Origin of the sequence: Dyella mobilis, assembly GCF_016904945.1 — a bacterium.
GTDB classification, from domain to species: domain Bacteria; phylum Pseudomonadota; class Gammaproteobacteria; order Xanthomonadales; family Rhodanobacteraceae; genus Dyella_B; species Dyella_B mobilis.
Genome location: NZ_JADIKF010000029.1, coordinates 1 through 57,498, shown reverse-complemented (window position 1 = coordinate 57,498; position 57,498 = coordinate 1). Strand labels below are relative to the sequence as shown.

At 63.3% G+C, this 57,498-nt stretch carries 49 protein-coding genes and 2 riboswitches (1 of these 51 only partly in view); of the genes, 15 read left to right on the top strand and 34 right to left on the bottom strand.

The features are described from left to right. Both ISS99_RS00880 and ISS99_RS00875 read right to left on the bottom strand, forming a co-directional pair. A protein-coding gene (locus tag ISS99_RS00880; RefSeq protein ID WP_204629679.1) for an acyl-CoA dehydrogenase family protein crosses the window boundary here: on the bottom strand, positions 1–747 show its 5' portion. Its footprint begins 432 nt before the window's first position; 747 of the gene's 1,179 nt are visible here — the first part of the coding sequence; the start codon lies at positions 745–747; the stop codon falls past the left edge of the window. A gap of 12 nt (positions 748–759) precedes the next feature. Beyond that, positions 760–2,283, bottom strand: coding sequence for a CoA-acylating methylmalonate-semialdehyde dehydrogenase (locus ISS99_RS00875; protein WP_204629678.1), 1,524 nt, complete (start codon positions 2,281–2,283; stop codon positions 760–762). Positions 2,284–2,413: 130 nt separating this feature from the next. After that, positions 2,414–2,631, bottom strand: a riboswitch (cobalamin riboswitch). A 243-nt stretch (positions 2,632–2,874) separates the two neighbouring features. On the opposite strand from ISS99_RS00875, the gene ISS99_RS00870 reads away from it, so the two are divergent. Further along, positions 2,875–3,087: a hypothetical protein gene (locus ISS99_RS00870; protein WP_204629677.1), complete on the top strand. Its 213-nt coding sequence runs from the start codon at positions 2,875–2,877 to the stop codon at positions 3,085–3,087. A gap of 208 nt (positions 3,088–3,295) precedes the next feature. On the opposite strand, the gene ISS99_RS00865 is transcribed toward ISS99_RS00870, so the two are convergent. From ISS99_RS00865 to ISS99_RS00855, 3 genes are all read right to left on the bottom strand, one after another. Continuing rightward, a complete protein-coding gene (locus ISS99_RS00865; protein WP_204629676.1) occupies positions 3,296–3,766 on the bottom strand; it encodes a hypothetical protein in 471 nt (156 codons plus the stop codon). Positions 3,767–3,823: 57 nt separating this feature from the next. After that, positions 3,824–7,357, bottom strand: coding sequence for a hybrid sensor histidine kinase/response regulator (locus tag ISS99_RS00860; protein WP_204629675.1), 3,534 nt, complete (start codon positions 7,355–7,357; stop codon positions 3,824–3,826). Between the two features lie 185 nt (positions 7,358–7,542). Next, positions 7,543–8,457: a M14 family metallopeptidase gene (locus ISS99_RS00855; protein WP_204629674.1), complete on the bottom strand. Its 915-nt coding sequence runs from the start codon at positions 8,455–8,457 to the stop codon at positions 7,543–7,545. Between the two features lie 190 nt (positions 8,458–8,647). Here ISS99_RS00855 and ISS99_RS00850 point away from each other — a divergent pair, with 190 nt between their 5' ends. Next, complete coding sequence (locus tag ISS99_RS00850; protein ID WP_204629673.1) at positions 8,648–9,364, top strand: hypothetical protein; 717 nt, start codon at positions 8,648–8,650, stop codon at positions 9,362–9,364. 127 nt (positions 9,365–9,491) lie between these two features. Here the strand turns inward: ISS99_RS00850 and ISS99_RS00845 are convergent, their stop codons facing one another. Continuing rightward, the gene (locus tag ISS99_RS00845; protein ID WP_204629672.1) at positions 9,492–10,640 is read right to left on the bottom strand and encodes an OmpA family protein; all 1,149 of its coding nucleotides are present in this window, start codon (positions 10,638–10,640) and stop codon (positions 9,492–9,494) included. 636 nt (positions 10,641–11,276) lie between these two features. On the opposite strand from ISS99_RS00845, the gene ISS99_RS00840 reads away from it, so the two are divergent. Further along, entirely contained in the window at positions 11,277–12,164 is an 888-nt protein-coding gene (locus ISS99_RS00840) for an alpha/beta hydrolase (RefSeq protein ID WP_204629671.1), read from the top strand. Positions 12,165–12,176: 12 nt separating this feature from the next. On the opposite strand, the gene ISS99_RS00835 is transcribed toward ISS99_RS00840, so the two are convergent. Then, positions 12,177–12,638 carry a GNAT family N-acetyltransferase gene (locus tag ISS99_RS00835; RefSeq protein WP_204629670.1) on the bottom strand — a complete coding sequence of 154 codons (462 nt, stop codon included), beginning with the start codon at positions 12,636–12,638 and terminating at the stop codon, positions 12,177–12,179. Between the two features lie 76 nt (positions 12,639–12,714). On the opposite strand from ISS99_RS00835, the gene ISS99_RS00830 reads away from it, so the two are divergent. Then, complete coding sequence (locus ISS99_RS00830) at positions 12,715–13,566, top strand: class I SAM-dependent RNA methyltransferase (protein WP_204629669.1); 852 nt, start codon at positions 12,715–12,717, stop codon at positions 13,564–13,566. A gap of 40 nt (positions 13,567–13,606) precedes the next feature. Here ISS99_RS00830 and ISS99_RS00825 read toward each other — a convergent pair whose 3' ends face one another. The 4 genes from ISS99_RS00825 to ISS99_RS00810 all read right to left on the bottom strand — a co-directional run bounded on the left by ISS99_RS00825 (position 13,607) and on the right by ISS99_RS00810 (position 14,962). Continuing rightward, positions 13,607–13,780: a DUF1328 domain-containing protein gene (locus ISS99_RS00825; protein WP_204629668.1), complete on the bottom strand. Its 174-nt coding sequence runs from the start codon at positions 13,778–13,780 to the stop codon at positions 13,607–13,609. A 39-nt stretch (positions 13,781–13,819) separates the two neighbouring features. Then, positions 13,820–14,053 carry a CsbD family protein gene (locus ISS99_RS00820; RefSeq protein ID WP_204629667.1) on the bottom strand — a complete coding sequence of 78 codons (234 nt, stop codon included), beginning with the start codon at positions 14,051–14,053 and terminating at the stop codon, positions 13,820–13,822. Positions 14,054–14,207: 154 nt separating this feature from the next. Next, entirely contained in the window at positions 14,208–14,444 is a 237-nt protein-coding gene (locus ISS99_RS00815; protein WP_204629666.1) for a helix-turn-helix domain-containing protein, read from the bottom strand. A gap of 5 nt (positions 14,445–14,449) precedes the next feature. Continuing rightward, positions 14,450–14,962, bottom strand: a complete 513-nt coding sequence (locus tag ISS99_RS00810) for a DUF2975 domain-containing protein (protein WP_204629665.1) — start codon at positions 14,960–14,962, stop codon at positions 14,450–14,452. A gap of 101 nt (positions 14,963–15,063) precedes the next feature. Between ISS99_RS00810 and ISS99_RS00805 the strand changes: the two genes are divergently transcribed. Beyond that, a complete protein-coding gene (locus ISS99_RS00805) occupies positions 15,064–16,935 on the top strand; it encodes an aspartyl protease family protein (protein WP_204629664.1) in 1,872 nt (623 codons plus the stop codon). Between the two features lie 74 nt (positions 16,936–17,009). Here the strand turns inward: ISS99_RS00805 and ISS99_RS00800 are convergent, their stop codons facing one another. The 6 genes from ISS99_RS00800 to ISS99_RS00775 form a co-directional block, all read right to left on the bottom strand. Further along, the gene (locus ISS99_RS00800) at positions 17,010–17,225 is read right to left on the bottom strand and encodes a CsbD family protein (RefSeq protein WP_204629663.1); all 216 of its coding nucleotides are present in this window, start codon (positions 17,223–17,225) and stop codon (positions 17,010–17,012) included. Between the two features lie 220 nt (positions 17,226–17,445). After that, a complete protein-coding gene (locus ISS99_RS00795) occupies positions 17,446–18,255 on the bottom strand; it encodes an AcvB/VirJ family lysyl-phosphatidylglycerol hydrolase (RefSeq protein WP_204629662.1) in 810 nt (269 codons plus the stop codon). Continuing rightward, positions 18,252–20,855, bottom strand: coding sequence for a bifunctional lysylphosphatidylglycerol flippase/synthetase MprF (mprF, locus tag ISS99_RS00790; protein ID WP_284343865.1), 2,604 nt, complete (start codon positions 20,853–20,855; stop codon positions 18,252–18,254). Before mprF ends, ISS99_RS00795 begins: the two co-directional genes overlap by 4 nt. 464 nt (positions 20,856–21,319) lie before the next feature. Further along, positions 21,320–21,934, bottom strand: a complete 615-nt coding sequence (locus ISS99_RS00785) for a hypothetical protein (RefSeq protein ID WP_204629660.1) — start codon at positions 21,932–21,934, stop codon at positions 21,320–21,322. Positions 21,935–22,139: 205 nt separating this feature from the next. Further along, complete coding sequence (queF, locus tag ISS99_RS00780) at positions 22,140–22,964, bottom strand: NADPH-dependent 7-cyano-7-deazaguanine reductase QueF (RefSeq protein ID WP_204629659.1); 825 nt, start codon at positions 22,962–22,964, stop codon at positions 22,140–22,142. A 77-nt stretch (positions 22,965–23,041) separates the two neighbouring features. Next, positions 23,042–24,034, bottom strand: a complete 993-nt coding sequence (locus ISS99_RS00775) for an aldo/keto reductase (RefSeq protein ID WP_204629658.1) — start codon at positions 24,032–24,034, stop codon at positions 23,042–23,044. 105 nt (positions 24,035–24,139) lie between these two features. Between ISS99_RS00775 and ISS99_RS00770 the strand changes: the two genes are divergently transcribed. Then, positions 24,140–25,039 (top strand): LysR family transcriptional regulator, encoded by a 900-nt coding sequence (locus ISS99_RS00770; RefSeq protein ID WP_204629657.1) that lies wholly within the window; start codon positions 24,140–24,142, stop codon positions 25,037–25,039. Between the two features lie 46 nt (positions 25,040–25,085). Here the strand turns inward: ISS99_RS00770 and ISS99_RS00765 are convergent, their stop codons facing one another. Both ISS99_RS00765 and ISS99_RS00760 read right to left on the bottom strand, forming a co-directional pair. Next, a complete protein-coding gene (locus ISS99_RS00765) occupies positions 25,086–25,835 on the bottom strand; it encodes a glutathione S-transferase family protein (protein ID WP_204629656.1) in 750 nt (249 codons plus the stop codon). A gap of 8 nt (positions 25,836–25,843) precedes the next feature. After that, a complete protein-coding gene (locus ISS99_RS00760; protein WP_204629692.1) occupies positions 25,844–26,236 on the bottom strand; it encodes an acyl-CoA thioesterase in 393 nt (130 codons plus the stop codon). A gap of 195 nt (positions 26,237–26,431) precedes the next feature. Here ISS99_RS00760 and ISS99_RS00755 point away from each other — a divergent pair, with 195 nt between their 5' ends. Both ISS99_RS00755 and ISS99_RS00750 read left to right on the top strand, forming a co-directional pair. Next, complete coding sequence (locus ISS99_RS00755) at positions 26,432–28,753, top strand: S9 family peptidase (protein WP_204629655.1); 2,322 nt, start codon at positions 26,432–26,434, stop codon at positions 28,751–28,753. Positions 28,754–28,755: 2 nt separating this feature from the next. Continuing rightward, complete coding sequence (locus ISS99_RS00750; RefSeq protein WP_204629654.1) at positions 28,756–29,724, top strand: hypothetical protein; 969 nt, start codon at positions 28,756–28,758, stop codon at positions 29,722–29,724. 4 nt (positions 29,725–29,728) lie between these two features. Here the strand turns inward: ISS99_RS00750 and ISS99_RS00745 are convergent, their stop codons facing one another. From ISS99_RS00745 to ISS99_RS00730, 4 genes are all read right to left on the bottom strand, one after another. Continuing rightward, on the bottom strand, positions 29,729–30,943 hold the full coding sequence (locus tag ISS99_RS00745; RefSeq protein WP_204629653.1) for an FtsX-like permease family protein: 1,215 nt from the start codon (positions 30,941–30,943) through the stop codon (positions 29,729–29,731). Between the two features lie 7 nt (positions 30,944–30,950). Then, on the bottom strand, positions 30,951–32,252 hold the full coding sequence (locus tag ISS99_RS00740; protein WP_204629652.1) for an ABC transporter permease: 1,302 nt from the start codon (positions 32,250–32,252) through the stop codon (positions 30,951–30,953). 129 nt (positions 32,253–32,381) lie between these two features. Further along, on the bottom strand, positions 32,382–34,226 hold the full coding sequence (locus ISS99_RS00735) for a M56 family metallopeptidase (RefSeq protein WP_204629651.1): 1,845 nt from the start codon (positions 34,224–34,226) through the stop codon (positions 32,382–32,384). 1 nt (position 34,227) lies between these two features. Continuing rightward, a complete protein-coding gene (locus ISS99_RS00730) occupies positions 34,228–34,614 on the bottom strand; it encodes a BlaI/MecI/CopY family transcriptional regulator (protein ID WP_204629650.1) in 387 nt (128 codons plus the stop codon). 216 nt (positions 34,615–34,830) lie between these two features. Here ISS99_RS00730 and ISS99_RS00725 point away from each other — a divergent pair, with 216 nt between their 5' ends. Together ISS99_RS00725 and ISS99_RS00720 are read left to right on the top strand one after the other, a co-directional pair. Continuing rightward, entirely contained in the window at positions 34,831–35,496 is a 666-nt protein-coding gene (locus ISS99_RS00725) for a DUF2076 family protein (RefSeq protein ID WP_204629649.1), read from the top strand. Between the two features lie 85 nt (positions 35,497–35,581). Continuing rightward, complete coding sequence (locus ISS99_RS00720) at positions 35,582–35,815, top strand: GDCCVxC domain-containing (seleno)protein (RefSeq protein ID WP_204629648.1); 234 nt, start codon at positions 35,582–35,584, stop codon at positions 35,813–35,815. Between the two features lie 24 nt (positions 35,816–35,839). Here the strand turns inward: ISS99_RS00720 and ISS99_RS00715 are convergent, their stop codons facing one another. Genes ISS99_RS00715 through ISS99_RS00705 form a run of 3 tightly spaced genes read right to left on the bottom strand, consistent with a single transcriptional unit; the run spans position 35,840 to position 37,745 of the window. Then, a complete protein-coding gene (locus ISS99_RS00715; RefSeq protein ID WP_204629647.1) occupies positions 35,840–36,277 on the bottom strand; it encodes a GNAT family N-acetyltransferase in 438 nt (145 codons plus the stop codon). A 2-nt stretch (positions 36,278–36,279) separates the two neighbouring features. Beyond that, positions 36,280–36,723: a GNAT family N-acetyltransferase gene (locus tag ISS99_RS00710; RefSeq protein WP_204629646.1), complete on the bottom strand. Its 444-nt coding sequence runs from the start codon at positions 36,721–36,723 to the stop codon at positions 36,280–36,282. Between the two features lie 14 nt (positions 36,724–36,737). After that, entirely contained in the window at positions 36,738–37,745 is a 1,008-nt protein-coding gene (locus ISS99_RS00705; protein WP_204629645.1) for a ribonucleotide-diphosphate reductase subunit beta, read from the bottom strand. Between the two features lie 209 nt (positions 37,746–37,954). Between ISS99_RS00705 and ISS99_RS00700 the strand changes: the two genes are divergently transcribed. After that, a complete protein-coding gene (locus tag ISS99_RS00700) occupies positions 37,955–38,251 on the top strand; it encodes a GIY-YIG nuclease family protein (protein WP_204629644.1) in 297 nt (98 codons plus the stop codon). Between the two features lie 55 nt (positions 38,252–38,306). Here the strand turns inward: ISS99_RS00700 and ISS99_RS00695 are convergent, their stop codons facing one another. Further along, positions 38,307–40,709 (bottom strand): ribonucleoside-diphosphate reductase subunit alpha, encoded by a 2,403-nt coding sequence (locus ISS99_RS00695; RefSeq protein WP_425490413.1) that lies wholly within the window; start codon positions 40,707–40,709, stop codon positions 38,307–38,309. Positions 40,710–41,013: 304 nt separating this feature from the next. Further along, positions 41,014–41,224: riboswitch (cobalamin riboswitch) on the bottom strand. 115 nt (positions 41,225–41,339) lie between these two features. After that, a complete protein-coding gene (locus tag ISS99_RS00690; protein ID WP_239537526.1) occupies positions 41,340–41,636 on the bottom strand; it encodes a hypothetical protein in 297 nt (98 codons plus the stop codon). Positions 41,637–41,739: 103 nt separating this feature from the next. Between ISS99_RS00690 and ISS99_RS00685 the strand changes: the two genes are divergently transcribed. Continuing rightward, on the top strand, positions 41,740–42,945 hold the full coding sequence (locus ISS99_RS00685; protein WP_239537525.1) for a glycoside hydrolase family 27 protein: 1,206 nt from the start codon (positions 41,740–41,742) through the stop codon (positions 42,943–42,945). Positions 42,946–42,947: 2 nt separating this feature from the next. Here ISS99_RS00685 and tcuC read toward each other — a convergent pair whose 3' ends face one another. The 5 genes from tcuC to ISS99_RS00660 all read right to left on the bottom strand — a co-directional run bounded on the left by tcuC (position 42,948) and on the right by ISS99_RS00660 (position 47,247). Next, complete coding sequence (gene tcuC, locus ISS99_RS00680; RefSeq protein ID WP_204629642.1) at positions 42,948–44,237, bottom strand: MFS transporter; 1,290 nt, start codon at positions 44,235–44,237, stop codon at positions 42,948–42,950. A gap of 10 nt (positions 44,238–44,247) precedes the next feature. Next, complete coding sequence (locus ISS99_RS00675) at positions 44,248–44,631, bottom strand: peptidase C13 (RefSeq protein ID WP_204629641.1); 384 nt, start codon at positions 44,629–44,631, stop codon at positions 44,248–44,250. Positions 44,632–44,700: 69 nt separating this feature from the next. Beyond that, positions 44,701–45,813 carry a cell division protein ZapE gene (gene zapE / locus ISS99_RS00670; protein ID WP_204629640.1) on the bottom strand — a complete coding sequence of 371 codons (1,113 nt, stop codon included), beginning with the start codon at positions 45,811–45,813 and terminating at the stop codon, positions 44,701–44,703. Positions 45,814–45,939: 126 nt separating this feature from the next. Then, positions 45,940–46,626 carry an alpha/beta hydrolase gene (locus ISS99_RS00665; protein WP_204629689.1) on the bottom strand — a complete coding sequence of 229 codons (687 nt, stop codon included), beginning with the start codon at positions 46,624–46,626 and terminating at the stop codon, positions 45,940–45,942. A gap of 99 nt (positions 46,627–46,725) precedes the next feature. Beyond that, positions 46,726–47,247: a c-type cytochrome gene (locus ISS99_RS00660; protein ID WP_204629688.1), complete on the bottom strand. Its 522-nt coding sequence runs from the start codon at positions 47,245–47,247 to the stop codon at positions 46,726–46,728. 441 nt (positions 47,248–47,688) lie between these two features. Between ISS99_RS00660 and ISS99_RS00655 the strand changes: the two genes are divergently transcribed. From ISS99_RS00655 to ISS99_RS00645, 3 genes are all read left to right on the top strand, one after another. Then, positions 47,689–48,957: an efflux RND transporter periplasmic adaptor subunit gene (locus tag ISS99_RS00655; protein ID WP_204629639.1), complete on the top strand. Its 1,269-nt coding sequence runs from the start codon at positions 47,689–47,691 to the stop codon at positions 48,955–48,957. 180 nt (positions 48,958–49,137) lie between these two features. Beyond that, on the top strand, positions 49,138–52,377 hold the full coding sequence (locus ISS99_RS00650; RefSeq protein ID WP_204629638.1) for an efflux RND transporter permease subunit: 3,240 nt from the start codon (positions 49,138–49,140) through the stop codon (positions 52,375–52,377). A 181-nt stretch (positions 52,378–52,558) separates the two neighbouring features. Next, positions 52,559–55,702: an efflux RND transporter permease subunit gene (locus ISS99_RS00645; RefSeq protein ID WP_204629637.1), complete on the top strand. Its 3,144-nt coding sequence runs from the start codon at positions 52,559–52,561 to the stop codon at positions 55,700–55,702. A 61-nt stretch (positions 55,703–55,763) separates the two neighbouring features. Here ISS99_RS00645 and ISS99_RS23440 read toward each other — a convergent pair. After that, the coding region (locus ISS99_RS23440; protein ID WP_204629636.1) for a thioesterase domain-containing protein at positions 55,764–57,498 on the bottom strand (1,735 nt) is incomplete at its 5' end.

The window sequence follows — 57,498 nt, the reverse complement described above, 5'->3', positions numbered from 1 at the left end:
CCGGCCGCCGTCCAGGCCCTTCATGGCGATCTTGAAGCCATCGCCCTCGCTACCTAGCCGGTGATGCGCCGGAATACGCACGCCGTCAAACGTGACGCCACGCGTGGGTTGACTGTGCCAACCCATTTTCTCTTCGTTGCGCCCGTAGCCGATGCCCTGTGAATGGGCGGGCACGGCAAAGGCCGAAATGCCGCGCGCGCCTTCCTCGCCGGTGCGTGCCATCACCACCAGCACGTCGGTGGCGCCCGCGCCGGAAATAAAGGCCTTGCTTCCATACAGCACGTATTCGTCGCCGTCCTTTTCGGCGCGAGTACGCAAGGACGCCGCATCGGACCCGGCGCCCGGCTCGGTCAGGCAATAGGACGCAAGGCGCGTGGCGCTGGCAAGCGCCGGCCCCCAGGCGTCGCGCACCGCCGTCGTGGCGAAGCTGGTCAGCATCCACGTCGCCATGTTGTGGATGCTGATGAAGGCCGCGGTGGAAGGGTCCACGACAGCGAGTTCTTCTAACACGATTGCCGCATCGAGCCGGGTCAGGCCGGAACCGCCAGCCTGTTCATCGGTATAGAGGCCGCAGAAGCCCAATTCGCCGGCCTTGCGAATGGCTTCGCGCGGAAATTCGCTTTGCGCATCCCACTGCGCGGCGAATGGCGCGAGCTCCGCCTGGGCGAAGTCGCGCGCCGCTTCACGGAACGCTTGCTGTTCGTCCGTCAGATCCGGAGGGGCCACCGGCATGGTTTTGGTATCCATGGCGGTGCCCCGTCACTTCAGGTGAATCGTGGTGTTGACGCCCACGTGCAGAGTCTGGTCGTCAAACCAGCGTTGGGTCACCGTCTTGGTTTGCGTATAGAAGCTGATGACCTGCTTGCCATAAGGGCCCAGGTCGCCAAGCTTGGACGCGCGCGAGCCTGTAAATGAAAACAGCGGTACCGGCACGGGAATCGGCACGTTGATACCGACCTGCCCCACGTCGATATCTTCCTGGAAGCGCCGCGCTGCCGCGCCGCTCTGCGTGAAGATGGCAGTGCCGTTGCCGTTCGGGTTGGCGTTGATCAGCTCGATCGCCTCATCCAACGAATGGGCGGAGAGGATCACCAATACCGGGCCGAAGATTTCCTCATCATAGATGCACATGCCTGGCTTGACGTTCGAGAAGATCGTCGGGCCGACGAAGTTGCCTTTTTCATAACCCGGCACGTTTGGTGCGCGGCCGTCCAGTTCCAGCTTTGCGCCTTGCGCAACGCCGGTTTCGATCAATTGTTCAACGCGTTCGCGCGCTGCACAGGAAATCAACGGGCCAACATCGGTGCCCGGCTCCTTGCCTGCGTTGATCTTGAGCGTACGCGCCTTGGCGACCAGCTCCGGTATCCACGACTGCGCTTCGCCCACCAGTACCGCGGTCGAAGCGGCCATGCAGCGTTGGCCGGCGGCGCCGAACGCGGCGCCTGCCAGTGCGTTGAGCGTCTGTTCCTTATTGGCATCCGGCAGCACGACGACGTGGTTCTTCGCGCCCATCATGCACTGCACGCGTTTGCAGGATTGCGATGCGCGGTGATATACGTGCGTGCCAACGCGGGTGGAGCCCACGAAAGACACCGCTTTGATATCGGCGTGATCGCAGATGGCGTTGACCACCTCTTCGCCACCGTGCACCACATTGAGCACACCCTTGGGAATGCCTGCTTCCAGTGCGAGTTCCACCAGGCGCATGGTGACCATCGGGTCCTGTTCCGAAGGCTTGAGCACGAAAGTGTTGCCGGTGGCGATCGCCATTGGGAACATCCACAGCGGAATCATCGCCGGGAAATTGAAAGGCGTAATGCCTGCGCAAACACCAAGCGGCTGCAGCAACGTGTACGTATCCACGCCGGTGGCCACGTTGTTGCCGAGTTCACCCAGTTGCAAGTTGCCGATGGCGGCGGCGTGTTCGACCACTTCCAACCCGCGGAATACGTCGCCTTCCGCGTCGGGCAGGGTCTTGCCTTGCTCCGCGGTGAGCAACGCGGCCAGCTCGCCCAGATTTTCGCGAATCAACTGTTGGTACTTCAGGAAGATGCGTGCGCGCGTACCGATCGGTGTCTTGCGCCAACTCTTGAAGGCGTGTTTGGCGGCGGATACCGCCGCATCGACTTCGTCCTTCGTCGCGAAGGGAACGCGCGCAAGTACCGCTTGCGTAGCCGGATTGACGACATCGTGCCATTGGCTGGTCTTGGACTCGACGAAAGCGCCGTCGATCAGCAGTTTGACTGTCGCGACGTCGGTCGCGATGTTGCTCAGCTTATTCATTTGTGTTGTCTCCGTATCGCTCACCCGCGAGATGGGTGGTACGGAGCACAGACAAGGAGACGCAAGACGGCAGGCAGCCAGATCCTGAATCAGCTCGCCTGGTTGCCCTCCGCAACACTCGGGAACGACGCTCCACGCGTCGACACAGGCCGGTCTCCGGGCTCACGAGCGAAGCCTTCGCTTCACCCCGGCACCTTCCCGCGCCATGCGCAGTGGTTTCATGCCGGGTTTTCTCGCCTACCGTTGCGGGGGCAGCGTCGGCATGAGGTGATGACACCCGTACCGACTTCCCGTTTCACCCTGCACACCTTGAAGGGGCGACAGGACACCTGTGATCCGTCGAGTGTAACCAGGAGATCGTTTCCGGCAAGTTGCAGCGCGGAATAAATGCTCTCGACGGCAAATTTAAGTTAGAAGAAACAAAGGTTTGTGGTGTCTCGTGGAGCGGTGCAAGATGGACAGCTTGGAAAGTTGGCGGCGCACGATCGATTCCCGCTCAGATGGTTGCTCGTGGTGAGGTGCCAGGGGCGGCGAAGAGCGGCCGCCACATCTGTCCAATGCTCAGTGACGCGACACATTAGGAGTTGGCAAATGTCGGCTAATGGCATACGTCTCATTGCCAGTGAGTACCACATCTTGTGGGAAGCCTTGAAACATTATGAAGAGCGACTAGAAAAGCTTTCATCCACGTCGGCAGATGAAGATCAGCAATTGAAGTATGACGAAAAACTTCAAGACATCGACGGGCTGCTCGAGGTCATAAAAATTGCAGCGGAAAATGATTACGAGTTGATGCTCGTTTAAGCCTTCGGCACGTGGACCAAAGTGTCCGGTATCCGGAAATCGAGAAAGATGCCGGAGACTTGCAGCTAAGCACCTGTGAAAACCTGCCTAAGCCCGTGTCGGACTGCAAATTCATTGATGAATTGAGGCAATGCCAGGGGCGCTAATATCCGATGTCTTCGGGTTGCTCCATTTTGGATGCGGGCGCGAACCAACCGAAGCCGGTCAACTAGCGTCGATCATTCCGGCACGTGGCGATCTTTTCGGGATACCTTTTGCTGCACCAGTCGACCCATTGGTTGCGGTCGTCTTTGCGCTGCGCCTCCGTTGCGCCGTTGTAGACAAACTCGAAACTTACCCCAGTGATCTGATTCAGCAGTGCGGACAGCGCGTCGTGCACGACCTTTGGCCCGTAGTGCCGCAAGCCTTCGAACAAGTCTTGGGCGTGATTGGCCAATGCCATCTCCGCGATGGGTAGTGGCCGTTCGTCGCCAAGATGGCCAATCAAATAGGGAGCCGCGTCAGGCCCCAGCGATTCCAGCGCAACAAAGGCGTTTGCCTCCGTTTTTGCGTGAGTCGTTTCGTCAACCAGTGCGTTGACCTTGTGAGCCATGGGGTCCATGGGTGTCGGTGCCGTTGCGCATCCAGTCAATGCGATCGCAAGAAAAAGCAGAGTCGGTGTGCCGATCGTTCCAGTCATTTCCTGTTCCCTTTCCCTTTTCGTGGAGGAAGCCGTTTTTGAAGCGCGCCGCGCGACTCACGCCATCGTCATGGGTTTGCGCACCAACACCGCCGCCAACGCCTCGGCCAGTTGCCGACCGTGCAACGGTTTGCGCAGAAAGCCATCCATACCGGCAGCGCGGGCGCGGGTTTCTTCGTCGCTGCCGGCGCGTGCGGTAATCGCTATCAGCGGCAATGTTTCATTGCCTTCGCGCAAACGCACCAGCCTGGCCCATTGCAGGCCGTCCAGGCCGGGCAGGTCAAGATCGACCAGCGCGGCATCGAAGTTTGAGCGGTCCAGCGATTCCAGCGCGCGCAGTGCGTTGGGTACGTGCTCGACGGTGTGTCCTTGCACTTCCAGCAAGCCGGCGATGACTGCGGCTACCGTGGGGTCGTCTTCCAGCAGCAACAGGTGCCAGCGCGGGCCTTGCTCGCTGGCGGCGGTCGGCGGTGGTTCGACAGCTGCCGTGACGGCATGCAACGGCAGCACGACGTGGAAGGTGCTGCCTGCGCCGGGTGTCGATTCGAGTGTGATGGAGCCTCCCATCAAGGTCGCCAGTTCGCGGCAGATGGCCAGGCCCAGGCCGCTGCCCGAACCGCGTTGCGGGCTGTCCAGTTGCTGATAGCGTTGGAACAGTTTGGCCTGGTCATCCGGCGCAATGCCCGGGCCGGTATCGCTGACGGTAAAGCGCAGTTCGCCGTCGGTGCCGGCCAGCGCCAGCCACACTTCGCCGTGTTCGGTGAACTTCACCGCGTTGCCGCTGAGATTGAGCAGGATCTGCCGGACGCGCACGGCATCGCCAAGCACTTGCGCCGGCACGCTGTCGGCAATGTCCACGCGCAACGCGAGTTTTTTGGCCACGGCCTTGGCGCGCTGCAATTCGCCGACGTCCTGTACCAATGCGCGCGGATCGAACGGAGTGGGCGCCAGTTGCAGGCGACCGGCTTCGATGCGGGCCAGGTCGAGTGCGTCGTTCACCAGGGTGAGCAGCACTTCGCCGGAATTGCGAATGGCCTGCGTGTAGCGTCGCTCGGTGTCGCCGAGCGGACGGCTGAGCAGCAGTTCGGCCATGCCCAGCACGCCGGTCATCGGTGTGCGGATCTCGTGGCCGAGCTGGGCGAGAAACTCGGTCTTGGCCTGGCTGGCGGCGCTGGCCAGGTGGTGTTCCTGGGTGATCAGTTCCAGTCGATGACGTTGCAGCTGACGTCGGCGCATGGCGTGCAGCAGCGCGACGAACAACGCGGTCAGCAATAGCGCATAGGCAAGCCAGGCCCACCAGCGTAGCCATGGCGGGTAATCCACGTGGACGTGCAACGGCCTGGCCAGATCGCCCCATACACCGTCTGGACCGGCGGCTTGCACGTGCAAAGTGAAATCGCCGCCGGGCAATTGCGTGAACGTGCGATCGCCGCGATGGCCGCTGTCGACCCAGCCGCTATCGAGGCCGTCCAGGCGGAAACGATAGATGTTTTGCTCCGGCGCCATGAAGGACAAGGCGCGCGCGACGATGGTGAGGTCGCGGTCGTTCCAGGCCAGTGCCACGCGATCGTCGGCAGGCGACAGTTCGTGCACGCCGCGGTCGTTGCGCACGCTCAAGGCACTCAGCAGCACTTCCGGTCGGCGCTGGTGCGATTGGATGGCCTCCGGCCTAAAGCCGACGATGCCGTTCTTGGAGGGCGCGAAAAGCCAGCCGTTCGGCAAACGTGCGATGGCGTTGCTGCCGAAGTAGGTGTCCACCAAACCGTTTTCCAGGCCGAAGCCGCGCACGCTGCCGTTGGCCGGGTCGTAAAGCCACAAGCCGTTGCGGGTGAACAGCCACGCGCGACCCGCGCCATCCACGCGCAGGCTCATCACGCTATTGATCGTGCGCGGATCGGTCAGTTGATAGTGCGCCACGCGCGTCGCGTGATCGTTCTGCCAGCGGTACACGGACAAGCTGTCGGCTTCGGCCACCCACAGGTCGTCGCCGCGAAAATCGATCGCGCGCACGAAGTGCGGTTCCACCCCGGGCACTAGGCGTATCGGTTGTCCCGGCGCCCAGCGCGCCATGCCCTGGTCGGTGCCCAGCCACAAGGCATGGTCGTGCCAGCGCATGTCGTTGATGGAAGCGTCGGCCAGCTGCGCGTTGGCGAAGGGCAGCAAGGTGCATTGCGTGCTGTCGGCGGGCACGGCGCATACGCCGCTGGAAATCAGCTCCATGTACGCCGTGCCGTTCTCGTCGAACTCCACGTTGTACGTGCCGGCCGGCACGGTGATGGGTTCGAGCTTGCCTTGGTCGTAGCGGTAACTGCCTTCGGCCAGATCGATCCACAAGCGTCCGCGCGCGTCCATCGCCATGCCGTAGATTTCGTGGTGCGTACCGGGCAGGCGGATGACGGCGGGAGTGACGGTTTGCGTCGCGGGATCCAGTTCGTCGATCAGGCCGTCTTCCTGGCCGCCCACCCAGAGTTTGCCGTCCGGTGCGGCGGTTACCGCGAAAAAGGCGCCGGGGCTGAGGCTGGACGGATCGTCCGGACGATGGCTGCTGCGGGTGAAGTCGTTCCAGTCGGGCGACAGATACGCCAGGCCGTTGTCGGTGCCCAGCCACAATCCGCCTTCGCGATCGCGCACCATGCGCAGCACCACTTCGCCGGGTAGCGCGTGAGGCAGCAGCGGGGCGCTGGCAAAGCGGTAGACGCGTCCGTCGCGATCACGCAGCACCAGACCGTTGGGGGTGCCGAGCCAAACGCGTCCGGTATCGTCCAGAGCGATGGACATGACCGGTCCCGGCGACATACCCAAGGGAATGCGGCGGGCGACACCGTCGCGACCCAGGCGGAACAGGCCGCGCACACCGCCGACCAGCAGGCTGTCGCCGTCGCGGACGAGGCTGAATACCTCCAGCGGGTTCACGGATTTGCCGTCTTCGGTTTCGAACGGGACGTGGCGCAGTTGGCCGTCGCGCTCGCGCAGGTCCACCCCGGCTGCGGTGGCGATCCACAGGCGGCCATCCGGTTCGGCCAGCAAGGCGTGCACTTTGTCGCTGGCCAGGCTGCCGGGGTTGGCCGGATCGTGGCGCAGGTGCACGAAATGCTTGCCGTCCAGCACGTGGTCCAGGCCGTGGTCGAAGAAGGCCACCCACAGGCTGCCATCGCGATCCTGGGCCAATGCTTCCACGTGATCGTCGCCCAGGCTGTCCGGCGATTTGTCGTCGTGATGCCAGTGCACGAAGCCGTTATTCGCGGCGTCGTAGCGTGCCAGTCCGTCTTCGCCGCCGGCCCACAGGCGTCCTTGCGTATCCACCAGCAGGGCACGCACCCGGTCGGTGGGGGCGGAATAGGCGTTGCCGACGGTCTTGAACTCCATCCCGTCGTAGCGTGTAAGGGTGGAGCCGCTGGCCACCCACACATAGCCTTCGTGGTCCTGCACCAGTGCGCTGATGGTCGGATCGGGCAGCCCGTCCGCCGTGCCGAAACGGCGAAATTGCGGGGTGGGCGCGGGAAGCGCCGCCGGTGCCGGTGTCGCCACGCTGCCGGCGGAGGCAGGGCTGCCGCCGAGCAGCAACGCCGCAAGCACGATGGCGGTCAGCATGGGCGTTGCGATGGCCGCGTGACCTGGCGCGGCATGGGGGCGGTGGCAGTCACGGTCACTTCACTCGGTCCTGTCCGTTGGGCCTGACGATGATGCCGTGCGCGGCGGCGGTTTGGCACGGTGCCGATCACGGTACCCGAATGGACGTCCAAAAGGGTTAGATCGGGCGCGGCCGCCGACGTGGTTTATCGCAGCGCGAATTCGATCGCCGCCCGCACCGCCGCCGCCTGGGCGTCGTTGCACTGGTCCGGCGTTGCGCGCGGGCTGTCGGGATAGACCTCGGTGGTGGTCTTGTAGCGTGCCTGGGTGATGCCTGCGCACAGGCCCAGTTCCCTGAGCGGATAGTTGATCACACCGCGGGCGACGACTGGCGAGCCGATGATTTCGCCCTTGTCGTCGGCCGGCGCGATGTGCGTGACCTTTTCCACTTCGGCAATCACCGCCTGCTGGAACGCCGGCTGCGGATGCTCGCTGTCGTCCACCAGATAGAAGCCGTCGGGGATTTCGCCCGGTGCATGGTCCACGCCGTCGCGGGCGGCCAGTGCCGGCCGAAACTCGGTTTCGTCGGTATCGGTGGTTTCGTGCAGGTCGATGTGCACCAGCACGCGGTCGCGCAGCGGCGCCACCAGATTCATGAGCGCAGCCGCTTCGGGCGCGGGGCTGTTTTCGCGGAAGGAGCGGTTCGGATCGATGGCGAGCGCGTTCCAGCGATGGATTCGTTCGTAGGCCCAGGGGCTGACGCAGGGCACGACCAGCAGGTTGATCCGGCCGGCATAGGCTTCCGCATCCTCGTCGACAAACTGCAGGGCGCCGTGCACGCCGCTGGTCTCATACCCGTGCACGCCGCCGGTCACCAGCACCCAGGGTAGATCGTCCCGCCAGTGGCGGTTCTTGATCGCAAACAGCGGGTAGGTATCGGGCGCATAGTCCAGGCGGCCGTATTGATCCACGTCAAAGCGCGAGCGCAGGGTGTCGATCACGCTCAGCACATCCTTTTCGTAGCTGCGCTGGCGGGTCTGCTGCTCCAGCCAGGCTGCTTTTTCGGCATCGCCCCAGGGGCGGCCGGGGGTGCCGATCGGATAGTGCGCGGGAGTCGCCATGAGCTTGCTCGCATGCGGGGGAAGGCGAACTTTAGCACCGGGCAGGGCGGGCCTAGGCCTGATGTCGATTTGCCCGTTTATCGTTCGTCGCCTGCAGGTAGGGCGCGTCGAGGGACCGGGTGCACCATCCGGCCCGAGGGGGTAGGCGCGCACCAGCACTCACCTAAAAACGGGACCAGGGAGCCAAGTGATGAAGAAGCCATCTCGTCGTTTCAGCCGGTCGGCCTCGTCGTGCGCATTCACCTTGCTGCTGGTTGGTGCCGCCGCCCCGGCACGGCCGGCGACACCCAGCTATCCGCAAATGGCACCGCTTTCCCAATACCTGATGACGGACCGCGCAGCCGAAATCGCCTTGGCGAAAAGCGCCGCGCCGGCCGCGATTTCCGACCACGCCACCGTGCTGGTGCTCGAGCGCACGGGTTATGTCACGGCGGTAAAAGGCCAGAACGGATTTGTCTGCGCGGTGGAGCGGTCGTGGATGTCGCCCTTCGACGGAACGCTGTTCTGGGATCCGAAACTGCGCGGGCCGATCTGTTTCAATCCGCAGGCGGCCAAGTCGATCCTGCCCATGACCTACAAGAGAACGGAGCTGGTGCTGCATGGGCAAACCAGGGAGCAGATAAAAAAGGACATCGAGGCGGCCATCGCCAGCAAGCAGTTTCCGCCGCTGGAACCGGGAGCGATGTCTTACATGATGTCCAAGCAGGGCTTTCTCGATGACCAGGCCGGCCACTGGATGTCGCACCTGATGTTCTATACGGCCGTCAATGTCGATTGGGGTGCTGACCAATCGGGATCGCCGGTGATGTTGAATCCCCAGTTCAACGGCAAGCCCGAACCGGTGAACGTGTTGATGATACACGTGAGCAAATGGTCCGACGGAAGCGATTCGCAGGAAATGCAATGAAGTTGCAACGTGTCGTCCATTCCGCAGATTCGTAGGCTGGGTCGGCGCACACGGCACGGCAATTGAGCTGCGCAAGCAAAAAAAGCCCGGCCGAAGCCGGGCTTTTTCGTTGTGCCACGCAGTGCGGCTACTGCTGTACTTGCAGTTCGGTGCGACGGTTGCGGGCGCGGCCGGCCGAGGTCTTGTTGGTGTCGATCGGGTCGTCTTCGCCGTGACCGATCGGACCTTCCAAGCGGCTCGGGTCGATGCCGTGCGAAGTCAGGTAGTCGTACACGATCTGCGCACGACGCTCCGACAGGCCCTGGTTGTATTTGGCCGTACCGACGCTGTCGGTGTAGCCGGCCACCGTGACCTTCACCTGCGGATAGCGCTTGAGCGTATCCACCGCCTGATCCAGGATGCCCATCGAATCGGACGCCGGCACGGCCAGGGTCGGTTCGATGTTGTGCTCGCCCTTCTTCGGGCGGTCGAACTTGAAGTTCACGCCCTTCAGGTCGATCACCACCTTCTGCGGGCAGCCATCCGGACCCACGATCGTGCCTTCCGGCAGATCCGGGCACTTGTTGTCGCACAGGTTCACGCCGTTGCGGAACTGCTTGGAGCAGTCAGGTTGCGGCGGCGGTGGTGGCGGCGGCGGAGCTGCCGGAGCCGGAGGCGGACCCAGGCGGAACAGCACCATGAAGTCGACCATCGCATCGCCATAGCCGTTGCGTTGCGGGAAGGTCTTGTCGTCCCAGTCGTAGCGGTATTTCACTTCGCCGCGCAGGTCGACGTTCTGCGTGATCGTCTTGGCGATGCCGACGCCGCCTTCGGCCGCCGGATCGATCTTGCGGTTGAACGAATTGACGTGCTGGCTGGCCATGATGCCGCCGACCAGGTACGGGCGCCAGTCGTTCCAGTCGAGGAAGTAGTAGCGCGCGTCGACGCCCAGGTTGTTGCTGGACCAGCGGCCGCCCTGATCGACATAGCCGCGGAAGCTGCGGCGCGTGCGATCCGCGAAGATGTCGATCGACACGTTCGGCGAGATGAACTTGCCGAATACCAGGCCGTAGTAGATCTGGTTCTTGTTGGTGAGCCGCTTGGAATCGTTGTGGTAGTAGCCCACCGTGGGGCCGATGTACCACCGGTCGTCGAAGGAGGTATTGGTGATATCGCTGCTCGAGCTGTCGGCGGGAGCCGGGGGAGCCGGGGGTGCCGACGTATTGTCTTGCGCATGCACGACACCCGCGCCGCCCAAGGCAAGAGCAATTAGAAAGTACAAACTCCTGTGTTTCATGAGGTGTCTCCTCTTTATGAGATATCGGCGTCTATCCGGGGGAAAGATCAACGCCGCAAGCTTCATGCAGCCGATGCGGCTTTTTTTAAACACCACTAATTTGGCAAGAACCGCCAAGGTCCAGCACATCCCTCCGCACGTCCCGTGTGGGTGAAGTTTTCGAACGTGATTAATGCAACGCCGTATTTGTTTCCCCGCCCCAATTTGTGAGTTGTGGGTTGCGATTTAACGCGGCGTTTATTGTGAACGCCCTCCGTCGGGGGCATGTCTTTGAAGCGTGAAATTGACCTTCACGGTTTGTTGCACAACCGTAGCATTGCGTGTCTAGGCAACTATTGCTTCGCGTTTGCGACGTCCAATGCCGTCAAGTTATTCAACGGCTTGCACGGCTTCGCGGGCGAGTGCTGAAAACCGGCTGCGCAAATTAATATTTAATGAAGCGCGTGCCGGATCGTTGCGTTGAATGTGGTCGCAGCACGCGTGCCGCATCTGCAAGAAAGCGAACGTGGCGAAAGCCGATCCGTATCGGCCGCAGCTTCGTGATGCAGGTCGCCGATTGGCGGCGCATGACCGCCGGCAGCTTCCAAGCGGTCGCGTCCCGAAGATAATGTAGGCGGATCAGGGGCAGGGTGCTTTATGGAACGACGGGAGCAAGCGCGCTCAACGGCTGGCGGCGGGCATGCCGGCGGGCAGGCAACGACGGCTTGGTTGACCATGCCGGACGGGCGGTCTTTGTATCTGCGCGGCTGGCCGAACGCATCGGCGCACGACGCAGTGCTGATCGTGCACGGACTGGGCGAGCACAGCGGGCGCTATGAGCAGCTTGCGCACTGGTTTCTGGCGCGAGGCTACGCGGTGCGCAGCTATGACCAGCGCGGCCACGGGCACTCGCCCGGCCAGCGTGCGGCGCTGCGGCACGGGGACGACCTGCTGCGGGACCTGGCCTTTGTCTACCAGGATTACGCTTCGAGCTTTGGCAAGCTGCCTCTGCTTCTGGGGCACAGCATGGGTGGGTTGGTGGCGCTGCGGACCGTTCTGGACGGCCGCATTCTTCCACCCGCGCTGATTCTTTCGTCGCCCGCGCTGCGCACCTTCGAAGCGCCGTGGCTGCAGCGCCTGGCGGCAGTGCTGGCGCGCGTATTGCCGAACCTGCCCTTGCGCACCGGTTTGTCGCCGGATGGACTTTCGCACGACGCCAAGGTCGTGGAGGACTATCGCAATGATCCGCTTTGCAGCGGTGCGATCACCCCGCGCATGGCGGACTTTCTGTTTCGCGGGGGCGCATCGAGCATTGCCGACGCCTGGCGGCTGACGGTACCGACGCTGTTGCTGGTGGCAGGCAGCGACCGGCTGGTCGACCCTTCCGGCAGCCGCGCCTTCGCCGACGGCGCATGGGCCACGAAGCAATTGACCAGCCGCTTCTTCGATACGCTGTTCCACGAGCTGTTCAACGAGGCGGAGACCGGCCGCCACCAGGTGCTGGCGCAGCTGGGCGAATGGTTGCGGCGTGGCGCTGCGGGCTGACCGAGTACTGCGCTACAACGCTTTGCGATACACCACGAACCCCGATTTGTCCGCGAGTTTGTCGTAGAGCGCCATGGCCGTCGCATTGGTTTCGTGGGTGTGCCAGTAAACGCGAGGGCAACCGGATTCCGTGGCGCGCCGGTACACCGCTTCGATCAGGGCGCGCCCCACGCCTTTGCCGCGGGCGGCTTCGGTGGTGAACAAGTCTTGCAGGTAGCAGACCGGCTCGATCTGGATCGTGCTGCGGTGAAGGAGATAGTGCGCAAGCCCCAGCAACTTGCCGTCGCTCTCGGCGACCAGCGCACGTACCGGCTCATAGGCATCGAAGAATCGCGACCAGGTCATCTTGGTGATGGCGTCCGGCAGCGCTGTCCGGTCCTTTCTTCCGTAGAACGCGTTATAACCGTCCCACAGCGGCTTCCACGCGGCGAAATCCTCGCCGGCAATTTCCCTGATCGTGACTGGATGGTTCATGGGTCTCCTCGAAAGACGGTGTATCGCGAGTCCGTGCGAGTGTACTTTGTGGGGCCGATGAAGAAAGCTCAAATCGATGACGCACGCCCTGCAAAATCTGCTCGCTACTTGCGAAGACCAGCGCTCCCTGCGCGAGCCGGACCAATTGCGCCAGCGCGTCGAGATGCTCGATAGCCTGGAAGACGAGCTGTTCGACGCCACCAATGTCGGCGAGGATCTCCGGCGGCGCGCCACGGCCGTTATCGATGAGCTGGAAGCGATCAACCAGGCGATTTATCGGGACATCCAAAGCGAGATCCGGCGAGGGGAAAACGCGAGCCTATTGAAATGGATGCGCGCCTGCGCCGCGGACGGGCTGCCGCGTGGCGAAGGTTACGACGCGCTGGATGTCTTGCTGAGCGGCGTCTTGCCATTCGAAGCACCTACCGGCAGCATCGCCGCGTTGGCGCCGGACATGGTGTTTTACCAGCCGACACCGGCGCGCCACATCGTCGATGCGATCGAGCGCCTGTCGCTGAATGAGAACGACGTGCTGGTGGATCTCGGCTCGGGACTCGGCCACGTTCCCTTGCTTGCCGCCATTTGCAGCCGGGCGCGTTGCGTGGGCATCGAGGTGGAGCCGGTGTACGTCGCCTGCGCGCAACGATGCGCGCAGGCACTGCAACTTTCCAACGCGAGCTTCCTCCAGCAGAACGTGTGCGCCGGCGACTTTTCCGAAGGCACGGTGTTCTATCTCTATACGCCGTTCACCGGAGATACCCTGCGCGAGGCATTGGACCGCTTGGCGCAGGAGGCGGCGAAGCGATCCATTCGCCTGTGCACGCTGGGCCCGGTTACGTCGGTGATCGCGCGCGAGCCATGGTTGATATCGGCGGACGATCTACGTACCGACCGGGTGGCGGTGTTTGCGAGTGTTCGGAGCAAATGAGCCGCAGGCGATCGCTGCGGCTCTCCCGTGCGCGGTTCGATCAGGGACGCGGTCCGCGTCGAATGCCGCCGAAAATCAGCGAAAGAACGAACAGCACGATAAAGACGATGAACAGGATCTTGGCGATGCCCGCCGCGCTGGCGGCGATGCCGCCGAAGCCGAGGATGGCGGCGATGATGGCGATGACAAAGAATACGGCAGCCCAATAAAGCATGATGATTTCCTGTGCAGTGGAGACGCGCGTAACGGTTCGTCAATGCTTGAGCGGTTTGCCTTTGTGCCGGCTCATGCTCATTTCCCGCTGGAAATCGCTCACTTGCCGCTCTGCCTCGTCGCGCGCCAGGCCGTAGCGTTCCTGCAATCGGCCGGCCAGCATTAGCGCATTGCCTTGGACGACCTTCAGGTCGTCATCGGTCAATTTTCCCCATTGCTTCTTGATCTGACCGCTGAGTTGCTTCCATTGACCGCTGATCGTGTCGTGATTCATGACGTTCACCTCAGTGATTCGATGAAGATGCCGGATGTCGAGCATCTGGCGCCATCGATTCGAACAGGCGAGGTGTAAACAATGTGTTCCAGCGACACCGAGCGGTTAAGCCACGTGAACGGCAGGCGCACCGAGCGTTGCGCCGGCGTGCAAATCAGATGTCCGCATCGTCTTCGTCGCTGGATGGGCCGGGCTGGAATTCCAACAAATCGCCGGGCTGGCATTCGAGATAAGCGCAGATGCGCTCCAGCGTGCCGAAGCGGATGCCGCGCACCTTGCCGGATTTCAGCAGGGACAAGTTCTGTTCGGTGATGCCGACGTGGGCGGCGAGTTCGCGCGATTTGACTTTGCGGCGCGCGAGCATGATGTCCAGGTTCACGATGATCGGCATGGCGGTCAGACGATGAGCTGATTGTCTTCGGCCAGTTGCCTGGCTTCGGCCATGATCCAGGCGATCACGAAGAACAAGGTGCTGATCAGGATCATCCAGATATCCGATCCGTCCATGCTGATCGACACCGAGGCGAGATGATTCAGACCCATCCAGCGTGAAACGGCCAGTTCGATGGGTGGCAGCAAACAGCCGGCGACGGTGCCAAGCAGCAGCGTAAACGCGAACGCGCGCAAATGGCCGGTGGCCGTCGCGCTGAAAAACTCGCCGCGTTCGAACAGGTGCATCAGCCGCACCAATCGATACAGTCCGTACAGATAGATCAGCGAAAGCAGCGCGGTATCGATCAGCGCCAGCCGCGGATGGCTGCCCAACTGGGCGGTGGCGTCCAACTGCACGGCGCTCAAGGTATCGGGATGGTGGGTCAAGCCGCGCCAGGCCAGCAAGGCGTTGGCGAGCACGACAAACGACATGGTGGCAAGCACCGCGTAGCGCAGCCAGCGCGCTTTGCGGCTCACCCTAGCACAGACATTATTCATCGTAAAGTAGACAAAGTTTATTGTTAAACAATAAACTTTTCTCCTAAAGTGGGATGCTCGCCACGATGTCCGAGGTGCTCATGATTTGCAAGGTTTCCTGCCTGGGTCTGGCCCTGGCGCTGGTCGGCGTTGTACCGATGCGTGCTCATGCCGAAACCGCGGCACCGACGCCGCAGTCGCTTTTTGCGGCGATGAAGGCCGCTTCGGGCGGCGTTCGCTGGGACGGTGCCGGCGAACTGGAGCAGCGCTTCGCCATTGAGCAGGGCGGGCAAACCGGAACCTGCACGCAGTACCAGGATCTGCACAGCGGACGGAACGCTTCGTATTGCTCGTTGGGCGAGGTGCCGAATGCACAGGGATATGACGGCGCCAACGCCTGGTTCATGGACGAAAAATCCATGGTATCGCTGCGCCAGTCCGTCCAGGCGAATCACGAGTCGGCCACCGATGCATACCTCGCACGCAACGGCTGGTTCCAGCCTGCGTCGACCGATCCGGCGCAGATGCGTTACGTCGGCCAACAAAAGGAAGCGGGTGGCATCTACGATGTCGTGCAGGTCATTCCCAAGGGCGGCATGGCGTTCGACGCCTGGATCGATGCGCGCAGCCACTTGCTTGAACGAGTCGTCGAAGATACCGACGATGGCGGCAAGCAGATCACCTGGTATTCCGACTATCAGCCCGTCGATGGTGTGCTCATCGCCTACACCCAGCGTCAAGGCAATGGCGATGCGCAGTACGACACGAGCATGCGCCTGCAACACGTCTCCCTGCACGCGACGGCGGACGATGCGCACTTCGCGATACCGTCGTCGCACGTGCACGATGCACACATCGAAGGCGGCGCATCTTCCGCCACCGTACCGTTTACCTCTTATGCCGGGCTGATCCTGGTGCAGATATCCATCAACGGCGGGAAACCGCTGCCCTTCATCCTGGATACCGGCGGCCTGAATCTGCTAACCCCGGAAGCAGCACACCGGTTGGGTCTGGCGGGTGCCGGCCATCAGGCCATCGGGGGCGTGGGTGCGGATACGCAGTCAATGCAAACGGCGCGGGTGAAAAGCTACCGCGTTGGGGACGTGGTCATGCAAGACCAGCAATTTCTGATCGTCGACCTGCCTCGCCTGCTCACCGATCGCGGTGCGCGCGAGCCCATCGCAGGCATCATCGGGTATGAGTTGCTGCGCCGATTCGCCACGCGCATCGATTACGACCGCAACCTGCTGACGCTAACGCCGGTGTCTGCATTCCGTGGCGTGACTAGTGCAAGCGCAGTGCCGATCGTGTTCGACGACAGAACCCCGCAGCTGGTTGCTCGCGTGAACGGAGCGCCCGGCACCTTCAACCTGGATACCGGCGACGCCAGCGAACTCACCGTGTTCGAGCCCTTCGCCAAAGCACACGGCATCAAGCCGAGCGGCAACACCATGGCCAGCCAGGCCCGTGGTGCGGGCGGCAAGATCAGCCTGACCGCAGCTCACGTCGATAGCCTGTCGATCGGTCCCTTCACCGTCGTTCGTCCGCTCACCGCGTTCACCGCTCCGGCCAAGGGCGGCTTCGCTTCTACGTTGCTGGCCGGCAATATCGGCCACGGCATCCTGTCGCGCTTCATCGTGACGCTCGACTACGAGCATCGCCAGCTTTATTTGCAGCAAGGGCAGCATTTTGCGCAAGAGTCGCCGCACAGCCGTACAGGTGTCGGCTTGGATCGCACGGAGCACGATGCCTTGGCGGTGGCGACGATCGCACCTGGATCGCCCGGCCATCAGGTCGGATTGCGCGTCGGCGACCGCGTAGTTGCCCTCGACGGCGTGCCCGTTGCGCAGATGGGGCTGGACGACATTCAACGCGTCATGCAGCAGCCGGACGGCACGCATCTGCCGATCAGCGTCGTGCGACAGGGGAAAGTCGGCGTCTACACATTGATATTGCGAGATCCCCTGCAATGAGCGCGAAACCCCGCGCCAGCCGCGATACGTGGCTGCTCGGCGACGATGGCCGGCACGGGGTCGCTTTCAAATCATCAATGCTGGGTACCCTTGCTCAATTTGTTCTCGAACTCGCGAACCTGTTTTTCAGCTTCGGAGTGGCTGATGCCATAAACCTTCTCGACCCTGTTGGTGAGGTATTCCATGCTGCCCTCTTTGGCCTGCAGGTCGGCTTCGGTGAGTTTTCCCCAGTGCTGCTTGATGTTCGGGGCGAGCTCTTTCCACTGGCTCCTGATCGTGTCTTGATTCATGACGTCACCTCTTCAGCTTGAAGGAATGCGCTTGCACGAAATGCGTGTAGCGCAATTTCCAATTCCATCACTTGAAGCGTAAATCCTGCGTGCCTGCGACGTGTAGAGAGGTCGCGTGCGTTGATCTCGCTGAATCGCGCGCATGCGTCGCGAGCCGCGTTTCGGCGGCTCGCGACGATTTCAGCACGTGATTTTTATTATGGATGCGTGCAGGGCACGATTAATGCGTCGTCGCGGGATTTTGTGCCGCGCTCGGCGCGCCTTCGGAGGGAAGGTCGCCGATCATGCGCGTGGCGAGGCCGTCGTAGTCGTAATTGAAGTGATGGTCGCCCGGCATTTCGTAGACCTTTACCCACTTCGGCAGCTTGGGATCGTCGCAAACGGTGTCGTCGCCGTCTTCCTTGCCGTAGTAGCAGATCAGCGGCGGCTTATTGTCGAGCGCGACGATCGGCGGCAGCGCAGGGTAGTGCGGCACCGGATTGATCCACTGCATGACTTGCTTGATGTGCGTCTTGAGCCAGTTCTCGCGCGCCGTGATGTAGCCTTCCAGCTCGACCTCGAAATTCACGTCCTGGCTGGGCGAGAGCAGCACCATCTGCACGATGCGTGCGCGATTGGCAGGGCTCAGCTTGTCGACGATGGTGGGCAGCACGTCGGCACCGAACGAAAAGCCGATCAGCCACACTTTCTGCTTGTGCCATTGCGTGGTGTATTGGGTGATCAGGGCGTCGAGTTCTTGCGCGGACTGCTCCGGCGAGCGGTTGCGCCAGTAGTAATCCAGGCAGCTCACCCCGAGCACCGGCACGCCGCGCGCGACCAGCCGCTTGCCCATTTCCTTGTCGAGGTCGCGCCAGCCGCCGTCGCCCGAATAGAACACGGCAAGAACGTCGTCGTGACCGGCGGGCGCCGCCACCTCGGGCATCAGCTTGACCGTGGCCTGATCGAGGCTGGGGTGGGGAAAGGGCTTCCAGATGACGAGGGCGGCAATGATCGCCAGGACGATCACGATCGCGGTGACGCGAAATTTCATCGGCGCACAACTCCGGTAAGGCCGCCCGAAATCAGGCTGGCGACATTGGTGAGCACCATGGGCAGGGCGATGCCGCCGGGTACCGCCACGTAACGCGGCTCCCACTCGGGATCGAACTTGTCTTTATAGCGGTGCAGGCCCTGGAAATTATAGAAGCGTTCGCCGCGGCCGAAGACCAGCGCGCCGAAACGATTCCACAGCGGCGCCTGGCGCCGGCTCTGCAGCCCCGACAGCGGCGCCATGCCGAGATTGAACCAGCGATAGCCTTGGGCCTTGGCCCACACCATCAGTTCCACGAACAGGTAATCCATCAGTCCGGCAGGACCGTCCGGCAATTGCCGCATCAGGTCCACCGAGGCTTCTTCCATGCTTTCGCACAGGAACATGTTGGCGAAGGCGATCGGCTTGTCGTTTTGCCACACCACCGCCATCGGCGTGCGCGACAGGTAGCGCTCGTCGAAGGCACCCAGCGAAAAGCCCTTTTCGCGCACGCGCTTGTCGCGCAGCCACGCGTCGGAGACCGTCTTGAGCTGCGGCAGCAGCGCGGGGACATCGGCAGTCGGCACGATTTCCAGGCGCAGGCCTTCGCGGCTCAGCTTGTTGACGGTGCCGCGCAAGGTCTTCTTCGATTTGCCGTCCAGATTGAACTGGTCCAGTTTTACGCGCGCTTCCTCGCCGATCTTCAGCAGGCTCATGCCCACTTCCAGATAGAGATCCAGGTCGGCCGGAGCCACCTGATAGAACACTGGCCAGCCGCCGCCGCGTTCGCAGCGTTCGCGAAAGGTCCACACCAGTTCCTGCCGTGCGCGATCGTCGTGACCCACCGGATCGCCCATCGCCACCCAGCTGCGGCCCTCGATGCCGTACATGATGAAGGCTTTGCCTTCCTGGTCGAACAGCAGGCTTTTGTCGCCCATCAGAGCCAGATGGGCCTGGGCGGAGTGGTAATGCTTGATCAACGGCAACGCGCGCGTCAGCTCGGCTTCGTCCGGCAAGGTGGGGCGCGAGCGCGCCGAGCGGATCAGCGTGATGAGCGCAAACAGCAGCGCCACGCCGGTGGCGCCGACCAGTGCACGCAGCGCGCGCGGCGCGTTACCGCGATAGAAACTGAACTGCCACCACAGGTCGCTGCTGTACTCCACGTGCTGGTAGCTGAAAAACACCAGCCACACCGTGCAGCCCAGCACCGTGGCGCAAGCCAGCAGCCAGCCGAACGAGAACGTGACTTCGAACAGCGAGGCACGCCGATAGAACAGCCGATGCGCCGGCGCCAGTGCGACGGCCAGCAAGATCAGCAACAGGGCTTCTTCATAGTCGATGCCCTTGAGCAACTGTGCCACGGCGCCGGCAACCAGCAACACCAAGGTGAGCCAGTACGCGGCATCGAGCCTGCGCTGCAGGCCGCGGGCGAGAATCAGCAGCGACATGCCGATCACGCTGCTGAGGAAATGCGACACCTCCAGCACCGGCAGCGGCAACAGGTCGCTGAGCAGTTCCAGGCGTCCGGGCAACACCGCCGTGGCGCCGGAGAACAGCAGCACCGCGCCCGATACCAGGGTGAGTCCGGCGAAGAACGGTGGCAGGATGCCGTTGAACCACGGCGAGAGCAGCGCCGCCCGGCGCAATCCGCGCGCTTCGCGAATCACCACCGCCACGGTCGCCGCGCACAAAGGCAACAGGTAATACACGCCGCGATACGCGGCCAGCGCGCCGAGGATCGGTGCCGACAGCGTGTGATTGCCGGTGGCGCCGAAGCCCGCCAGCATCACCGCTTCGAACACGCCCAATCCGCCCGGCACGTGGCTGATCAGACCGGCGATTTGCGCCAGCGCGAAGATCGCCAGGAACGAGCCGAAATGCAGCACCATCGCATCGGGCATCAGTGCGTAAAGCACGGCGGCGGCCAGGCCCCAATCCAGCGCGCCGACGAAGATTTGGCGCAGCCCCACTTCAATCGGCGGCAAGCGCAGCGCCCAGCGCCACACGCGGATCGGCCGCCTCCACAAAGCGCCGCCGAGCAGCCACAGCGCAGGGATAGCGCACAGCAACGCGCCCAGCAGCACGCGCGCCGAAGCCAGCGGCAAGGTATGCGGCAGCGGCACCAGCAGCAGGGTCGTGCCGGTGATGGCAAGCAGGCCGAGCCAGAAACTGATCGTGCAGAACAGCACGACCTTGGCTACTTCCATCGTCGACAGGCCGGCCTGGATATAGAAGCGGTAGCGGATCGAGCCGGACACCAGCATGGCCATGCCCAACGTATTGCTGAAGGCGTAGCTGATGAAGGAAATCAGCGCCACGCGCGGCCGCGGCAGCTTGCGGCCGATCGAGTCGAGTGCGAACAGATCGTAGAGCGGCATCACCGCATAGCCGAGCGCGGTCAACACGATGGCCTGCCCGATACGGCCACGACGCAGGCGATGCATGTATTCGCCGACCTGGTGATAGCTCACCTCGCCGGCCAACCGGTACAGCGCCCACAGGGCCAGGCACAGCATCAGCACCGACAGGGTCGGTCCGCCGAATCGGCGCAGCCACACCGGGCCCTGCCGGTTCAGGGCATCTTCCTGGCTAAGGACTTCGGCCCCGCCTTGTTGCTCCACGCTACGACTCTCTCGATTCCCCAGCATTAAGGCGACACTTATCACGTATCGCCGTCGTCACCAGTCCTGTCTGTTCGCAGGCCGCAGGGCCGTCGGCGAAGGCAGACTGGCTGTCTGTCGAGACGACGGCCCTGCGGCCTGCGGACAGACAGGACTGGCCCAACTGCTGATTTTAGGTGATGGGGTGATGTCTGGAAGGCCCACAGGGTGTGCCGCGCGGCTTGAAAAGGCGACGGCCTTCCCTGCGCCGCGCGACACACCCTGTGGGCCTTCCAGACATCATGACGACGGTGATACGTGATAAGCGTCGCCTTAAGATGTTGCCACATCAAGCATGTCAGGCAATAACTTGCGCCGGATTGCTCCGGCGCAGATGCCCTGTACGCGACGTGCATCGGCAGACTTTCTACACAGCAAAAGGGGCGCCCCACGGGGCGCCCCGCAATACATCAGGTTGGCGAGGCTCAGCCCTTCTTGACCTCGAAGGACTTGCTCTGCACTTCCTTGCCGTCGAGCGAGATGTCCACCTTGTACTTGCCTTCCGGCCACAGGTTCGGGTTCTGCACGCGGAAGGTGGTGGTGGCCGGGCCGTCGGCGGTGATCGACTGGCTGGTGCTGGTGACCAACTGGCCGTTGCCTTCGAGGTAGCTCCACTTGGCGCTGAGGGTGGCGCCGGCGGTCGTGCCAGTGGTGTCCACGCTCACGTAGATGGTCTTCTGGCTGGGCGAGAAGCTGGTGATTTCCTTGCGCACCTTGTGGTCGGGATTGACCGCGTCGCCCAGCGTGATGCCGCTGACCTGGAAGCCATTGTCGGCAGCCGGTGCGGCAGCGGCAGGCGCGGCGGCCGTGGTGCTTGCATGTGCCGGAGCCGCGGCGGTGCTCGTCGGCGCGGGTGCCGGCGCTGCGGTGCTGGCCGGGGCCGGCTTGGCTGCGGTGCTGGCGGCGGTCGGAGCGGCTGCCGTGCTCGGCGAAGCGGGCTGGTTCGCAGCCTGTTGCTCGTTCTTGCCGCAGGCGCTGAGCGCCAGCAGGCCGGCAAACGTGACGCTGTACAGGGCGGCGGAACGTGCGGAGAGTTTCATGTGCGGAATTCCGAAAAATAGGGAGCAGGAGAACCGGAGGCCGACGGATTCGGACCAGTGGGCAAGGCTAGCGCCACCGATCTGAAGTGCCGATGACCAGGGCGGCAGAGTGTAACCGACCGCCCGGCAAAGGCGAGGCGTCGGCCGGCCGGTGCGGAAAGCGAAGAGATGTGACGTGGTGCAGGTTTTTAGGCGATGCGCCGCTTCACTGCCGCGCGCCGCGGATATTGTCCGGCGACTGTGCATCGGTGCTGCGGAAGGGATTGATGTCCAGCCCGCCGCGGCGCGTGTAGCGTGCGTAGACGCTCAGCCGTTCCGGCGCACAGTGTTTCATCACGTCCACGAAGATGCGCTCGACGCATTGCTCGTGGAATTCGTTGTGCGTGCGGAACGAGACCAGATAGCGCAGCAATCCCTCGCGATCGATGGGTGCGCCACGGTAACGGATCTGCACGCTGCCCCAGTCCGGCTGCCCGGTGACCGGGCAGTTGGAGCGCAACAGGTCGGAAACCAGGGTTTCCTCCACTACGTTGCCGGCCGTGTCGGCGCGCAGGTAATCGGCCTTGGGCGGGCCGTAGTCGTCGATGGCAATCGGCAGGGCATCGATCAGCTCGCCTTCCAGGTCGGCGAAGGCATGCATGGCTGCCCGCGGTTCGCGGATGTGCACCAGCACCGGCGCGCCGGCGGCGCGGGACAGATCCTGTTGCAGCAATGCACTCAATGCCGCGGCACTGGCCAAGGGTTCCTGCGCGAAGCCGTTGAGATAAAGCTTGAACGACTTCGACTCGATGATGTTCGGCGAGTGGGCCGGTACGTGGAATTCCGCCACGGCAGCCACCGGCTTGCCGCGCATGTCCAGCCAGGACAGCTCGTAGGCGTTCCAGATGTCCACGCCGCGAAAAGGCAGCGGTTCCTGCACGCCGATCTCGTCGCGCTTGCCCTGGCGCGGAATCGGGAACAGCAGGGTCGGATCGTAGCGATCGGCGTAGACGGTGTGCTTGCCGAGCGGGGAGTGTTCGGGGGAAGTCATCGGTCTATTTTAATGGGGAAGCGCCTTCCTTGGCGCTTTCGATCCGATGAACCCCGTTTGATCCGGCGCAGCCCCGATTACTTGTTGACGTGCGACATGCCCATCGCGGTATAGCGCTCTCCGGCCACCGCTTCCAGCGGAAAGATGCGTTCGATCGCAGCCAGGTCGTCCTGGCTCAGCTCGACGTCCAGCGCACCGAGGTTTTCGTCCAGGCGCGAACGGCGCTTGGTGCCGGGGATCGGCACGATATCCGTGCCCTGCGCCAGCACCCAGGCCAGGGCCAGTTGCGCCGGCGTGCAGCCCTTCTCCTGGGCCATCGTCTCCACCTGCTTCACCAATTGCAGATTGCGGGCGAAGTTCTCGCCGACGAAACGCGGGCTGGTGCGGCGGTAGTCGTCCTGGTCAAAGTCTTCCGGACGGGTGATGGCGCCGGTGAGGAAGCCGCGGCCCAGCGGCGAATAAGCCACCAGTGCGATGCCGAGCTGGCGGCACAGGGCGAGCGTGCCGTTCTCTTGCGGATCGCGTGTCCACAGCGACAGCTCGCTCTGCAGGGCGGTGATCCGATGCACCTTGCTGGCGCGCTCGATGCTCGGTGCGGAAGCTTCGGAAAGGCCCAGGTAACGCACCTTGCCGGCAGCAACCAGCTCGGCCATCGCGCCCACCGTTTCCTCGATCGGCACATTCGGGTCCACCCGATGCTGGTAATAAAGGTCGATGTGATCCACGCCCAGCCGCTTCAGGCTGCCGTCGCAGCTGGCGCGCACGTATTCCGGACGGCCGCTGATGCCGCGGCTGGCCGGGTCGCTGGGGTCGCGCACGATGCCGAACTTGGTGGACAGGAAAACCTGGTCGCGGCGCCCCTTGAGCGCCTTGCCTACCAGCTCCTCGTTGATGAAGGGGCCGTAGACGTCGGCGGTATCGAGCAGGTTGAGGCCACGGTCGAGCGCGTGATGGATGGTGGCGATGGATTCGGCATCGTCGCGCGAGCCGTAGAACTCGCTCATGCCCATGCAGCCGAGGCCGAGGGCGGAAACGACGGGACCATTCTTGCCGAGTGTGCGTGTCTGCATGAGGAGATCTCTTGCCGGGGTGGAGGATGGCGCATCTTCGGCTGCTGCGCGACTTAGATAAATACTCAATAATTGGTATCACTATTCCATTTGGATAAACAATCCATGGACCGCCTCGATGCCATGCGCCTGTTCACCCGGATCGCCGAACTGGGCAGCTTCACGGCCGCGGCCGACGATCTGAACCTGCCGCGCGCCACCGTCACCCACACCATCAAGCGGTTGGAATCGCGGCTCGGTGCGCAACTGCTGCAGCGAACCACCCGCCGCGTGCGCACCACCCGCGATGGCGAGGCGTACTACAGCCATTGCGTGCGCCTGCTGGCGGAAATGGACGCGGTCGAAGCGGATTTTCGCGAAGCCGCCGTGCAGCCGCGCGGGCGGCTGCGCATCGACGTGCCGGCGCACGTGGCGCGGCAGTGGCTGATTCCCGCATTGCCGGCATTCTTTGCACGCTACCCCGCGCTGGAACTGGATATCGGCACCGGCGACCGTTTCGTCGATCTGCTGCGTGAGGGCGTGGATTGCGTATTGCGCGTGGGCAAATTGCCCGACTCGAACCTGGTGGGCAGAAGAGTCGGCACGCTGCAGCAAATGACCGTGGCCAGTGCGGGCTACGTGCGCAAGCAAGGCATGCCGCAAACCTTGGCGGAACTGCAGAACGGCCACTACGCGGTGAACTGGGCTTCGCCCACTACCCATCGCAGCGAACCGCTGGAATTCATGGTGGGGCGCAAGCGGCGCGAGATCGCCATGCCGGGACACGTCACGGTGAGTGGTGTGGAGGCTTATCTGGCCTCGTGCGAAGCGGGGCTGGGATTGGCGCAGTTTCCGGTCTATCGCGTGGCCGATGCCATGGCCAATGGAACGCTGAGGGAGATTTTGCCGGCGACACCGCCGCCGTCGCTGCCGGTGACGGTGCTGTATCCGTCGCACCGGCAGATGCCGGCGCGGCTGAGAGTGTTCGTGGATTGGATGGTGGCGCTGATAAGCAAGCAGCTCTGACAACGCGGCACAGGGTCTCAGGCCGGGTCAGCGGTGGCGATGAGCATCAACCTCGCGCAACCCCGTGCCTCGCCAGTTCCGTCCCCATCGTCTCGCGCGTCAGCGGTGCGCCGGCGGCAGCCAATACGTCACGCTGCTGCGTATGCGGAATGCGCAGCAGGCAATCTTCGAACCGTGCCAGTTTCTGAAATGCCGGCAAGCCTTGCAGGCGTTCCACAAAGGCTGCAACGCGCGGCCACTTCTGTGCGTCCACGGTGTAGCGCACGAACGCCGCCGTGCGGAAATAGCAGGCGATGCTGATGTCGGCGATCGACAGTTCGCCGAAGATGAATCCGTCGGAAGGCAACTGCGTTTCCAGATAATCCAGTGCCGACGGTATCTCCACTTCGCGTGCCCGTTGCACGATGCCTTCGTCGGTGGCTTCGCCGAACAGGTAGCGGCGTATCGCCAGCTGATAGAAAAGCCGCCACACCAGCACGTCGGCCAGTCGGGTATCGGCGTATTCCTCCAGCCAGCGCGCCTTGGCGCGGCAGACGATGTCGGCGGGGTACAGGGAAGGCGTCGGGTACTTGTCTTCCAGGTACTGGCAGATCACCGAAGAATCGTTGAGCACCAGGTCGCCGTCGATCAGCACCGGAACGCGGCGCAAGGGGCTCAGGCGGCTGAATTGGTCATTGCCGACGAACGGCGGAATGGGATCGATCACGTAGTCCAGTCGTTTCAGCTCCAGGCACACCAGGACTTTGCGAACGTAAGGCGAGATATAACTGCCGATGATGGTGACGGGACGGGACATGATCGACCTCAAGCCGCTGGCAGCGCGGCAACCGGGGTGGGAGAACCGTTCGAATCCAGCGCGATCATCACGAAGCGGCCGGTGGTGCAGACGCGGCGGTCACCGGTGAGCGGGTCTTCCGCGGTCATCTCCACTTCCACCTTCATCGAGCTGTGGCCGGTGCCGACGATGCGCGCCACCAGTTCCACCAGTTGCCCTTTGCCCACGGGGACGCGGAAGTTCACTTCCTCCGAGCGGGCGGTGACCACCGTGCGGCGTGCGTGGCGCGAAGCGACGATGAAGGCGGCTTTGTCCATCCAGGCCAGCGCCTGTCCGCCGAACAGGGTGCCCAGGTGGTTGGTGTGGTCGGGGAAGACCATTTCCAGCAGGCGGGCTTCGGGCAATGCGGTACTCATGGTGATCCGGGTGGGGCGGGGAGGGTGCACAACAATAAGACGGCAACGAATTTAGCGCCACGGACCGCATGCGTACGGGCGCATTCTTGAGTACCTTTGGCAGGGGTGGCCGGTCTCCGCCGGGGTTACGATCAAAGGTTGGGGGACGGTCGCGACAATAGCGATCCGGTTTTATCGGCAAGTACAGATTCGGGAGCAAGCATGCGTTCGACAATCGGCATGTCGCGCCTTTATGGCGCGGTGGTAGGTGGACTGCTGGCGATGGCCGCCAGCCCTGGCAGCGCGATGGCCGATGGCCGTGCCCTGACCGCGCAGGATTACGCGCAGGCTGAGCGCTACATGGCGTACAACACCATGCCGCTGGTGGACCACGCGGTGTCTACGGTGCATTGGCTGGACGGCACGCATTTCTGGTACGTCGATCACGACGCCAGCGGCGACCACTATCTGCAGGGGGACGCCGCCAAGGGCGGCACCACGCCGTTGTTCGACCAGGCCAAGCTCGCCGCGGCGTTGACCAAGGCCGGTGCAAAGTCGATCGATGCGAACAAATTGCGCGTCACCGATTACCGCGTAATGTCCGATGGACGCGATCAGATCGAAGTGGGACAAAAATCGTATTTGTGCGATCTGAAGACGGCCGGCGAATGCGCGGCGGTGAAGAGCGGCAAAGAGCCGGGCGTGCTGTCGCCCGACCGCAAGCAGGAAGCCTTCATCCGTCACTGGAACCTGTGGGTGCGCGACGTGGCCACCGGCAAGGAAACCCAGCTCACCACCGACGGCGTGGAGAATTTCGGTTACGCCACCGACAACGCCGGCTGGAAGCACACCGACAACGCCATCCTGGAATGGTCGCCCGATTCCAAGCGCATCGCCACCTTCCAGCAGGACCAGCGCCAGGACGGCGACATGTACCTGGTCACCACCAAGGTGGGCCACCCCGAATTGCAGGCGTGGAAATATCCGCTGCCGGGCGACCAGCACGTCACCATGATCGAACGCGTGGTGATCGACGTGCCGACCCGCAGGATAGTGCGCCTGAAAACCCCGCCCGATCAGCATCGCTCCACCTTGTGCGACGACGTCAGCTGCGGCGACAACGGCGGCTGGGATGACGTGAAGTGGGCGCCGGACAGCAAGACGCTCGCCTTCGTGTCCACCTCGCGCGATCACAAGCACGAAACCTTCCGCATCGCCGACGCGAATACCGGCGCGGTGCGCACCGTCTTCCACGAAGATGCGCCCACTTATTTCGAGAGCGGTAATGGCTCGGTCAACTGGCGTTACCTGCCGGGCAGCAAGGAAGCGGTCTGGTACAGCGAGCGCAGCAACTGGGGCAATCTGTATCTCTACGACCTCGACAACGGACAGCTCAAGCACGCCATCACCACCGGCGACGGCAATGTCACCGAGATCGTGAAGATCGACCCCGCCACGCGCACCGTGTGGTTCCGCGCCGTGGGACGCGCGTCCGGCGTCAATCCGTACTACCAGCAATTCTGGAAGGTGAGCCTGGATGGCGGGCAGCCAGTGCTGCTGACGCCGGAACCGGCCGACCACCTGATCAGCATGTCCGACGACGGCAAATACTTCGTCGACAGCTACTCGACCACCAGCACGCCGCCGGTTGCCGTGTTACGCGATGCGAATGACGGCCGTGTCGTCAGCACTGTGGCCAAGGCCGACATCACGCGCCTGCTGGCGACGGGCTGGCAGCCGCCGGAACAGTTCACGGTGAAGGCACGCGACGGCAAGACCGATCTGTACGGCCTGATGTTCAAGCCGACACATTTCGATCCGCAGAAGAAATATCCGATCGTCGACTACGTGTATCCGGGTCCGCAAACCGGTTCGGTCGACAGCTTCGCCTTCCGGCCTTCGCACTACGACAACCAGTCCCTGGCCGAACTCGGTTTCGTGGTGGTGGCGCTCAACGGCATGGGCACGCCGTGGCGCTCCAAGGCGTTCCACGATACGTGGTACGGCAACATGGGCGACAACACGCTGCCGGACCAGGTGACGGCCATCAAGCAACTCGGCCAGCGCTATCCGTGGATCGACCTGGATCGCGTCGGCGTCTGGGGGCATTCGGGCGGCGGCAACACCACGGCCGATGCCATGTTCCGCTATCCGGACTTCTTCAAGGTCGGCTGGGCCGAAAGCGGCAATCACGACAACCGCGAATACGAGGACGACTGGGGCGAGAAATACCAGGGCCTGCTGGTCGGCAACAATTACGACAACCAGGCGAACCAGCTCATTGCCAAGAATCTCAAGGGCAAGCTGATGCTGGTGCACGGTTCGATCGACGACAACGTACCGCCCTATAGCACGCTGCTGGTGGTCGATGCCCTGATCAAGGCGAACAAGGACTTCGACATGCTGTTGCTGCCCAACGAGCATCACGGCTATGCCGACGACTCGCCGTACGTGACGCGCCGCCGCTGGGATTACTTCGTGCGCAACCTTGCCGGCGATACGCCGCCGAAGGATTACGCACTCAAGCCCTGGCCCTGGCGCTAAACGTGCGCCGATGGCGAGCAGCGTTGACGGGCCTGCTGCTCGCCATGGCGGTGCCTGCGGGTGCCGCCGATAAGGCGCCCACGATCGCCGATTCGTTTACGCTGTTCTGGTCTGCTGCGCAGGGGCAATCCTTTGCGCAGCAACTCGATGCCTGGGATCGCTACGTGGAAGCCCCGCGTCGCGACCTGTATGCCTCCGTCGCGTGGGAAACGCGGCGGCATCCCGACTGGGAGGCGCGCAAGCAGCGTTACCTGCGTGCGCGCTTTGCCGACTATCCGGCGCTGGCGCCGTCCATTCGCAGCGAAGATGCGGCATTGCGCGACACGCTCGCCCGACAGGTTCCGCGTTTTTGCCGTCTGTTTCCTGATGCCGGTACGCACCCGCCGGTGTACGAGCTGCTGGCGCCGAACTTCGATGCCAAAAGCGGCGTGCTTGCCGATGGCAGGCCGGTACTGGTTTTTGCGGTGGATTCGCTGCTGCTGGAAAAGGCCGATCTGGACATCGTGGTTCCGCACGAGCTTTTTCATCTTTATCACGCGCAACACGCCGGCTTTCGCAACGACGGCGTGATGCCCGGCGTTGCACTGACGGTGCCGTTGTTCGAAGAGGGGCTGGCAACGTACGTGAGCGGCGAGTTGTCGCCTGCGCATGGGGATGGCGAACTGCTGCTGCAAGCCGATCTGGGCGACATTCCGGCCAGCCGGCTGGGAGAGATTGCGCAGCGGTTTCTTGCCGATGCACGGTTCAAGGCCATCGATACCAAGCATCCCGACGCTTTCAGCAAGTGGTTCAACGCAGCCGCGGTCCCTTATCAGCAAGACTTGCCCAATCGCAGCGGCTACTGGCTGGGCCTGCAGGTGATCCGTCACTTGCGCCGCACTTACTCTCTGGCCCAGATTGCCGCCTGGACACCCGCGCAAGCAGATGCCCAGGTGATGTCGGCGCTGCGCGAACTCGGCCAGGGTCGCTGAGGCGTCAGCCGGAGCGCGTCGCCGTCACCGGCGGCACGGCTGCCGCACGCACCGCCGGGCCGAGTACGGCCAGTTGGCCGAGCATGCACAACGCGGCGGCGCCGATCATCAGGTAGATCGGCGGAAGCCGCGCCTGCTCGTCGTGCACCATCAACAAGGCATTGAGTGCATAGGTCAGCAACGAACCCACGGCGACGCCGCAGCCGACAATCAACAGGTTTTCGCCGAGAAAATAACGCAGGATGTCGCCGCGGGTAGCGCCCACTGCGCGGCGGATGCCGATCGAGCGCCGGCGCTGTTGCACCCAGAAGTTGACGAGTCCGGCGATGCCGATGGCGGTCACGGCGAGCAGTCCGAGTGCAGCGGCCAGCAAGAGGCCGATCATGGTGCGGCTGTGCTCGAAATAGCTGGACCGCAGTTCGGCGAACGTGCGCGCGTGTCGCAGGATGCGGTTGCCGTGCAACCGGTTCAGTACATCGGCAGCGCGCTTGAGCACGTCGCTGCGGTCGGAAGCTGCGGTGCGCATGACATAGGTGACGGTATTGCTGTCGGGCAACATCGGCAGCAAGGTGGCGTACTCGTTGCTGGCATCTTCGTGCAGGTACGGCCTGGCAAGATGATCGACCACGCCGACGATGCGTGCAGCATTGTCGCCGGGATAGATCGATTTGCCGAGCGGATCCTGGCCGGGAAAAAGCAGGTCGGCCAAGGAGCGGGTGACGATTGCGGCCGGCACGTGGTCGATGCCGGACCAATCGTGTGCGCTGTCCATCGGAACGTATTCGTCGGCATGGAAATCGCGGCCGGCGACCAGGTGCAGGCCGAGCGTGGCAAGTTCGCCCGGCGTGCCGTTGAACGCGGTGGCGACGGCGCGTGCGGGAGCATCCTTGGCAATGCCGATGCCGTTGCCCCAATCGTTGTGATTGTAGGGCAGCGCATCCACCGCGGCCGCCGAACGCACGCCTGGAATCGTGCGTAAAGCCGCCAGGTCCGCATCGTGCCTGGCCAGCGGTTGCGCATCCTGGTCCAGGTCGGTGCTGTCGATCATCACCAGTTCGTCTTCGGCCACGCCGCTGGCGGTGTGCAACTGCGCGGCGCGATGGGCAATCATGAAGGCGACGTTGCAGACGATGGCGCAGGTAAGACTGACCTGCAGCACCAGCAGCAAGGTGGTGAGTTTGTGGCGGGTGAGGCTGGCAATGATGGGTGAGCGAAACATGGTGGCCTCACTGAGTTTTCAGTTGAAGGGCAGGGGCGACGTTGCACGCGCGCCATGCCGGCAGCAGTCCCGCGATCACGCTGGCCGCGATGGCCAGTACAAAAGTTCCGGCCAGCATGGCCAGATCCATGCGCGCGAGATGCGCATAGCCGTCCGGTTGCTGGCGCACGCTCCACAGGCCCAGTTCGGCCAGCGCCAATCCCAGCAGGCCCCCGGCGACGCCGATCACCGACGATTCGATGCCCAATTGCAGGAACAGATCGCGCCGCCTCGCGCCAAGCGCCCGGCGTACGCCGAGTTCGCCGCTGCGCCGCAGGAATTTCGCCAGCAGCAAGCCGACGATGTTGAGCATGCACACGCCGAGGAAGCCGAAAGCAAGCCACAACTGCACCTGGAGGTCGTCGGGAATCAGGTGCTGGAATGCCAGCCAATCCATCAGGTTGTACAGGTGCGGCTCGACGTGTCGCGGAAAGCGGCCGCGAGCGCGCTGATCTTGCACGTAGCCGGACAGAAAGTCGCGATACGCGCTCGCTTTTGCCGGCGTGCTCAGCTGCACCCAGAATTGCAGCCAGCTGCAATGGTCGCTGCTGCGCGAATCGCCGCCGCTGCCCCAGCACATCATGCGACCGGCGAACTCCAGCTTCAGCTCCAGCGCCGTTTGCAGCGGCAGAAAGAACTGGTCGTCCTCACCGAAGGCGTGTTCGTCGATCTGCGCGTAGAAGACAGGCTGGGGCTGCCAGTTATCCAATACGCCAACCACGCGGAAGTCGGTGTTTTTCAACCGGATCACCTGGCCGACGCCGGATGCGGCGCCGAACAGCTTCCGGTTGAGCGCGGCATTGAGCACGACGACGCGCGCATGATCCTGGTCTTCCTGTTGCGTCCATCCGCGGCCGGCAGCAAATGGCGTGCCGAACATCGAAAAGAAATCCGCAGTGACATAGCGGCCGCTTTCGAAGAACGGGTGCGCCGTGGCTTGTTGCGGCTGGATCGGCAGGATGCCCGCCGCCATCGCGGCTTGCTTGTCGGCGCGCGCAGCATGCAGCAGATAAGCGGCATCCGGCCAGGTCAGGTCGTCGTCTGCCGCGGCGCGGGCGGGTTTGTCTTCGTGCACCGGCTTGGGGTCGATCACCGGCACGAATAATTGCGCACTGCGGCCGGGCAACGGATCGTCCGACATGACGTGAAGCACGGTCATCATGGTCATGCTGGCGCCGATGCCCAGGCCGATCGCCACGATCATCAACGCCGTAATGACCTTGTTGCGCTTGAGGCTGAGGATCGCGAGCAAGAAGTAGTAGCCAGGCACGTGCGCGACTCCCTGTAGGCGGAAAATGGATGCAAGAGCTCCCGCCGCCTGCCGGAGCAGGCGTTTGCGAGGAGGACGGGGTGAATCAGGTTGCGGATCGGAGCGTTGCCGGCGCTCCGATCTGCACGATCAACGATTGACGGGAATGGCCAGGCCTTTGGCCAAGGCTTCGTTCAAGACCTGGTCCAGTTGCTGCTCGGCGCGTCGCGTGGCGGCTTGCTGTTGCCGGGACATCTCGGAGCCCCGTTGAGACAGCTCAGCGGCACGCTTGTCCAGGTCCGCCATGGAACGGTTGAGCGTTTCGTTTTCGCGGCTCATCTCCGCCGCTTCCTTGTCCATGCCCGCGAGTTGACCTTTCATCAGTGCCGCTTGCGCCGCATCGGATGCCGAGCCCGAGTCCGCGCGCAAACTCGCTTGCTGCGATTCGATCGCGGCACGCCGGCTCGCCAGTTCGGCTTCGCGTCCGGCCAATGCACTCTGCCGGGCTGCCAGTCCGCTTTGTTGTCCGGCCAGTGCGCCCTGCTTGCCGGCAAATTTGCCCTGCTCCTGCGCCATCTGGCTGACGGGGGCATAGGCTTGCCGCGCCTGTTCGATCAAGCCGGCATCGCGTACGACATAGGCCTTGCCATCGCGACGGAACCACATCACCGGCGCGCCGTTCTTGCGGAGGCGCTCGGCATCGCTTTCGTCTTCATTGCTGCCGCGAACGATGATGGTGTTGCCGTCGATCAGCGCAAAGCCGCGGTTGGCACGAGGTTGCGTGTCGATATCGATGTTGCTCACAAAGCTCAGCAAGGGTTTGGCGGGTGCCACCGGCGGTGCGGGTGGCGCGGGTGGTGTTGCCGGTGCGGGCGGCACGGAGAGTTCGGCGACCGGTGCGGCGGGTGCGGCGGGAGGCGCAGGTGGTACGGCCAGGCTGTCCTGGGATGACGTCGGCGCCGCATTGGCCGCCGTCACGCGATAGGGAAGAACGCCGATCAGCGCGATAACCGCGACCAGCACCCAGCCTGCCGCGCGCGGCGAGGCGTCGCCTGCGCTCAGCTGCAGCAACAACAGGCGCCGTTTCAGACTCTCGAAGGTAGATGATGCACCGGCCAATCCCGTATGCACCGGGTGGGCCACGCCCAGGCGCAGCAGCAGATGGCCGTAGCTTTGCGGCGCGGTACGTTCCTGCTCCAGCACTTTCGCATCGCAGGCGGCTTCGCGGTACACGGCGTATTCGCGCATTGCCCAACGCACCAGCGGATGGAAGAAGAACAGGCGCTCCGCGATCGCCGGTATCCAGCCCAGCCACAGGTCGCCGCGACGCAAATGGGCCAGTTCGTGGGCCAGTGCCATCGACAATTCTTCGGTGGACAGTTTGTGCCCGCTGGGTAGCAGCACCAGCGGACGCCACAATCCGGTCACCTGCGGAGAGGCAATGCTCTCGCAGGTGCGCAAGTGCGGGATGTGGCGCAAGCCCAGGTGATCGGCCTGCTCGGCACACAGGCCTTGCAGCGACGTATCGCGTAGCGGTTGCGAATCGCGGATCAGCAAGCGGCTCTCGCGCCATTGCCGCACGGCAAACAGCGACTGCAAGAGCACGCCCAACAGCCATAGCGAGACAACCACCCGAGGCCATGACCAGGGGGCGTGCGTAGGCAGCGCCAGCGATGATGCCTCTTGCGAAACGGCGGTCCGCGTTGGATGTGTGGAGACGGTGCCCATGGTGGAATCGGCGACATCCACGTGCACCATGGCGGTCGGTGCCGGCGTGGGTGCCGGCAGCCAGCGCAATTGCACCGGCGTGCTGACGGTCATGCCCAGCAGCAACTGCGCGGCGACGAGCCACCACAGCATGCAGCGAACAGCGGGCGGCATCCGGCGCAGGTGACGTTCGAGCAGCCACAAGGCGCCGATCAGAATCGTGGCCTGGATCGTGGTCCAAACCAGGCGCTGGAACAGCGTATCGATGACATCGGGCAGTGTGTTCACGTCAGGATTCCTTGCGTCGCGACTGCAGTTGCACCACCAGGGCTTCCAGCTCGGCCAATTCGCTATCGCTCACTTCGGCGCGTTCGGACATCCATGCCACGAAGGGCGACAGCGAGCCGGACAGGGTCTTCTCGACAAACTGGCCCACCGCGTTGGTCATCACCTCGCCCGGTCCGGCGACGGTGACGTAGCGGTATACGCCCTGGACGTGGCGGCGCTTCAAATACGCCTTGGTGCGCAGGCGTTCCATCATGGTGAGCACGGTCGAGCGGGCGAGTCCGCGCGGTTCGCCGAAGCCGGCGGCGACTTCGCCCACCGAGGCGCTTTCGTGTTCGGCCACATAATGCAGGAGCGCCAGCTCCTGATCCCCGATGCTTGGTTTGGACATGAGAGTCGATCGCGTGACTACAAGTGTAGTCACCGTACCCCCTGACTACAGCTGTAGTCAATAGGCCGTTTGGGCCGGGCCGGCTGAACTGAATTTCAGCAGCATGGCGCCGACGATCGCACGCGGCGTGCCTCTTGAGGTCACACATCTCGTGCATATTTCTCAGCACAGCCTGCCTCGCGCCGGCACCCGTATGACAAGCGCAATGGAGACCCCATGACTCCCCAGGAACAACTCGTTCTCGATGATTTTCTTCAACGTCTGGCCGCCGTGAGCGGCGTGGCCAAGGATGCCCAGGCCGATGCGCTGATCCACCAGCGCCTGGCCAGCCAGCCCGATGCGCTCTACCTGCTGGTGCAGCGCAGTCTGCTGCAGCAGCACGCGCTGGATTCGGCCAAGGCGCAGATCCAGCAATTGCAGGCCCAATTGGCTGGCCAGCAACAGGGCGGCGGCAGCTTCCTCGGCGGCCAGCAACCGGCGTGGGGCGCTCCGCAGCAGCCTTATCCGCCGATGCCGCCGCAACAGCCTGCCGCGGCGCCGAGCTGGCGCGAGCGGCTGTTCGGCGGTGCACCGGCGGCTTCGCAGGGCGCGGCGCCCAGTTTCCTTGCCAGCGCGGCCACCACGGCAGCCGGCGTCGCCGGCGGCATGTTCCTGTTCAACGGCATCGAGGATCTGCTGGGCGGCCATCACGGCGGTGGCGGCTTCTTCGGCGGCGGCCAGCCGGAGGTGATCGAGAACGTCACCGAAAACAACTTCTTCGACGACGGCAATCTGTCGAACGGCGGCCTGTCGAATGGCGGTGGTCAGGATTTCTCCTCCAACGATTTCGATGACAGCAACTTCGACAGTGGCGGCATGGACGACGACAACAGCTGGACCTGAGCTTCGTCGTCACAAGAAACAGCAGCAGCGCCCGAGATACTCGGGCGTTGCTGTTTACGCAATGATTGGGGAGGCCATCAACATCATGGCGAGCGATCACGCAAAAATGCCGGTGCTGGAATCCACGCTGACCTGTCCGGCGTGCGGCCATCAGGAAACGGCGATTATGCCGACGGATGCCTGTCTGTTTTTCCACGACTGCAGCGCATGCGGCGCTTTGCTGAAACCCAAGCCGGGCGACTGCTGCGTGTTCTGCTCCTACGGCAGCGTGCCGTGTCCGCCGGTGCAGTTGCAGGGGCGCGGTTGCTGTTCCGGTTGAGAGCGGGTTGTCGCAGCGGCGGCCTCAAGCCGCCGGAATCAGTTCCTTGGTGAAGAACACGCGACTGGTGCCCGGCGGGTCGCAGGGGATCGCGCCGAATTCGCGCCAACCGTGCTTCCGATAGAACTCCGGTGCCTGGAAGCTGATGGTGTAGAGCACCGCGGTGCGGCAGCCGCGACGCCGCCCTTCCGCCTCCGCCATCTGCAACACCTGGCTGCCGATGCCCGCACCGCGCAGCGCCTCGGGCACGAAGAACACATCCAGAAACAGCAGGCCCATCGACGTGCGCCCGGTGACGCCGCCGATCGTCTCGCGCGTTTCGGGATCTTTGATCAGCACGGCAAGCGGACGCCGATCCTTGATGCCGCTTACGTCGACATTGAATTGATCCAGCCCGTCGGAGATCAGCGCCAGGTCGGCGGCCTCCGGTGCATCCGTGACGATGATGTGCGGTGTGCTCACGTTCAAGACACTCCTTGAGCGGCGAGATCCTTGGTGAAGAAAATTCGGCTGGTACCGGGCGGATCGCTGGGAAAATTGCCGTACTCGCGCCAACCGTGTTTCGCATAGAACCCGGGGGCCTGGAAACTGTTGGTATGCAGCAGGCCGATCGGGCAGCCGCGGCGCAGGCCTTCTTCCTCCGCCATCTGCAACAACTTGCTGCCCAGTCCGGTGCCGCGCATCGATTCGGGCAGGAAGAACACGTCGATGAACAGCACGCCACGCGAGGTGCGGCCATACAGGCCGCCCGTCACTTCACCCGTGTGCGGATCCTTGACCAGCAAGGCCAGCGCACGCTGATCGTCGATGCCGCTGGCCGCGAGGTTGAACGCATCGAGCCCGCGGCGCACCGCCGCCAGTTCGCCGGGTTCCGGTTTATCGGTAAGAACGATCTGCGGCGATTCCATCTGCGCGGGCTTCTTCAGAACGTCATGTCGAAAGCCACTTCACCTTCCACGCCCACCTGGTAGGCCGAGACGCGGCGCTCGAAGAAGTTGGTGACTTCCTGCACGTCCTGCAGGTCCATGAAGTCGAACGGATTCTTTGCGCCGTACTTCTTGGGCATGTCGAGCTGGGTCAGGCGCTGGTCCGCGCAGTATTCGAGGTACTGGCGCATGTCCTTCACCGACAGTCCGGCCACGCCACCGGAAAGCACGTCCTCGGCGAACTGCGTTTCGCAGGCGATGGCTTCCTCCAGCATGGCTTCGACCTGCGTGCGCATTTCATCGTCGAACAGGTCGGGCTCCTGCGTGCGCACGGTGCGCACCACGTCGAAGGCAAACGCCATGTGGCCCGATTCGTCGCGGAACACCCAGTTGGTGCCCGAAGCCAGGCCGTGCAGCAGGCCGCGCGAACGCAGGAAGTACACGTAGGCAAACGCTGCGAAGAAGAACAGGCCTTCGATGCAGGCGGCGAAGCAGATCAGGTTGAGCAGGAACTGGCGGCGCTGTTCGCGCGTCTCCAGCCGCTGCAGGTTCTGAATGGAGTCGATCCACTTGAAGCAGAACGCGCCCTTCTGCTGGATCGACGGAATATTCTCGATCGCCGCAAACGCTTTGTTGCGCTCGCTCGGATCAGGAATATAGGTGTCCAGCAGGGTGAGGTAGAACTGCACGTGCAGCGATTCCTCGTACAACTGGCGCGACAAATACATACGTGCCTCGGGCGCGTTGATGTGCTGGTACAGGTTCAGCACCAGGTTGTTCGCCACGATGGTGTCGCCGGTGGCGAAGAACGCTACCAGGCGATGGATCAGGTGACGGTCCGCATCGGTCATCTTCGACTTCAGGTCGGTGACGTCAAGCGAGAAGTCGACTTCCTCGACCGTCCAGGTGTTCTTGATCGCGTTGCGATACATCTCGTAGAACTCGGGGTAGCGCATGGGGCGCAGGGTGAGTTCGAAGCCGGGGTCGAGAATATGGTTGGACATGGCGGTTCCTCGTGCGTTGCCGCGCCGTTTGGGATCGGCGCATTGCCTTGTTGCTCGTCATTCCCGCGAAAGCGGGAATCCAGTGTCTTCCGTCACTTCCCCGAAGCGTGTCAGGGAAAGGCGCTGGATTCCCGCTTTCGCGGGAATGACGGTCGTATTGAGTTGTTGATGGTGGCAAGCTCGGGCGTTGCAAAACTGAAGTCCGTTGTATGCATGAGCGCCAGCCTTGCGTCTATGTCCTTGCCAGCGACCGCAACGGTACCTTGTATGTAGGCGTCACCTCCAACCTGCCGGCGCGCGTCTGGCAGCATCGCAATGACGTTGTGGAGGGCTTCAGCCATCAGTATCAGGTCCACAAGCTGGTTTGGTACGAACTGCACGAATCCATGGAATCCGCGATTCGTCGAGAAAAAGCGATCAAGAAATGGTTGCGCGTATGGAAATTGGAACTTGTCGAACGAACCAATCCTTACTGGCGCGATCTTTATCAGGAAATCTGCGGATGAGCCGTTTCCTTCCTTCATCCCAGTTTTCGCTGGGATGAGAGTTGGAAAGTGACGACTACTGACATGCCTCGCAATACTCCGGATTCTCCAGCGAGCAGAACACCGCTGCAGTCGCCGCTTCCTGCGCATCCGGCGCAGGTGCTGCCACCGCAGCCGCCGTTACCGTCGTCTTGGCAATCTTCGTCGCCGGACGCGAGCGCAGGTAGTACGTCGTCTTCACGCCGGACTTCCACGCATACATATACATGGAGCTGAGCTGACCGATGTTCGGATTCTCCATAAACAGGTTCAGCGACTGGCTCTGGTCGATGTACGCACCGCGCGCGGCAGCCAGATCGATCAATGCTTTCTGCGGCAGTTCCCACACCGTGCGGTAGATCGTGCGCAGGCGTTCCGGAATGGCGCTGATGCCCTGGATCGACCCTTCCGCCAGCTTGATCGCGTCGCGGATTTCCGGGGTCCAAAGGCCGAGCGTCTTCAGCTCTTCCACCAGATAGCGGTTCACTACCAGGAAGTCGCCCGACAAGGTTTCGCGCTTGAACAGGTTGCTGACCTGCGGCTCGATGCACTCGTAGCAGCCGGCGATCGAGGCGATGGTGGCGGTCGGCGCGATGGCGATCAGCAGCGAGTTGCGCAGGCCCTTGGTCTTGACCGCTTCGCGCAGGGCATCCCAGCGTGCGCTGTCGTGGGTCTTGGCGTTCGGCCAGTAGTCGAACTGCAGTTCCCCGTTGGCCGCGCGGCTTTCGTCGAAACCGGGGTGTGCGCCGTGCTGTTCGGCCAGCGCATTGGATTGCGACAGCGCGTTGAAGTAGATCTCTTCGGCGATGCGCGTGGACAGCTCAAGTGCTTCGGCCGAATCGAAGGGCAGGCGCAGCTTGAAGAACACATCCTGCATGCCCATCACGCCCAGGCCGACCGGACGCCACTTGCGATTGGCGGTGGCGGCGGTGTCGATCGGGTAGAAGTTGAGATCGATCACGCGATCGAGCTGGCGCACCGCCGTGCGCACCGTGTTGGCGAGCTTGGCGAAATCGAACGCGCCGTCGACGACGTGGCGGGAGAGGTTGATCGAGCCGAGGTTGCACACCGCCGTTTCGCCGGCGTTGGTCACTTCCAGGATCTCGGTGCACAGGTTCGAGAGATGGATGACGTTCTCGGCCTTGGCGGTCTGGTTGCTGGTGGCGTTGCTGCGATCCTTGAAGGTCATCCAGCCGTTGCCGGTCTGCGCCAGCGTGCGCAGCATGCGTGCATACAGCTCGCGCGCCTTCACCGTCTTCACGGCAAGGCCTTCCGCCTCGGCCTTGTGGTAGGCGCGCTCGAATTCCTCGCCCCAGCTGTCGACGAAGTGCGGCACGATTTTGGGATCGAACAGCGACCAGTTGCCGTCGTGCTCCACGCGGCGCATGAATTCGTCGGGAATCCAGTTGGCCAGGTTGAGATTGTGCGTGCGGCGCGCTTCGTCGCCGGTGTTGTCGCGCAGCTCGAGGAATTCCTCGATATCCGCGTGCCACGGCTCCAGGTATACGCAGGCCGCGCCCTTGCGCTTGCCGCCCTGGTTTACGGCGGCGACCGAGGCGTCCAGCGTCTTCAGCCACGGCACCAGGCCGTTGGAATGGCCGTTGGTGCCCTTGATCAGCGAGCCGCGCGAACGCACGCGCGAGTAGGCCAGGCCGATGCCGCCGGCGAACTTGCTGAGCTTGGCGACGTCGCCGTATTTCTCGTAGATCGATTCCAGCGAATCGGTCGGCGAGTCGAGCAGGAAGCAGGAGCTGAGCTGTTCGTGTGCGGTGCCGGCGTTAAACAGGGTCGGCGAGCTGGCGATGTATTCCAGCGACGACAGCAGGCGATACAGCTCCAGCGTCTCGGCGATCTCGTTGCCGCCGAGCGCGCAGGCGATGCGCATGAAGAAGTACTGCGGCGTCTCGATCACCTTGCGCAGTTGCGGATGGCGCAACAGATAACGGTCGTACACCGTGCGCAGGCCGAAGTATTCGAAGCGGCGCGTGGCGTGCACGTCGATCGCATCGTTGAGCTTGCGCGAGTTGGTGGCGACGAAATCGCGCAGGCGGGCATTGGCGATGCCAAGCTCCGCGCCGCGTGCGATGGATTGCGAGAAGCTCTGGATTTCCTGTCCGCTCACTTCCTTGTCGACGAAGGCGCCGAGCAGGCGTGCGGCGAGCTGGCCGTATTCGGGCTCTTCGGCGGTCAGCGCGGCGGAGGTGCGGATCGAGAGTTGATCCAGCTCCTGCGTGGTGGCGCCGTCGTATAGGCCGCCGATGGTCTTCAGTGCCACGCGCAGCGGATCGACCGCGTGCAGGCCTTCGGCGCTGCGCGTCACGGCGCGCACGATCTTGTTGACGTCGACGACTTCCTGGCCGCCGTTGCGCTTGGTGACGCGCATCTGGCCGGGGTTGTGGGGCGGAGTCAGGGCAAAAGGAGTTTCAGCGGTAGCGGACATCGTTACGTGGTTGGCAGTGGCCGACGATTCGGCGTCGGCGGTAAAGACGGACGATTCCGCGCGGGCGTCGGTGCGCTCGCGCGATTCGGTATCGATAGGTTGCATGTCGAGCGCTCCGGGCTGCGGAACCTGCCATGGCCGGACTTCTCGGGTCCGGTGAATCAGGACAGGCTCCAGATTTCAACCGCCTGCTCCCGCGCGCAGGGCTGATGTGGCGGTGGCCGCGGTCGGTCGCACGACACGGTTACGGACATCCGCGTCATGCGACGTCTCCCCGCGGAGATCGTCACTTTCGGCATCACGCTCCGGTCATGCCGTGTCGGCAGGTCTTCGGACTCGCGGACCTGGGCCTTGCGACCCGCCTACTCGCCCTGCTTCCCGGACCCCCTGGACCAGTGCACGATGGGCTTTCGTTTCCGCTTACCGCTGCGGGGCAGCTCCGGATTCACACCGGATTCCCTCTAGCCTCTGCTCGAATTGGTCCGAGCGAGGCGACCGACGAGGCACAACATATCGGGGTGGGAGGGATCGGTCAACCCAATAATTTGTGGATAAGCCAGTGGATAAGCGCCAGGAACCCAGGTGGGGTGCGGCTTGCAGGAATTTCGTGATTTTTGGGTATCGGCGCAGTTACGGAACCACCGCAATCACGATCGCCAGCCACATCAGGACCATCCCCACGGCAAAGGCCCGCCGGGCCGGCACGATCCGCTCGCTGCCCTCGTCCGGTACCGGCGTGGTAATCAGCCAGATGGTGGAGCCCAGGGCGACGAAACTGAGGAAGGCCAGGCACACCACCAGCACATCCCCGGCTTTCCAGGGCGTCGGTTCGTGGATGCCCCAGTAGCCGAGGAAAGCCATGCCCATGGCCGACATCGTGGCGGAGGCGGAGCAGAGCCCGACGACCGAACCGGTGGGTGCGCGCATGACTGGCTCCAGCAGGCAGGGGACCGGCATTAGCCTATCGCACGGCTGTCCTTGGCATGCATCAGGTCGTATCATCGGACATTACCTGCCTGAGGGGACGACGATGATGCAGCGCGTTCGGGTCATGGGGTGGCTGGGCCTGGTCTTGAGCTTGCTGGCGTGGCCGGCGTTCGCCGCCGGGCCGGCCGATCACGCAGCACTGGCGCCGACGCCGCCGATGGGCTGGAACAGCTGGAACCACTTCGGGGCGGATGTGACCGATGCGGATATCCGCCACGCCGCCGACGAACTCGTCTCCTCCGGCATGGCCGCCGCCGGCTACCGCTACGTGATCATCGACGACGGTTGGCAAGGCCAGCGCGATGCGCAAGGCGAGCTGCATTCGAACACGAAATTTCCCGACATGAAGTCGCTGGCCGACTATGTGCACGGCAAGGGCTTGAAGTTCGGCATCTATTCCTCGCCCGGCGAAAAGACCTGCGGCGGCTATACCGGCAGTCTCGGCCACGAGGCCCAGGACGCGCGCCTGTTCGCCAGCTGGGGCGTGGACTACTTGAAGTACGACTTGTGCAGCTTCCGCCGGCATCTGGATGGCAAGACCGAAGCCGAGCAGACCGCGATGATGAAGGCAGCCTACCGCCTGATGCGCCAGCAACTGGATGCCACCGGTCGCCCCATCGTGTACGCGTTGTGCAACTACGGCTGGGGCCGCGTGTGGGAATGGGGTGCGGAAGTGGGCGGCAATCTGTGGCGCACCACCGACGACATCCGCGCCAATTACGAAAGCATGATGTTCAACGCCAATGCGCAACTGGGCTTGCAGCGTTACGCCGGGCCGGGTCATTGGAACGACGCGGATATGCTGGAAATCGGCAACAAGGGCCTGGACGAACCGGAAACCCAACGCACGCATTTGACCTTGTGGGCCATGCTCGCCGCGCCGCTGATCGCCGGCAACGATCTGTCCGCGATGAGCGCCGACACGCGCGACGTGCTTACCGACAAAGAAGTGCTGGCGATCGACCAGGATCCCCGCGGCGCGCCGGGCAACCGCGTGATGCAGGAAGGCCCGATCCAGTTGTGGGCGCGTCCGTTGGCCGATGGCACGCTGGCGGTGGCCTTGGTCAACACGCTCAATCATTCCTTGAACGCTACGCTGGACTTCAAGGCGCTGGGATTGACCGGTTCAGTGCAGGCGCACGATGTGTGGCAACACCGGGATCTGGGAAGGATCGACCAACAACACGTGTTCGAGGTGCCGTCATTGGGTGTCGTGTTGCTGAAAATCGGCAAGCCGCAAGCGCATTGAACCTACGAAAGGTGCTGCAGCCGGCTGCGCGGGTCCCGAAATGCAATCAGCGCGGCCGTCAGGCCGCACAGTGCGGCAAACGACAGCCACAAGCCCGGCGCGGCTTTGTTGCCGGTAACGTGGATCAGCCATTGCGATATCGCCAGGCTGGAACCGCCAACCGTCGTGGCGAGGCTGTAGGCCAGCGAGAAACCGGTGGTGCGCACGTCTGCCGGCATGATCTCGGTCAAGGTGACGACCAGCGCACCGTTGTAGCTGGCGTAGATGAAAGACAGCCACAGCTCCACGCTCAGCAGCTTGCCGAAATCCGGCGCGGCGACCAGCCAGTGCAGCACCGGGTAGGCGGTGAGCAGGGCGAGCGCGGTGCACGCGAGCAGCAACGGGCGGCGGCCGATGCGATCGGATAGCGCGCCCATCAACGGCAGCCAGATAAAGTTCGACGCGCCCACGCACAGCGTCACCACGAACACGTCGAACTGCGACAGCTTCAGCACGGCCACGCCGAAGGTCGGCGTGTAGGCGGTGATGAGATAGAACGACACCGTCGTCATCAGTACCAGCGCGACGCCGACCAGCACGATGCGGCCGTTGACGAGCATCGAGCGATAAATCTCGCCGATGTCCGGACGGCGGTGCGCAAGAAACGCCTCGGTTTCCTCCAGCGAGCGCCGGATCAGGAACAGGAACGGCACGATCAGGCAGCCGATCAGGAACGGTATGCGCCAGCCCCAGGCCGACACGGCATCCGGTGGCAACCAATGTTGCAACAGCAAGCCGAGCAGCGCGGCGAATACGACGGCCACCTGCTGGCTGGCCGATTGCCACGAGCAATAAAATCCGCGATGGCCGGGCGTGGCGATTTCTGACAGGTAGACCGATACGCCGCCGAGTTCCACGCCGGCAGAGAAGCCTTGCAGCAAGCGTCCTGCAAGCACCAAAAGCGGGGCCAGTACGCCGATCGTTGCGTAATCGGGCACGACTGCGACCAGCAAGGTGCCGATGGCCATCAGGCCCAGGGTAAGTATCAATCCGCGGCGACGTCCGTGATGATCGATATAGGCGCCAAGCACGATCGCGCCGACCGGACGCATCAGGAACCCCGCGGCGAAGGCCAGCAAGGTCAGCAGCAGCGATGCGTACGCGCTGTGGCTGGGAAAGTACGCTCTCGCAATGGCCGGGGCGTAATAGCCGTAGACCATGAAGTCGTACATTTCCAGAAAGTTGCCGCTGACGACGCGGAAGATCGCCTTGAAGTTGTCGCGTCGCGAGCGATGTGCTGCGGTGGCCGTCACGTCGCGGGGCCTACATGCTGACGTCAATCTCAATGGGGTAGTTGGTCGAGTCGGGGATCTTCGGCGGTGCCGGGAAGGTCCACAGCGAGAACTCGCCGGCCAGGCAGCGTGCAACCGGCGTGGGCGCGCGCACTTCCACGTTGAGCGGATGCCCGTCGGGCGAAATGTCGGCGACCAGGGTGAACGGCGATTTGTCCGCGGGTGCATTGCTGGCGATGCACCCGTGCAAGGCGTAGGTCATCGGTTCCTTGGTCTTGTCCCAGAACTGCTTCTGGTAGCCGGGCCCGGTGCTGCTCCCTTCCATCAGCTTGGCGCGCTGCACGCGTGCGAGAAAGGTATCGGCACCGGCCGGCGGCGCGCCGGCCAGCAGGGCGAAGGCTAGGACGGTGAGCATGTCGGTTCCCGGGTCGCGACGAAGGTGGACACGTTAACAGTTGACGCCGGCGAAGGCGAAAGGTGCCATTCAATCGGCGCGATGCGGCAGGGCCAGGTATTCCTCGCTCTGCATTTCGATCAGGCGCGATTCGGTGCGACCGAATTCGGCGCGTGCACGCTGGCCGTCGTAGAGGTCGGTGATCGGCGCGGCGGCGGAGAGGATCAGTTTCACGTGGCGGTCGTAAAACTCGTCGACCAGCTGGATGAAGCGCTTGGCCGGATCCTCGCTGTAGATGGTGAACTGCGGCACGTTGGAAATGATGATCGCCGGACCCGCCTTCGCCAGCGCGATGTAGTCGGCGACGGCGCGCGGGCCGTCGCACAAGGCGGCAAAGTCGAACCACAGGATATTGTCGGCACGCTTGCGTACCGGAATCGGCCGGTCGTTGATGATCAGCTCGCCGCCTTCGACGATCTCGCCCTGTGCCTGGCTGGCGAAGATGCGCGCCAGTTCGCGCTCGGCTTCCGCGCCTGGCGGCACGTGGTACACCGGCGCGTGCGTCAGTGCGCGCAGGCGCCAATCGTGCGCGGAGATCATCTCCACGACGTGGCAATGCGCTTGGATCGAAGCGATCGCAGGCAGAAAGCGCGCGCGTTGCAGGCCGTCCTTGTAGAGATTGGCCGGTGCGGTGTTCGAGGTGGTCACCAGGGTGACGCCGCGCGCAAACAAGGCTTCGAACAGATTGGCCAGGATCATCGCATCGCCGATGTCGCTCACCAGAAACTCGTCCAGGCACAGCACCCGGCAGCGTGCGGCAATGCCGGCAGCCACTTCGACCAACGGATTCTGCCGTTCGCCCAGTTCGCGCAGGCTGTCGTGCACTTCGCCCATGAAGCGATGGAAATGCCGGCGCAGCGCCACGCCGTGCGGCAGGCTGGCGGCGAACAGATCCATCAGGAAGGTCTTGCCGCGGCCGACGCTGCCCCACAGGTAAAGGCCGGGAACGGCTTGGCGTTCTTCCGTGCCGAGCAGCGATTTCAGCCGTCCAAACAAACCGTTGGCACTTTCGGTGCTGCCGGCGCAAAGGGCCGCTTGCATGCGATCGAATTCAGGCAGCACGGAGAGCTGTGCCGGGTCTGAGCTCCAACGATGCGCGGCGACACCTTCCTGGTAACGGGTGCTGGGGGAGATGTTGGTCATACGAGAAGAGCGAGAAGTGAGTGAAGAGGGGCGAGAAGTGAGAGAAAGGCGGGGATGTTGGAGCAGGGTGCGGCGAGCAAGCTTTGGACTTTCTCTCGCTCCTCTCCACTCACTCCTGTTCTTGCTTTAATCGCGTTCGGGCGGCAGGTAATCCAGCGCCCAATGCTTCACCGCGCCGCGCAGATCCATCAGCCGCCGATGGAAGAAATGTCCGGTTTCCGGCATGCGAACCAGCTCGGGAGGTTGCTCGAGACTGTCGATCCAGTCGAACACGGATTGCGGCTCCACGATTTCGTCTTCCTCCCCCATGACCACCAGCCAGGGGCAGGTGGGCAACGCGAGGGTTTCGTGCGACCAGCGGCCGACCGGCGGCGCGATGCTGATCAATGCTTTCGCCTCGAAACGCACCGCGTTGCGCAGCGTGACGTAGCTGCCGAAGGAAAATCCGGCCAGCCAGAGAACGTCGTCTGGGCGCACTTTGCGCACCCAGGCAATGGCTGCGGCAAGATCCTCGCTTTCGCCGATGCCGTTGTCGTATTCGCCAACCGAGGCGCCGCCGCTGCGGAAGTTGAAGCGCAGCGTGTCCAGGCCCGATTCGCGCAGGCTGCGATCGAGCATGGTCACCACTTTGTTGTGCATGGTGCCGCCATCCTTGGTGTTGGGATGGCAGATCACCGCCGTGCCGCGGCGTGCGCCGGGACGCTCGGCGACATCGCTGATGGCTTCGAGCGGACCGGCCGGGCCTTGCAGGAAGAACTCCGTCAGGCGGTCCGGGAATGCATGGGGTGCAGAAGGGGCGGGAGCGGGTGTCATGGAGGCCATGATAACCGGCCGCCGCACTGCGCGGATTTGCCGCAGGCTGGACTGGCGCAAAACGCCGCCCGAAGGCGGCGCGTAGTGCTCAAACGGAAGTTACTTGGCCTGATCGACCATCCAGGTCACCGCGGCCTTCACCTGGGCATCGTTCAAGCTCGGGTAGTTGCCCTTGGGCGGCATCGTGTTGCCGTCGGGGCCGTGATAGCCGTTGATCGCATGCTGGACCAGCGTGTCGATGCCCTCGGCGATGCGTGGCGCCCATGCCGTCTTGTTGCCCACTTTGGGCGCGCCCAGCACACCTGCCGTGTGGCAACTGGTGCAGACGCCGTCGAAGATGGTCTTGCCGTCGGTGGAGCCGCCAAAGGCGACTTGTGCGGCAGCCGCTTTGGCCGCGGCCTGCTGGGCCGCTTCCATGGCTGCACGGCCGGTGTTGCCCGCATAAACGGCGCCGTTTGGCGCCAGGCTGGCGGAGAGCTGTTGCGCAGCGTTCGGATCGGTTTCCTTCGGCTCGTGCTCGTAGATGGTCCAGGCCGTGAAGATCAGGACCAGGGTCAGTACCCCCAATCCGGCGATAAGCAACGAGAACTGATGCAGAAAACTCCGATCGGACTTGCTCATGGAACCGCTCACGCAATACTCCAGTCATCAAATGATTAATCTGGAAAGCCGTCACGTCCCCCGTGACGTGCCTTGCCGCCACCCCTGGCGGCCATGCGCCGCGGTCCATTGAGCCCCCGCGGACAACGGTTTCGGAGTATAGACGAAGCCCGTGCCAAGTTTCAGACCTTGCCGGGTGGAGATGCGCAGGGGGCTGGGGCAGCATGCGCGGGTCGATGGCCTTCACGTGCCGATGCAGGCGACTCGTCACTTAAGGCTGTTACGCTTGATCAGATTGGACCCTGCCATCGGTCATGAGGCACCTGTGTCAACCGGCATTGTCCAATGTCGTTGAGCACACCCTATGCTTGTACGGCAAGAACTTGTCAGAACGACGTAGGGCAAGTGCATCGTTTGCGCCGGCGGGGTCGGGTGGCCCCCCGTTTATTCCAGGAGTTTCACATGTCGCGTTTTTGGAAGATCGCGTTGATCGTGATCGCCGTGCTGATCGTGGGCGGGGTAGCTTTTCGCCTTCTGCACAAACCTGAAGCATCGGCTGGCGGCCATCATCGCTCCGGGCAGCAATCCGGCCAGCAAGGATCCGCGCCCGGCCAGGATGGGAAGGACGACAACACCCCCGTGCCGGTCACGGTGGAACCCACCGTCAAGCAGAATGTGCCGGTCTATCTGACGGCGTTGGGTACGGTGACGGCGCTGAACAACGTCACCATCAATCCGCAGATCGGTGGCCAGTTGTGGACCATCAACTTCAAGGAAGGCCAGGCGGTGAAGAAAGGCGACGTGATCGCCCAGATCGACCCGCGCACCTATCAGGCCTCTTACGACCAGGCCGTGGCCAAGCAGAAGCAGGACCAGGCTTCGCTCGATACCGCCATCAGCACGCTGAACCGCAATCAGGATCTGGTGGCGAAAGGCTACGTGGCTGCGCTGAACATGGATACCTATCGCAACAACGTGGCGCAGCTGAAAGCCACGGTGATTGCCGACGAAGCCGCCGCGCGCTCGGCCAAGGTGCAGCTCGATTTCACCAAGATCATCTCGCCGATCGACGGCGTGGCCGGCATCCGCAACGTGGATCCGGGCAACGTGGTCACCACCACCACCTCGATCGTCACGCTGACGCAGATCCAGCCGATCTACGTGATCTTCAGCCTGCCCGAGCAGAATCTGGAAGCGGTGCGCGATGCGTTCCAGAACGGTGCGAACAAGCTGGAAGTGATGGCGCTCGATCGCGCCGATGCGCACCCGCTGGATACCACCGGCTACCTGCAAGTGGTCGACAACCAGATCGACACGGCCACCGGCACCTTCAAGCTGCGTGCGGAGTTCACCAACCCCGACAAGCGCCTGTGGCAGGGACAGTTCGTCAACGTGCAACTGCGCGTGAGGACGGTGGACGGTGGCCTGGTGATACCGGCGCAGGCCGTACAGCGCGGCCCGGACGGCGACTTTGTCTACAAGCTGCAGCCGGACCAGACGGTGGCGATGCAGCCGGTCACGGTGGCCGGTGAAGTGGGCGACAGCCACGTGATGGTCAGCAAGGGTTTGGCCGATGGCGACCAGGTGGTCACCGAAGGCCAGTTCCGCCTGAAGCCGGGCAGCAAGGTGAAGGCACTGAAGCCTGGCGAAGTGCCGCCCCCGCCGACGCTCTCGGATGCAGAAAAAGCGAAACTGAAGAAGCAGGGTGGCGGTCGCCGCGGTGGCGGCTGATCGCGCCATGGATTGCATGCCCCTTCTCTCGTCGGGAGAGGGGGCAATGACGAGGGTTCGTGCGAAGCGTTTCACGCGAGTGCCGACGGGCTCATCGCGCTTCGATCGCACTCTCACCCAAACCTTCTCCCGGTGGGAGAGGGGCTCGACTAGGCTCCACTAACGGACGGCTTCGCGCTCATGGGATTTTCCTCACTCTTTATCCGCCGGCCCATCGCCACCGCATTGCTGATGGTGGCGGTGATGCTGTTGGGCGTACTCGGTTATCGCGAACTGCCGGTGTCGGCGCTGCCCGAGATTGAAGCGCCCAGCCTGGTGGTCACCACGCAGTATCCGGGCGCCAGCGCGGCGACCATGGCTTCGCTGGTCACCACGCCGCTGGAACGCAACCTGGGCCAGATTTCCGGCCTGGACATGATGACGTCCGATTCGTCCGCGGGCCTGTCGACCATCGTGTTGCAGTTCAACATGGACCGCGACATCGACATCGCAGCGCAGGATGTGCAGGCCGCCATCAACCAGGCGCGCGGCACACTGCCGACCACGCTGCCGTATCCGCCGGTGTACAACCGCGTGAATCCGGCCGACGCGCCGATCATGACGCTGATGCTCACTTCGGACAGTCGCCAGCTGCGCTACGTGAACGATCTGGCCGACTCGATCCTCGCGCAGAAGCTTTCGCAGGTGCAGGGCGTGGGCCTGGTGTCGATCGCCGGCAACGTGCGTCCTGCCGTACGCATCCAGGTCAACCCGGCGGCGCTGGCCAACCTGGGCCTGACCATGGAGGACGTGCGCAATGCGCTGACCCAGGCCAACGTCAACGCACCCAAGGGCACGCTCAACGGCGCCACGCAGTCGTACACGATCTCCACCAACGACCAGCTCGTCACGGCGGAGGAATACAAGAACACCATCATTTCCTATAGCACCACCACCAATGCGCCGGTGCGCCTCTCCGACGTGGCCAAGGTGGTGGATGGCGTCGAGAACGACCAGCTCGCCGCCTGGGCCAACGGCAAATCGGCGGTGCTATTGGATATTCGCCGCCAGCCGGGCGCGAACATCGTGCAGACGGTGAAGCAGATCCGGGACATCCTGCCGCAGTTGCGCAGCGTATTGCCGGCCGACGTGCACCTGGGCATCTTCGCCGATCGCACCATCACCATCCGCGCCTCGGTGGAAGACGTGCAGTTCACCCTGCTGCTCACTATCGCACTGGTGGTGGCGGTGATCTTCGTGTTCCTGCGCCGCCTGTGGGCGACGATCATTCCGTCGGTCGCGGTGCCGTTGTCGCTGCTTGGCACCTTCGGCGTGATGTCGTTTGCCAACATGTCGCTGGACAATCTTTCGCTGATGGCGCTGACGGTGGCCACCGGCTTCGTGGTGGACGATGCGATCGTGATGATCGAAAACATCGTGCGCTACATCGAACAAGGCAAGAGCGGCCCTGAGGCGGCGGAGATCGGCGCGAAGGAAATCGGCTTCACCGTGTTGTCGCTGACCGTGTCGCTGATCGCGGTGTTCCTGCCGCTGCTGTTGATGCCGGGCGTAACCGGGCGCCTGTTCCACGAGTTTGCCTGGGTGCTGGCCACCGCGGTGGTGATCTCGATGTTGGTGTCGCTGACGCTGACGCCGATGATGTGCGCCTACTTGCTGAAGCCCGATGCCTTGCCCGAAGCCGAGGATGCGCACGAGCGCCATCTTGCGGCCGGCAAGGTCACGGTATGGTCGCGTACGGTGGGTGTGTACGAACGTTCGCTGGATTGGGTGCTCGATCATCAGCGCCTGATGATCCTGGTGGCATTCGCCACCATCGTCGTGACCTTCTTCCTCTACATCGTCATTCCCAAGGGCCTGCTGCCCGAGCAGGACACCGGCATGATCACCGGCGTGGTGCAGGCCGACCAGAACGTCGCCTTCCCGCAGATGGAGCAGCGCACCAAGGCGGTGGCCGATGCGTTGCAGAAAAACCCCAACGTAGCCGGTGTGGCCGCCTTCATCGGCGCCGGCTCGATCAACCCCACGCTCAACCAGGGCCAGCTCAGCATTGTGCTGAAGGACCGCAGCAAGCGCGCCGGCCTGGATGACGTAGTGGCCAGCCTGCAGAAAGACGCAGCAAACATTCCGGGTGTGGCGCTGTATCTGAAGCCGGTGCAGGACGTGACGCTGGATACCCGTGTCGCGGCAACCGAGTACCAATACTCGATGTCCGACGTGAAATCCGATGAGTTGTCCCAGTACGCCGAGCAGATGACCCAGGCCTTGCGCGAGCGGCCGGAGCTGGCCGACGTGGACAACAACCTGGCCGACCAGGGCACCGCGCTGAAGCTGGACATCGACCGCGACAAGGCCAGCACCTTGGGCGTGCCGGTGCAGACCATCGACGACACCTTGTACGACTCGTTCGGCCAGCGCCAGATATCCACCATCTTCACCCAGCTCAACCAGTACCGCGTGGTGCTGGAGGTGGAGCCGCAATTCCGTACCAGCACGGCCCTGCTCAACCAGCTGACCGTGAAGAGCAACGGCAGCGGCGCATTGACCGGCAGCAATGCCACCACCTTCGGCCAGGCGACATCGAGCAACTCCTCCACCACCACCGGCATCGGCGTCGCCAACACCGGCATCATCCTCGGCTCCGGCGGCACCATCCCGCTGGCCTCGCTGGTCAATGCGCAGGTGACCACCGCGCCGCTGGTGATCAGCCATCAGCAGCAGCTTCCCGCCATCACCATTTCGTTCAACCTGGCGCCGGGCTATTCGCTGTCGCAGGCGGTGGACGCGATCCACGAGGTGGAAAAGAAGCTCAACCTGCCGCCGCAGGTGCGCGGCCAGTTCATCGGCAAGGCGGCGGAGTTCTCCTCCTCGCTGAGCAATGAAGCCTTGCTGTTGCTCGCCTCGATCATCGTGATCTACATCGTGCTGGGCGTGCTGTATGAAAGCTACATCCACCCGATCACCATCATCTCCACCTTGCCCCCGGCCGGCGTGGGTGCGCTGCTGGCGCTGATCCTGTGCAACATGAGCCTGTCGGTGGACGGCATCGTGGGCATCGTGCTGCTGATCGGCATCGTGAAGAAGAACGCGATCATGATGATCGACTTCGCGATCGAGGCGCAGCGCACCGGCATGAAGCCGCGCGAGGCGATCCATCGCGCCTGCCTGCTGCGTTTCCGCCCGATCATGATGACCACCGCCGCGGCCATGCTCGGTGCCCTGCCGCTGGCGCTGGGCACCGGCATCGGCGCGGAGCTGCGGCGTCCGCTGGGCGTGTCGATCGTCGGCGGCCTGCTGCTTTCGCAACTGGTGACGCTGTACACCACGCCGGTGATCTACCTGTACATGGAGCGCTTCTCCGACTGGCTGCGCGAGCGCCGGGAGCGGCGCGCGTTGCGCCACGCGCAGCGTGGTGCAACCTGACAAAAGAGTTCCAAAGAGTAGGTGGAGAGGAACCAGAAGTGAGGGAAGAGCAGGTCTTGCAGCGTATTGTTTCATTTGTAATGGTTTCACGCTGCGCCCAGGTGCACGCAAACTATGTCCCGCGCGTTAAATCTGGCGTTCTCTTCTCGTTTCTCGCTCCTCTTCACTCACTTCTCGCTCCATGAATATTTCCGGTCCCTTCATCCGTCGCCCGATCGGCACTTCCCTGCTGGCGATGGGGGTCTTCGTCATCGGTGTGATCTGCTATTCCCTGCTGGGCGTTTCAGCCCTGCCGGACATGCAGTTTCCGGTGATTTTCGTCAGTGCCAGCCAGGCCGGCGCCAGTGCCGACAACATGGCGGCCACCGTGGCCGCGCCCTTGGAGCGCCACCTGGGCCAGGTGCCCGGCATCGACACCATGCGTTCCTCCAGTTCGCTGGGCAGTACGCAGATTTTTTTGATGTTCGACGCTGGCCGCAACATCGATGACGCGGCTCGCGACGTGCAGGCGGCCATCAATGCCGCGCAGCCGGACTTGCCGCCGGGACTGAACAGTCCGCCGAGCTACGAGAAAGCCAACCCCAACGACGACCCGGTCATCGCCTTCGCGCTGACCTCCGATACGCAGTCGGCGCGAGACCTCTATGACGTGGCCGACTCGCTGCTGGCGCAACGGCTGCGCCAGCTCGATGGGGTGTCGGAAGTGGACATTACCGGCGCAGCCACTCCGGCCGTGCGCGTGGACGTGAACCTGCGTGCCCTGAACGCCATGGGCATTTCCCCCGATCAGTTGCGCAACGCACTGACCGCGGCCAATGTGTTCGAACCGCAAGGTTTCCTGACCGACGGCAAGACCACCATGGCCGTGCAGGCCAACGATGCGCTGCACACGGCCGCCGACTTCGCCGGCCTGGTGATTGCCACCAACGGCAAAGGCGTGCCGGTGCGCCTGAAAGACATCGCCAACGTCTACGACGGCCAGCAGGACGCTTATCAGGCAGCCTGGTTTCAAGGCAAACCGGCGATCCTGATGTATGTGTACAAGCAGTCGAACGCCAACATCATCGGCACCGTCGACCGCGTGAAGTCGGAGGTGCCGCTGCTGCGCAGCTATCTGCAACCGGGCACGCATCTCACGCCTTATTTCGACGACACGCCGGTCATTCGCGCCTCGTTGCACGAGGTGCAAGCCACGCTGCTGATCAGCCTGGCCATGGTCATCCTGGTGATGGCGCTGTTCCTGCGCCGGCTGGCACCGACCTTGATCGCCGCCGTGGCCGTGCCGCTGTCGCTGGCCGGTGCGGCAGTGGTCATGTATGCGTGCGGGTTCACGCTCAACAACCTCACGCTGCTGGCGCTGGTCATTGCGATCGGCTTCGTGGTGGACGACGCGATCGTGGTGATCGAAAACATCATCCGTCACATCGACCAGGGCATGACGCGCATGGAGGCGGCGCTGGCCGGTGCGCGCGAGATCGGCTTCACCATCATTTCGATCACGGCCTCGCTGGTCGCGGTGTTCATCCCGCTGCTGTTCATGAGCGGCATCACCGGCATGTTCTTCAAGGAATTCACCTTGACCCTGGTGGCGGCGATCGTGATCTCCGCGCTGGTGTCGCTGACGCTCACCTCCTCGCTGTGCGGGCATTTCCTCGACGGCCACAGCGAGCCCGAAGCCACCTCCAGGCTCGGGCGCGCGCTGGACCGTTTTCACGAAGGCATGCTCAACGCCTACCGCACCGCGTTGGATTTCTCGCTGCGCCACGCCCTGCTGATGTCGCTCACGCCGCTGATGCTGATCGGCCTTACCGTGATGATCGTGCTGTCGGGCCAGATCAAGACCAGCCTGTTCCCGGTGCAGGACACCGGTCTGATCCGTGGTCGCGCCACGGCCAGTGCCACTGTGTCGTTCCAGGATTCGGCCAACCGGCAACAGCGGCTGATCGACATGCTGCTGCACGATCACGATGTCGCAGTGGTGGGTTCGCGGCTGGGCAGCACGCGCCAGGGCGCGGCGGGTACCTTCGACATCCAGCTCAAGACGCGCGAAGAAGGACGCAAGGACGATACCTTCGTTGCACTGGCGCGACTCAGCGCCAAGGCCGCGCGATATCCGGATCTCAACGTGCGCCTGCGTGCCATCCAGGATCTGCCCAGTTTCGGTGGCGGCGGTACCAATCAAGGTGCGCAGTACCAGATATCGCTGATGGGCAACGACTCCACCGAATTGCAGGAATGGCTGCCCAAGCTGGTCGACCAACTGCGCAAGAATCCCAAGCTGCGCGACGTCGGCAGCGACCTGGACAGCGCCGGCCTGCAGCAGAATATCGTGATCGATCGCGACCGGGCGGCCCAGCTTGGCGTGAGCATCGGCACGATCGATTCGGCCATCTACGACTCGTTCGGCCAGCGTCAGGTCAGCACGATCTATTCCGACCTCAATCAATACAAAGTGGTGGTGAACGCATTGCCGGACCAGACGGCTACGCCAAGGTCGATCGACGACGTGCTGGTGCCGTCCACCAGCGGCAAGATGATACGTCTGTCGGCGTTCGCACATCAGGTACCGGGCGTTGCGCCGACCCAGGTGACGCACATGAACCAGTACACCACCATGGATCTGAGCTTCAACCTGGCGCCCGGCATCAGCATGGGTGAGGCGTTGCAGGTGGTGCAGGCAACTGCCAGCAACATGCGCATGCCGGGCGACATCAAGCTCGACGTAGGCGGCGATTTCCGCCGTTTCCAACAGTCGCAAACCGGCATGCTGCTACTGGTATTCGGTGCGATCGTGGTGGTGTACATCGTGCTTGGCATCCTTTACGAAAGCCTGATTCACCCCGTGACCATTCTCTCGACGCTGCCTGCGGCAGGCGTGGGTGCATTGCTGGCGTTGTGGTTTACCAATACCGATTTGTCGGTGATTGCACAGATTGCCTTGGTGCTCTTGATCGGCATCGTGAAGAAAAACGCGATCATGATGATCGACTTCGCGCTGGTCGCGCAGCGCGAGCACGGCAAGACGCCGCTGGAGGCTGCGCGCGAAGCGAGTCTGGTGCGCTTTCGTCCCATCATGATGACGACGATGGTGGCGATCCTTGCGGCCGTGCCGATTGCGGTGGGTCTTGGCGAAGGTTCCGATCTGCGTCGGCCGTTGGGTATCGCGCTGATCGGCGGCTTGTTGATTTCGCAGAGCCTGACGTTGCTCAGCACGCCGGCACTGTATGTGATCTTCTCCTGCCTCAGCGAGCGTTGGGCGGCGTGGCGCGCACGTCGGCGCGAGTACAAAGCCGCACGCCAAAGCAAGTGGGTGCGCCAGTCCTGACCGATAACGGCCCGGCTCGGCGCCCTGGATGATCGGGCGTCGAGCCGGGTAGGCGTGAAAATCAGGCGATACTTTGCAGTGCGTTGGACATGGCGTCGCCCAAGACCTTTCGATTATCCGGTTCCGACATCATGGTTATGTGGTTTCCGGGGACCGGGATGATGGGCATGGAAGACGGTGGCAGTGCTTCGTGCCAAGGGCCTATGAGGAACTTGAGGTTCTCCGTATTGGCGTGGATCGATTCGTCGTCCAAGTGACTGAGCTTGCCGTCGCGGACAAGTTCTTCCTTCAATGCGGGCGGAATCTCCTGGGCGCAGAACAGGTGGGTCATCAAATCTGAGCTCGGTGCCCGGTAGGAGTAGGCGATCTGCATGAAATGGCAGACCTGCTTCCAGCCGTGCACGTCGTGATAGGCGGGCAACCTCTTGAGCAACGTGGCCTCCGTGATCAGATCCTCGAGCGTCATCTCCTCGGCCATTTGTTGCAGGTCTATCTGCGAGTTTTGCTTTTCGCCACCCAATACACTGGCAATGTCAACGATGATTTCCTTTGCGGACTTGGGCTCTCGGTCACTCAGCAATTGAGTGTCTATCAAGCCAATGAACGATACGGATTCATCGATGCTGGACAGGTGATGCGCGACGGCGTACGCCAACAGGCCTCCGGCGGAATAGCCGGCCAACCGATAGGGCCCGCTTGGCTGTACGGCTTGCATCATGGAAACCAGCCGAGGTGTCATGGCCTCGAGCGAGGGTGGTTGTTCCTCCCGTGCGGATGGCCATGGCAGCGAATAAATGGGATGGTCTCGGTGGATATCGTTGGCGAGCGAGAAAATATAGGAACGATCCCCCGTCCCCGTTGGCAAAAAGAAGATAGGGGCTTGCGTGCCGCTCTTGCGGATCGGCACGGCTCGATTCCAGTCCAGGCATTCGGTCGGGTTGGTGAACCGGGCAGCAAGCTCGTGGAGTACCGGGCTTTCAAACAATTCGTTGAGCGTAATGCTCAAACCCAATTCCGTGGTGCGATGGAGCAATTGCACGGCCAGCAGCGAGTGCCCGCCGAGCTCGAAGAAGTTGTCGCGACGGCTCACGCGCGCGATGCCGAGCAACTCCTCCCACAGCGTGGCCAGTATCCGCTCGATATCACCCTGCGGTGCTTCATAGACGTGCCGTGCATAGGCCTCGCCATCGGGTGCCGGCAAAGCCTTGCGATCGAGCTTGCCGTTAGGCGTCAGCGGCAGGGCCTCCAGTTGCACGAAGGCGGAGGGCACCATGTAATCGGGCAGGCGTGCACTCAGATGCGCGCGCAATGCCGCGGCCAGATCGGAGTTCTCGCCCTCGGTGGTGACATAGGCCACCAGCCGCTTGTCGCCGGGCACGTCTTCGCGTGCCAGCACGACGGCGTCGCGAATCGCGTCGTGCTCGGCCAGCCGTGCCTCGATCTCGCCCAGCTCGATGCGGAAGCCGCGGATCTTGACCTGGTGATCGTTGCGTCCCAGGAACACGAGATTGCCGTCGGGCAGATAGCGGGCCAGATCGCCGCTGCGATACATGCGTGCATCGGGGTGTGGACTGAACGGATCGGGCAGGAAGCGCTCGGCGGTCAACTCCGGACGATTCAAATAGCCGCGCGCCACGCCGGCGCCACCCACATACAACTCGCCCACCGCGCCCAGCGGCACCGGCTGTCCCTGCGCATCGAGCAGATACAGACGCAAATCCGGGATGCGCTCGCCGATGGGACTGACCGCGGCCGCCGTATCGGCCTGACGCAGCACCCGATAGGTGACGTGCACG

Coding starts and splice junctions, on each gene's coding strand:
- ISS99_RS00650 (WP_204629638.1), top strand. CDS start 49,138: ATGGGATTTTCCTCACTCTTTATCCGCCGGCCCATCGCCACCGCATTG.
- ISS99_RS00645 (WP_204629637.1), top strand. CDS start 52,559: ATGAATATTTCCGGTCCCTTCATCCGTCGCCCGATCGGCACTTCCCTG.
- ISS99_RS00690 (WP_239537526.1), bottom strand. CDS start 41,636: ATGCGCGCACCCACCGGTTCGGTCGTCGGGCTCTGCTCCGCCTCCGCC.
- ISS99_RS00850 (WP_204629673.1), top strand. CDS start 8,648: ATGAAGAAGCCATCTCGTCGTTTCAGCCGGTCGGCCTCGTCGTGCGCA.
- ISS99_RS00830 (WP_204629669.1), top strand. CDS start 12,715: ATGACGCACGCCCTGCAAAATCTGCTCGCTACTTGCGAAGACCAGCGC.
- ISS99_RS00695 (WP_425490413.1), bottom strand. CDS start 40,709: ATGTCCGCTACCGCTGAAACTCCTTTTGCCCTGACTCCGCCCCACAAC.
- ISS99_RS00815 (WP_204629666.1), bottom strand. CDS start 14,444: ATGCCGATCATCGTGAACCTGGACATCATGCTCGCGCGCCGCAAAGTC.
- queF (WP_204629659.1), bottom strand. CDS start 22,964: ATGACTTCCCCCGAACACTCCCCGCTCGGCAAGCACACCGTCTACGCC.
- ISS99_RS00795 (WP_204629662.1), bottom strand. CDS start 18,255: ATGAAATTTCGCGTCACCGCGATCGTGATCGTCCTGGCGATCATTGCC.
- ISS99_RS00665 (WP_204629689.1), bottom strand. CDS start 46,626: ATGACACCCGCTCCCGCCCCTTCTGCACCCCATGCATTCCCGGACCGC.
- ISS99_RS00825 (WP_204629668.1), bottom strand. CDS start 13,780: ATGCTTTATTGGGCTGCCGTATTCTTTGTCATCGCCATCATCGCCGCC.
- ISS99_RS00865 (WP_204629676.1), bottom strand. CDS start 3,766: ATGACTGGAACGATCGGCACACCGACTCTGCTTTTTCTTGCGATCGCA.
- ISS99_RS00765 (WP_204629656.1), bottom strand. CDS start 25,835: ATGTCCCGTCCCGTCACCATCATCGGCAGTTATATCTCGCCTTACGTT.
- ISS99_RS00870 (WP_204629677.1), top strand. CDS start 2,875: ATGTCGGCTAATGGCATACGTCTCATTGCCAGTGAGTACCACATCTTG.
- ISS99_RS00835 (WP_204629670.1), bottom strand. CDS start 12,638: ATGAACCATCCAGTCACGATCAGGGAAATTGCCGGCGAGGATTTCGCC.
- ISS99_RS00730 (WP_204629650.1), bottom strand. CDS start 34,614: ATGTCCAAACCAAGCATCGGGGATCAGGAGCTGGCGCTCCTGCATTAT.
- ISS99_RS00725 (WP_204629649.1), top strand. CDS start 34,831: ATGACTCCCCAGGAACAACTCGTTCTCGATGATTTTCTTCAACGTCTG.
- ISS99_RS00660 (WP_204629688.1), bottom strand. CDS start 47,247: ATGAGCAAGTCCGATCGGAGTTTTCTGCATCAGTTCTCGTTGCTTATC.
- ISS99_RS00655 (WP_204629639.1), top strand. CDS start 47,689: ATGTCGCGTTTTTGGAAGATCGCGTTGATCGTGATCGCCGTGCTGATC.
- ISS99_RS00820 (WP_204629667.1), bottom strand. CDS start 14,053: ATGAATCACGACACGATCAGCGGTCAATGGAAGCAACTCAGCGGTCAG.
- ISS99_RS00875 (WP_204629678.1), bottom strand. CDS start 2,283: ATGAATAAGCTGAGCAACATCGCGACCGACGTCGCGACAGTCAAACTG.
- ISS99_RS00860 (WP_204629675.1), bottom strand. CDS start 7,357: ATGCTGACCGCCATCGTGCTTGCGGCGTTGCTGCTCGGCGGCAGCCCT.
- zapE (WP_204629640.1), bottom strand. CDS start 45,813: ATGACCAACATCTCCCCCAGCACCCGTTACCAGGAAGGTGTCGCCGCG.
- ISS99_RS00710 (WP_204629646.1), bottom strand. CDS start 36,723: ATGGAATCGCCGCAGATCGTTCTTACCGATAAACCGGAACCCGGCGAA.
- ISS99_RS00720 (WP_204629648.1), top strand. CDS start 35,582: ATGGCGAGCGATCACGCAAAAATGCCGGTGCTGGAATCCACGCTGACC.
- ISS99_RS00800 (WP_204629663.1), bottom strand. CDS start 17,225: ATGAATCAAGACACGATCAGGAGCCAGTGGAAAGAGCTCGCCCCGAAC.
- ISS99_RS00705 (WP_204629645.1), bottom strand. CDS start 37,745: ATGTCCAACCATATTCTCGACCCCGGCTTCGAACTCACCCTGCGCCCC.
- ISS99_RS00805 (WP_204629664.1), top strand. CDS start 15,064: ATGATTTGCAAGGTTTCCTGCCTGGGTCTGGCCCTGGCGCTGGTCGGC.
- ISS99_RS00855 (WP_204629674.1), bottom strand. CDS start 8,457: ATGGCGACTCCCGCGCACTATCCGATCGGCACCCCCGGCCGCCCCTGG.
- ISS99_RS00685 (WP_239537525.1), top strand. CDS start 41,740: ATGATGCAGCGCGTTCGGGTCATGGGGTGGCTGGGCCTGGTCTTGAGC.
- ISS99_RS00755 (WP_204629655.1), top strand. CDS start 26,432: ATGCGTTCGACAATCGGCATGTCGCGCCTTTATGGCGCGGTGGTAGGT.
- ISS99_RS00845 (WP_204629672.1), bottom strand. CDS start 10,640: ATGAAACACAGGAGTTTGTACTTTCTAATTGCTCTTGCCTTGGGCGGC.
- ISS99_RS00785 (WP_204629660.1), bottom strand. CDS start 21,934: ATGAAACTCTCCGCACGTTCCGCCGCCCTGTACAGCGTCACGTTTGCC.
- ISS99_RS00775 (WP_204629658.1), bottom strand. CDS start 24,034: ATGCAGACACGCACACTCGGCAAGAATGGTCCCGTCGTTTCCGCCCTC.
- ISS99_RS00700 (WP_204629644.1), top strand. CDS start 37,955: ATGCATGAGCGCCAGCCTTGCGTCTATGTCCTTGCCAGCGACCGCAAC.
- ISS99_RS00745 (WP_204629653.1), bottom strand. CDS start 30,943: ATGTTTCGCTCACCCATCATTGCCAGCCTCACCCGCCACAAACTCACC.
- ISS99_RS00675 (WP_204629641.1), bottom strand. CDS start 44,631: ATGCTCACCGTCCTAGCCTTCGCCCTGCTGGCCGGCGCGCCGCCGGCC.
- ISS99_RS00840 (WP_204629671.1), top strand. CDS start 11,277: ATGGAACGACGGGAGCAAGCGCGCTCAACGGCTGGCGGCGGGCATGCC.
- ISS99_RS00770 (WP_204629657.1), top strand. CDS start 24,140: ATGGACCGCCTCGATGCCATGCGCCTGTTCACCCGGATCGCCGAACTG.